The organism is Lysinibacillus sp. RS10 (genome assembly GCF_041956855.1).
GTDB lineage: Bacteria > Bacillota > Bacilli > Bacillales_A > Planococcaceae > Lysinibacillus > Lysinibacillus xylanilyticus_A.
This window is the reverse complement of the sequence record NZ_CP167122.1, coordinates 4,031,940-4,089,610: the sequence shown is the minus strand read 5'-3', so window position 1 is coordinate 4,089,610 and position 57,671 is coordinate 4,031,940. Positions and strand designations below refer to the sequence as shown.

Here is a 57,671-nt window from a genome sequence, read left to right as displayed (position 1 = left end):
CCATGTATGATTTCCGTCAAACTCATCATAAAATGTAGAAAATCCTTTGCTTAACATAAGGTTATGCAATTGACGATTCGGTGTTAAAAAATCCTTTATTGTTTTATCCATTGTCACCACTTGGTCTTCTTTTTTTCCGACAATATGATAAATAGAAATTGTCCCTGGATCTTTAAAATTTTCAACAGCTTTAAGCACATTTTCGTCGACATATGGTGACTGTAAAATGGCTTTACCAAAAATACTTGGATATTTTAAAGCAGCCATTAAGGAAGCAGTTGCAGCCATGGAGTCACCTATCACTCCGCGGCTCATGCCCATTTGGTAAGTTGAAAATTCAGCATCTAAATATGGCACAAGCTCATGTGCTAAAAAACGCAGATAAGCTTCATGTTGCTCTCCACTAGGGATATATTTGTGACGTCGATCCTTAATATCTTTATATGGAACGAACGCGATAATTAAATTTTCGATTTCATAGTCATCGATAAGTTCATCAGCAAGTTTTGTGATTCCCCCAAGTTGGAAATAATCCTTACCATCTGATGCAATTAAAATATTATATTTATATAGTGGGGAATAATTTGCAGGGACATAAATATATAACTGTAATTCCTCCTGCAACGCTTCACTATAGAACTTTAAATCCTGTACAGTTCCCTTATCCAATGATGACACTCCTTCATGTGTTTGTAACAAAATTGTACCATATAAGAAAGTAAAGGTATAATAGGTGAGGCTAGCATTTTACTAGCAAAAAAAACGAAATGAGGGTTGATTATGCATAATAAAAGTACTCGCATACATTCTGATGAAGTAGCGAAGGCAGCCCAAGCTGCACTCATTCGTCGCGGTGTATCGCTAGAGGATATTGCTAAAATTGTTTATGAAATGCAAAAAACCTATAATGAAGGCTTAACATTAGAACACTGTGTTCATTCTGTCGAGCGTGTATTACGTAAGCGTGAAGTTCAACATGCTTTATTAGTAGGTATAGAATTAGATGAACTTGCAGAGAAAAAGTTATTATCTGCACCATTACAGCAAATAATAGAATCTGACGAGGGGTTATTTGGTGTGGATGAAACAATCGCACTTGGATCTGTTTTTACATATGGTAGCATAGCGGTTACAACTTTCGGACACTTAGACAAGCAAAAAATCGGTATTATTAAAAAGTTAGATACAGAACCTGGACATCATGTAAATACGTTTTTAGATGATTTAGTTGGCAGTATCGCAGCTTCTGCCGCATCACGTATTGCACATCGTATGCGTGACTTAGAAGAAGAGGGCGAGACATTTGCCGATATAGTGCCAGAAGAGCTAGGACCAAAACCAAAATCACATAATGAGATATAACAAAGTCTTTACTATTTAAAACAGAGCCTCCTCATTAACTGTAGGAGGCTCTGTTTTTAGTATGCTTAGACAATTGTTTTGTATACTCACACACGGAATCTTTATACGTAATCGTTAAAATTAGATCCGATGATAGAAAAGAAAAAATATATGGAAGTAGCAAATAGACAAACACGTTATGAGATAGTAAATAGTCACTAGTTGAAGTATCCCAAAATCATTGAGTTGTTTGCACCTACATAGCTTGAATGTAGTAGCTTGATATTTTACAATAGAAACAAACATCGTGAAACTCTTTAGGACTTTTGATTAGTTAAGAATACTGTTAGAAAGCTGTAATAAGGATGAAAAGTTGTAAGGGAACTATTTTAGCCATATCTGGATTAATTATATATGTATGAAAGTTACATATTAACTGATGTAGAATAATGATGTACTAAGTTGTGATGTGTAAATATTGCTTAATTATATAGATATTATGATCTTCGGTTTTTGAAACTGAAGTTTTTTTAATGAGTAGGGTAATACTCTAATCACGATTGAAAAACTCTTCAGCAAAAACAAATCAAATTCATTGTGATATTAGTGGGCTTTATTGATAATAGACTTAAATAAAGTAGTAAGAAGAGAGGTACTGAAAATGAGTGACAAAGATATTAAGACGTTAATCACTAGCGGAACAATTATTTTTGCTGTTGTGTTGTATTTAATATTCAGATAAAATTTTAGGTCTTCAGTTTATCATTTAACTGGGGATTTTTGATTTTATGAAAAGGTAGGATCAGAAATTAATTATTAATAGGGAAATGTGAGTAATACTATTGAAGATAAGAGTTATAAGATATTCAATTTCGATTAAAACTATTAAGGAATGTGTCGTAAGGAATTAGAAAGGTGACAAATTATTGATCACCTTTTTTAACTTGATGTGTATAGAGTTGGAAGTGGCAAACTAAAATGTTTGAAGCACTAAAGGTATCAGATTGGTTACGGAGGCATTGTCTAACTTGGAATCGTAGTGTTTAAATTCAAGAAAATGATACATAAGGAAAATAAATGGCTCATCACCAAAAGTTGTGGATGACATTTGTTAAAACATATACTATATAAATAAGTTGATTGGAGTGGAGGCTGGGTGACTCCTTGGGGATCAGCGATAGAGGAACGAAGGCTAAGAGCATCACGTCCAGTGATAACGCCTTCGTGACCTACATCGTGTAGGCCCGAGACCCTGGAGCGAGCAACGCGAGTGAAGCGGCTCATCGGACGCCCCCAGGAAGCTCTGCTCTGCGCGAAAGCGAAGCGTCAGCGGCAAAGCGCCCAGTCGGAACGGAAATCAACCACACGTTTTGGTGATGAACCAAATAAATGATATATTTTATCTTTAAGAAAGTAGGATACTGATTTGAAAAAATTCTATTTGGCTTTGTTCTTTTCTACATTGCTTATAAGTGGATGTACGGAAGAAACTAGCACAGATATTATTGAAACTGAAGATATACAAGGAATTGTAGCTTCAACAATGGAAACTGCTGAAAAGCACGATGTGAGTAAATTTGAAGAATACGAACTACAAGATATAATTGACGGCGACACAATAAGAATAAAATATAATGGTAGCCCAGAAAAAGTACGTTTTCTTCTTGTAGATACCCCTGAAACTAATCACGAAACGTTAGGAGAGCAACCTTATGGGCCAGAAGCTAAAGAATTTACAAAGCAGCTACTAGCTGGTCAAGATACGGTTTATTTAGAATTCGACGTTTCATATCGTGATAAATATAAAAGGTTACTAGCATATGTTTATACTAAAGATGGTATTAGTGTTCAAGAGCAACTATTGAAAAATGGATTAGCTCGCGTGGCATATATTTATGATCCAAATACGAAGCATGTAGATTGGTTTAAATCGATTCAAAAAACTGCGCAAAAATCTGCTATTGGTATTTGGTCAGTTGAAGACTATGTAACAAATCGTGGTTATGATAAAGATGCATATTATGCTGCAACAAAAGATAATGCTAAAACAGAAAATGACGAATCTAATACGGCTAATAAAAACAGTTGTGTAATTAAAGGTAATATTAATTCAAAAGGTAATAAAATTTACCATATGCCTGGACAACGTGATTATGACAATACAGTAGCAGAAGAAATGTTCTGTACTGAAGAAGAAGCCGAAGCTGCTGGGTTTATTCCAGCTACAAGATAAGATTGATGGACCTTTTAATAGTAAGTGATTTTTTTCTTAGATGATATAAGAATTATTAAAATAAAGCTGCATTATTTGTAAGTAGGTTTATTAGACTAGTGTATTGCTGACTTCGAATAGAAAAATGGAGAAATTGAGTTCGCTTAATTCCTCCATTTTTTATTTAAGCAAATTATTGTAATTTGTAGTTTTGTAAAAAATTCCTGTTCAGATGAAGCTGGAAGACTATTATCAGTTCTCGTTGGACAAATAACACAAGGGGAAATTCTTGAGGTTGGAACTGGTATTGGTGTAGGGAGTTCTTGGATACTTTCTTCCATTGCTCCAACAGTAAAATTATAATTCAAAAGAAAAAATTGATGCTATTGCCGATCATATTAGACATAACCAAGTGGAATTTATTTGTGGGGATTGGAAAGAGATTATTGCAAAAGGTCCTTCTCAATCTATTTTTGCAGATGCAGCACTTCCTGGATGGTTAACGGAGTGCTTTACTTCATAATGGGTAGAGCCTTTTTCTTCATAAATGAAGGGAAAGGTTAGTTGAAGAAGGGTTTTTGGACTTTTTGTGGAATATATTACCTTAAAAAGTCTGGTATTGATGTAATATTCACATCGTGATTAACCAGACAGTGGGAGGAGTTTAAAATGTCATTAAAAGCAGGAGATATAATTACGTTTGAACGAACTTTTACAGTAAGGGATGTTGAATTATTTACTAAGATTTCAGGGGATGCAGGGATCCATCACATAACCCCAGATGAACAAGGAAGACTTGTCATTCAAGGATTATTAACGGCAACTCTGCCAACAAAAATAGCTGGAGATAATAACGTACTGGCTCGTAGTACGAGTTTTGAGTTTTTAAGACCTGTTTTTACAGGTGATACAATCGTTTGTATAGTTAAAATTGAGAAATACGAAAGGCAAGAAAATAATAGAACAGCGTTTGTTGCATCCTTTTTATGTAAAAATCAGAATGAAAAAGAAGTATTGAAAGGAGATGTATCAGGCGTAATTCTTTAAACTTTAGTAACTGGAGCAATATCGAAATCTACGGGACAGCATTCCTGTAATAACTAATAAGAGTTAATATATGTAAAAGCAGATAGTTTGTGAATAAATGAACGTAAACTATCGGGGGCGATTGTTCAATTAGAGCAATCGCTTTTTCACTAACGAAGCAGTTTAGTTGTGCGAAATGTTCCTAGCTCAAATGGAGAATGGTCACATTACTCTGGTAAAGCTAGGCAGTTCCTTTCGGAATTGAAGGGTTATATCGAAGAATCAAATGAAGAGGTAACGCTCGGAAGGGTTCTCTCTTAGTCGAATAGCACTTGATTTAGTAAGAATGAAAGTGTTATAAGCTCGGCGAAAAGGCGTGAGAATTTACCGTAACAGTTCGGCTGACGAAAGCCTACCCGCGGGGGTGGTGTAAATCATGGTGCTTGAGTTGAATGAATATGGTGAGAATGCGAATGAACCTAAAAGAAAAGGTTAAGCTGACAAACTTCTGAATGTACGGGCCTATAACTGCGATACATAGAAATGTGTATGTCACCAAATTGTGAGGTTAGATGTGGGTGAGTAAGACTAGCTAATATGAAAATCCATGATACGTTACAGGCGTATGAATGCTAACAGGCTTACAGGAAGCACCTAATTTCATTCTATAATAGATATAATTCAACATTGTAAGCTGATAACGTGGAGGGCTTACTCTCTTTGAAGCGTTGCGAAGGAAAATAATCGTAAGATTAGCGGTTATATAACTTTACTTTATATCAGTGAAAGTGGTGGCACAGTACCGTTGAAGCGTGTAATGAACGTGGAGGGATAGCCACTAGACTAATGAAGAATTATTTAATCATGCTTGGCAAATCTTTATCGGTTAATAAGGTTCTCGTGAGACTAAAAGAGGTTCACCTTCCAAGGGAGGCACCGACTTATTGAAACGGAAGAATTGAGACATAGAAGGTATTTTGATATCAGAAGTGTTGATGATTAATTGAATTGGATTAGTTGGAACGCTGTATGCGGTGAAAGTCGCACGTACGGTGTGAACAGGGGGAAAAGCTGGCGATAATTTCAAAGGCTTACCTATCTGTATGAATAAGGAATCATAGTTTTTGGTAAAATAATGGTATTATATTTAAGTATAGTGGGATGGCTAAAGTGCATTAATAGAACTGTACGGATACAAGGTATATTGTGGAGGGGAAAAATGAAATTCTTTAGAAAAATGTCTAAACTTGAGAAAAGTAATTGGAATAAAGGAGCCCCCTTGGTCTGCCGGAGAATTTTCGGGGAAGAAAATTCAGCAGACAACCCTGCAAGGCTAAGTGGCGAAGCCACCCAGTCGCTACGCTCCTTTAAGCCTTTCGGGTTCGTAGATACACTAACGTTAGGCGAAACTCTCGAAGGACATTATAAAAAATGAAGTGAAGTTCTAAGACCTTAAATATTATGGAGGGACAGAAATGAATAATTTAGAACAAATAATTTATGACAAAGTTAAGAAACGGATTGATGGTTGGTGTGATGATATTATCAAAGATATTTATGTATTGTCGTTTTATATTGATTGTGAATTAGACGATATGAGAAAGCCTAGGCTTACTTTGGGGTACAATACAAACTCTAATTTGACGTTTAATATTTCACAAGCCACTGATGAATGTGAAGCGAAGTGGAATTATGCTTTTTGGCTACAAAACGAAGAAATCGTGATTGGAGAGAACAACGAGGGTACTAACAAAGAAGAACTACAATTAAGGGATCAATGGGTCGGAGAATCACAATGGTTTTATACGGATACAGATGAGGAAGAGGATTTTGATCGAACTTTAGAATTAGGAGAAAGAATAGTAGAAGATTTCTATGAAATAATTAAAAATGTTGTTAAACGATTACACAATGAAGGTGTGATTATTGGAAAATTCAATAAAGCCTTACCATTAATTATTCATGAACTAGAGTATTATGAAAGGTTTATAGAAATTAACCAGGATATCAATCCAGAAGACTGTATAAGGGAATTTGTAATGTGGATAGATTCAATGTAGGAGTAATTGAAACGGACGAGAGCATCGCCTAACATCATATCTACACCGCGTCGCTACGCTCCTTGGTCTGCCCAAGGCATTTCGAAGAAGTGGAATCAGGCAGACAACCCTGCAAGGCTAAGTGGCGAAGCCACCCAGTCGTGGGTGATAGAAATCCCCACCCGTTACCTTAAAACTTTTACGATACGGTTTGCCTTTATCTAAGAATGCCTGAACCTGGCTTTCTCCTTTTGAAATATCCAGACCAACGACTGGATTCATTCTTAATCTCCTCCTAGAATCATATTTGCCAGTTACCCCTAATCCTCCATGCAGTGTCTTAGCTTCGCTTGTTATACGAGATCTAAGTCCCAACCAGCCTCAATCATGTTTCTGCAAGTAGGGGGCGAACGGTTTAGTTGACGGGATCATGCCCCACGAGCAGATACGTTCTACCCTGGCTACTGCTATAATAAAACTATATAAAAAATTGTCAACCAGAAATATCTGGCTGACCTTATAATACGAACGAGGCACGATAGTTGAAGTGGGGTGTATGATGAGATCGCATGATGAGTCAACTTACAACGATGAGTTCAAGGAAAATGCCTTAGAAATCATTTTTCTTTTTGAAGTAGGTATTGAGTTCATTGGTTTCCCTCAGTCAGAGCTGCAACGATTAAATGATTTTTATGAGATAAAATCACTCAAAAGGAAGAAGAAGTAAAAAAGTGGATTATGAATATTCACTATGATTTTTTTGGAGGTGCTAATTTCAAGGATAGAGACGATCCCCAAAATAAACAATTATCCAACTATCTGTTAAAGGAACTTAGTGAGATAAAAAACACGTTACGCTAACGGAGAACGATAGCTCGATACTGCTCCGATATAGGGATAGGGATCGGTGCCTCGTTGAGCTAACTGGCAGAATAGTTGAAACGGAAGCATTGAAGCAGGGCAAAAATTTTATTAGGAGTTCTTATGAAAAACAAAACAATAATTGATATAAGGTATTATGGAGTAGAAGATTATCACTTTGATATTCCTTACATTGGAGACAGATATGCAAGAAAACTGCGTGAATTCGATTTTAAAACAGGAGATTATGACCATATTTACATCAATTTTGTTGATTCATTACAAGAAGGTCATGTAGAGATTACACCAAATCTCAATGAAGATTGGTTTATTTACGTTAACATCGGTGTTTCCGTTAATAAATTCAATAGGTTAAACCCAGATGAAAAATTCATTTTTAAAATTGAATTGACTACGGAAGTCCTACGTGCCCTTTGTGAAAGAGACGGGCTTGACTTTGAAATAGTAAAAAAGGTCAAGAAAATGATGCTAAAATATAAAACCGAATTGGAAATTGTTCATAAGGAAAAGGAAACGGCAAAATATAAAGTCGTTATTAGCCATCAGATAAGACCATTGAACAAGGCTTCTATTTCATTTGTTGAATATACTGATAAAATTACAGGTGTTAGTATGAAGAAAGTACTTACTAAACTTAAAAAGTATAGAGATATTTACTTTTTGGTTTCATCAATAAGTGTTACAAAGGACGTTGTAACATTAAAACCAAGAATATCATCAACAGCAGAAGTGCATTTGCGTTCATATAGAACACCTATCCAAATCCCTATTGTGGATTTCTTTACCAACGATGAAAAGATTTCTTCAGAGGTAATGTTCCGCTAACGGGTACTTTAGTGCAACAAGGATTTATAAAGCATACAAAATAAACCTAATAAACGTTCCCCAATGAAAGTTTGGAAACACACCTAAAAGCCACAAATGTTGTTACATCAACGTTTCGTGGCTTTTCTTATGAACATTATTTATACAGCTTTTTATGCAGGAAGCGCAAACACTTGATACATCAATATTTCCACGTTTATGGCTTACCGTTTAGTGTGCATAAAATCGTGTATATTCCTTAACGTTGTAAATCCGCATTTTCCTGGTGCTACCCCTTATATCACAGGCTTCTAGTTTCCAAAGTTTAAATGACTTATTTGCCCCTTTTGACACCAATTATTATGGGAGATTTTTTATTCTCAATTACTGTTAAATAAATAAAATAAATGTAAAATACGTTATAATTGTATTTTAATAAAGGAAATATAAAGAAAAAATTTTATAACGCTATAATATCAAATTATATAAATGTGGGAGGTGACATTAAATGAGGAAAGTTTTAATTTCAATTCTTATGTTTATTGTCTTACTTATTAATTTCATTTTTTGGGATTATCGTAGGACAGGTACTCTCTTATGGGGGGAGAATATTATACAATCGTTGGCTTTTATAATAGTTTTCTTTATTGCAAGATCGCTATTTGATAGTACAACAAAAAATAGAAATTCGAATTCTTAAAGGAATTCGGATTTCTATTATCTTTTTACCAAGGATTATCACCGTGTGACAATAAGCAACTAAAGAGCATAGAAGCTAAAGAACCAGCTATAAGATAGCGATAATGCTGCGATCTATCGTAGAAAATAAAGATATCACTAAGGAGAGAGTATGCAAAATTTTATATATACTGCGATTGGTGATCCAGTCGAAAAACACGGTTAAATCAATGATGTATAAAATACTGTATATACAATAACTCGCGATTCAACCGAAAAGGCAATGTCAACTCGTTTTGTATGGAATTGTATGATGCTATTCAACTAACGAGGCAGGTTAGTTGTGCGAAATGTTCCTAGCTCAAATGGAGAATGGTCACATTACTCTGGTAAAGCTAGGCAGTTCCTTTCGGAATTGAAGGGTTATATCGAAGAATCAAATGAAGAGGTAACGCTCGGAAGGGTTCTCTCTTAGTCGAATAGCACTTGATTTAGTAAGAATGAAAGTGTTATAAGCTCGGCGAAAAGGCGTGAGAATTTACCGTAACAGTTCGGCTGACGAAAGCCTACCCGCGGGGGTGGTGTAAATCATGGTGCTTGAGTTGAATGAATATGGTGAGAATGCGAATGAACCTAAAAGAAAAGGTTAAGCTGACAAACTTCTGAATGTACGGGCCTATAACTGCGATACATAGAAATGTGTATGTCACCAAATTGTGAGGTTAGATGTGGGTGAGTAAGACTAGCTAATATGAAAATCCATGATACGTTACAGGCGTATGAATGCTAACAGGCTTACAGGAAGCACCTAATTTCATTCTATAATAGATATAATTCAACATTGTAAGCTGATAACGTGGAGGGCTTACTCTCTTTGAAGCGTTGCGAAGGAAAATAATCGTAAGATTAGCGGTTATATAACTTTACTTTATATCAGTGAAAGTGGTGGCACAGTACCGTTGAAGCGTGTAATGAACGTGGAGGGATAGCCACTAGACTAATGAAGAATTATTTAATCATGCTTGGCAAATCTTTATCGGTTAATAAGGTTCTCGTGAGACTAAAAGAGGTTCACCTTCCAAGGGAGGCACCGACTTATTGAAACGGAAGAATTGAGACATAGAAGGTATTTTGATATCAGAAGTGTTGATGATTAATTGAATTGGATTAGTTGGAACGCTGTATGCGGTGAAAGTCGCACGTACGGTGTGAACAGGGGGAAAAGCTGGCGATAATTTCAAAGGCTTACCTATCTGTATGAATAATAGTAATATAATCACTTATTAGGAATGTAGGGATAAAATTAACAATCGGTGTCACAGCATAGCTGAGAGTTTTCTTTTGATCCAACCCAACAACTTGTTCGGGAACTCTAGAAAACATTATGTATTTTTATTATTAAATCAAGACATATTGAAGACCTGTAGTTAAAGTAAAGAGACGAATTTCATAATGTTTTCCTCACTTTCCTCTTGATAAAATCCGCAAGACAGGAAGGAGCATACTACATGCCCCTTCCTGTCTGTTATACGCGAACGCGTTTTATAAATAGTGATGCGATAAAACCTATCACAGCGAATGATGTTATGAAAAAGAAAGCGTGCTTTGTACCAGCAGCCAATAATTCAGCTGTTGTAGATCCTGGGAAACTTTCCCGAAATCTATCTTGCCCATTAACCATTAATGTAATCGCAAATGCTGTTCCTGTTGCACCTGCAATTTGTTGTAAGGTATTCATGACAGCTGCACCATCTGCGTATAATTCACGAGGTAATTGATTTAAACCATTTGTTTGCGCGGGCATAATAATCATCGAAATTCCAGTAAATAAAATCGTGAATGACACGACTATTTGCCAAACTGGTGTTTCAGTAGAAATCGTCAGGACAAAAAGAACACTTGAGATTACTGTTAGGAAAAAACCCAGTGGTAAAAATGTCTTCGCGCCAAATTGATCAAATAATTTGCCTATCACTGGTGACATCATTGCATTCATAGCACTTCCTGGTAAAAGAATAAGTCCTGCTATTGCTGCACTAACCAGTAAAGAACCTTTCAAATACAGCGGCATTAGAATAGCCGTTGATAAAATAAGTAGCATTCCAATAAATAATAACAGCGTTCCTAATGTAAACATTGGATATTTAAACACACGTAAATTAATCATTGGTTGTTTCATCTTAAATTGACGGATGATAAATAAAACAATAGAAATGAATCCTATAATAAATGGAATATATACTTGTGCAGAAGTTAATGATTTTTCTGCAACAGTACTTAAACTATAAATTAACCCACCAAAACCAAGTGTAGAAAAAATAATCGATACGATATCAATGGCTGGTTTCGTAATTTGTGATACATTATCAATTTGTTTAAGCCCAAATACGATTAATCCTACATAAAACACAAGGCTAATCCAGAAGATAAACGACCAACCCAATGTATCGACAATTAAACCGGATAGAACAGGTCCAACTGCAGGAGCTGTTGTAATCACAAGCCCCATTAACCCCATGACGGTCCCGCGTTTATGGATGGGGAAAATGAGCAATATAACATTCATCATTAAAGGTAATAAAATCCCTGTCCCAACTGCTTGAATGATACGACTTATAAATAAGACAAAAAAGTTAGGCGCTAAAGCTGCTAAAATCGTTCCTAAAATTGAAAAGCTCAACGAGGTAACGACTAATTGTTTCGTTGTAAACCATTGAATTAAAAGAGATGAAACAGGCACAAGAATGCCTAATGTTAATAAATATCCCGTAGTTAGCCACTGTGCTGTGGGTGCCAAGATAGAGAAGTCGGTCATAATATTTGTTAATGCCATATTTAAAGCTGTTTCACTAAACAACCCAATAAAAGCCCCAAACATGAGTGCAAAAGCCATAGCTTTCGGATTACGGACTTGTACAATTTGTGAAGATGTCAAAATTAACTTCCTTCCTGTAAATCTGAATTATAGACCGGTCTATATAATTTAAAATTAAAAGAACTTCCTTTATTTACTTAGCAAGCAATAAAGGAATCATCTTTTGTATCTGTAGTAAGGGCTCGCTAGATTTTCTCGTTAAACAAAGTGTCACGCCACCTTCAATGAGTGCGTTCATTGAAGTACTAATTAAACGTGCTCGTTCTTCTGAATAGCCACTAGCCATTAATTTTTCAATGTATAGTTTTCCCCACATTTCAAAGGTTTCTTCGCAAATTTGACGTAAATTTTCATTTACAAGTGCTGTTTCAGCTGCGAGTAAGCCTAGTGGTACAGTAGGGATTTCGGCTAGCTTTTCGATCTGATTAAATTGTTCAGCAAGCAATTGAATTTTATGTTGAAATGCTTTAACCGGATCATCAAAAGCGTTAAAACGTGTCTGGATATCGGCTGCAATTATTTGTCCAGATAATTGGATGGCTTCAGCGGCTAACTGTTCCTTTCCATTAGGGAAATGATAATATAAAGAGCCTTTTGGGGCACCACTTTCTTGTAAAATTTGATTTAATCCCGTTGCATGGTAGCCCTTTAAATGAAATAATCGTGTCGCTGCCTTTAAAATTTTTTCCCGTGATTGGTTTTTATTCGATATGCTATCCACCTCCAAATTATAGTGATCGGTCTACATATATGCTAATGTAATGGTTTCTCAATGTCAAACATTTTTAGCATAGGTGCAAAAAATATACTTCGATTTACAGGGGGGCTTGGCAATGTTGGTGCACTTCGATTACTTATGTTGGACGAGCTTGTAGGTATTATCACAACTAATCGTGCGATGGAGGGCTTGCTGTGCGTTTCAAAAGGAATTTTGAAGAGACAATTGGTATAACAGTAAGTATCGGTGTAGCCTATTCCGATTTATTGTAAATATAGTTTTTGTTAATATATTTGTTTATTGCTGATATTCAACATCTGGTTTCAGGCGTAAATGTAAGAAAATGATGCAACAAAGTGATTATGAAAAGTACGAATAAAAGTAAGCGTCAAATAGCGCCCCCTGAGTAACTAGTGGGCGCTATTTGACGCTTACTTTAAAAGAGACTTATTGGTATTTCTCTTTTTTCTTGTTTGACCAAGACATTTTGTTTTCTTTACCTTATTTCTCTGTTAAGAACGGCAGTGTATTTTCAAATATTTACTGCCATCAATGCAAAGCCCATTTCGTTTTTGATTTTCCAAGGACAGAAAATCGAGTGAAACGCAAATCAGCTTTCGAAAATCCAAAAACTGGTTCTACATCGATTACTCGTTGTCGATAGATGGCACCTGTTTTTTTTCTGAAAGCTTATATTCTTTTTGTTCTTCCCATTTGTCATTGATCATTAACTTTCCTGTTATTTTCTTCATTAGCTTTTGTACAGAAGGAACGGAATAAACAATCAGTACAATCTTCATTTACATAGATTTTCAATGTACGTGTAAAACAATATTCATCTCAATTGTTTTCTGTGCGAAAGCAAAAAATATCTAAAGTGAGATTCTATGTTTGGTTGAATGATGAAAAAGTGCTAAATGAAAGTATTTATGTTAGTTAAATCCAAAAGATGAAAAAAGGAGTTTGAATTTATGTATTTCGTCCGATAAAAGCCTAGGGTGAAATTTCATCGATAAAAGCCTAGGGTGAAATTTCATCGATAAAAGAAGGGTAGGTTGTGAGCAGTAGAGGGAAGCGGCATTCTTTTTGAATCTAGATCATTGACTATAGTGCCATTAAAAGAAAATACGAAATTATTCAATAATAAACATCTTAAGAACTAATGGAGACAAAAGGAGAACTGTTGTATGAAGAAATTATTTGGAAGCTTTAAGGGCAAGCTTTATACATTATTTGCTCTTATCTTGCTAGTTCCAGTGATTAGTGTTGGGAGTTTTTCGTATCTTTCGGCGAAAAATTCGATAAAAGAAGAAATATTATTTAGTGCAAATGAAAGTGTAACTATGTTAAATTCAACTATTGATAAAACCATTAGTGAAAAAATAAACGACATTAATGTTTTTAGCGAGGAAATAGAGTCTTCTAAGTATAAACAGAATGGCGCAGCAATTTTAACGAATTTTCAACAATATATGAAGATGAATCCAAATGTTTTAAGTATTTATCTTGGAACAAATGAGGGAGCATTATTTCTAGAACCAAAAATGGATCTTAAGGATTACAACGTTTTAGAAAGGGAATGGTATAAAAAGGCTACTGCTTTAAAGGGTGAAACTTTAATTACGAATCCTTATATTGATGCATTTACTGGAGAGATGGTTGTAACAGTGGCTCGTCAGCTAAAGGATAAATCTGGGGTAGTAGCAGTTGATTTAAAATTAGGAGAGCTTCAAAAAACCGCAAGCTCAATTAAAATCGGAAAAAATGGATATCCTTCTATTTTTGATGAAAATAAACTGGTTATCTCACATCCTACTTTAGAAGCAGGTAGCGAATTAACAGAGAGCTTCGCAGATAAGATGTATGAAAGCAAATCTGGCACGTATGAATATGTCTTTGACGGTAATGACCGCATTATGTTCTTTACTACAAATGAATTAACGAATTGGAAAATTACTGGAACGATTTTTTCGAAGGAAATTGATAAATCAGCATCATCCATTTTAAAACACACGTTAATCGTGCTAATTATTGCGATTGTCATAAGTACGATTGTGTTTTATTTTGTCATGAAGGGAATTATAAAACCAATTAGATTGCTTAAGGATAGTGCCGTAACCATTAGTAAAGGTGATTTAACAGAGAAAGTGACAATTACCTCTAAAGATGAGATTGGACAGCTCGGCGAAGCCTTTAACGATATGCAAGATAGTTTAAGAACGCTCATTCAAAAAATAGAACAAAATGCTGAGGAGGTAGCATCGTCGGCAGAAGAGCTTACAGCCAATGCCAATCAAACGAGCATTGCCACAGAGAAGGTTGCGATTTCGATTCAAGATGTTGCGATGAGTGCAGACACGCAAACGACGAGTGCCAATAAGAATGCAGAATCGTTACATGAACTTTCAAAGGCAATTATGCATATCGCGGACATCTCTTCTACTGTGACGGATCTTTCACAGCACGCGACGCTACAAGCAAATGAAGGTGGACAGGTAGTACAAGAGACAAAGAATCAAATGCAATCGATTCATTCATCAGTAACAGATTCAAACACGAAAATTCAGACATTACATGAACGCTCTCAGCAAATTACGTCCATTTTAGATGTCATTACAAGCATTGCAGATCAAACAAACTTACTTGCTCTGAATGCAGCGATTGAGGCGGCAAGAGCAGGGGAGCATGGAAAAGGCTTTGCAGTTGTTGCAGATGAAGTAAGAAAGCTGGCGGAGCAGTCACAGGAATCTGCCAAACAAATTTTCGAACTAATCCATGGCATTCAATTAGAAACAGAACAATCTGTAAACATCATGGCTAAAGTAACAGAGGATGTTCAAAACGGTCTTCATGTATCAAATGAAGCCATCACGAAATTCAAAGTAATTAAGGCAAGTATGGATAAAATTACTCCTAAAATGGAAGAGGTGTCTTCTGCCTCTGAGCAAATGTCAGCGAACGTACAAGAGGTGGCAGCTATTACAGAGGATTTAGCGTTCTCAGCAAAAGGCAATGCAGCTGCTTCAGAGGACGTTGCGGCGTCTACAGAGGAACAATTAGCATCGATGGAAGAAATTAATGCTTCAGCACAAGCTCTAGCACATATGGCGGATGAGCTAAAACAGCTAATTAGTCAATTTAAATATTAATAGAATAAGACATACGAAAAAACGATGCTGGACATAACTGGCTGATATTACAGAAAAAGGGCTCATCACCAAAAGTCGTGGGTGACATTTGTTAAAACATATACTATGTAAATAAGTTGATTGGAGTGGAGGCTGGGTGACTCCTTGGGGATCAGCGTCACAGATGAGACCCTGGAGCGAGCAACGCGAGTGAAGCGGCTCATCGGACGCCCCCAGGAAAGCGCCCAGTCGGAACGGAAATCAACCACACGTTTTGGTGATGAACCAGAAAAAGAGAAATTGAACTAATATGGACCTATATAGTAGCACGACGAACACCCAATCTACGGGCAATCTCAGCTTTTGATAAATTCCCTACATCAAGGTAAAAAGTGTCTAATCTGATTTTACAATTCGCCGTAAAATAAAAATACTAGCAATTAGCAAAAAACATTTACACTATTATAAGTAAATCAAAAAAGATTTCTTTTATTTTTGATAAAGGAACAGAGGAGATTTTATGTATGACAACAAGAATTGCAATTATAGAAGATGAAGATAATATCCGTGAAATATGCAAACGGTACTTAGAAAGAGAAGGATATGAAGTATACACCGCTGAAAACGGAGAAAAAGGTTGGAATTTATTTCAGCAATATCAACCTGATCTCATTGTTTTAGATTTGATGATGCCGAAAAAAGATGGATGGGAACTATGTGAGGAAATTCGCCAACACTCTAATGTTCCTATTATTATTTTGACTGCGAGGGGAGAAGAAAGAGATCGAATTTTGGGGTTAACAATAGGCGCGGATGATTATGTAACAAAACCATTTTCGCCTCGTGAATTAGTATTAAGGGTACAAATTGTATTACGAAGAGGCAATCAAGCAACAATACAAATGCAAGAACCAGTATCAGAAATAGTAAGGTTCCAAGATTTAGAGATTCACCCAACAAAAAGACGTGTATTTGTTTGTGGGCATGAAATTGAGTTAACAGTGAAAGAATTTGAGGTACTTCTTATAATGGCAAAACATCCAAGACAAGTATTTTCAAGATCCCAACTTCTTGAACAAATTTGGAATTTTGAGTATGTAGGGTGCACAAATACAGTAACAGTTTTAGTAAGTCGCCTACGTGAGAAATTAGATAAACATACAACAAAGAATCGTTGGATTCATACAGTTTGGGGCATAGGTTATCGCTTTGAGCCGGATGGAGGAAAAGAAATATGAAGTTACGTTATCAATTGTTGTTGATGAATTTATTAAGTACGGGTATTATGTTAATCTCTATCTGGTATAGCGAAAGAAAAATGTTACTTAGACCAGAACAGACACGGTTATTTATAGGAATCGTGGTGGTAGCACTCATTATTTCAACTATTATTTACTGGTTAATGACACGTCCCATTATGAGATCGATCCAAAATTTAATTGCATTAACCAAACAATTTAGTGATAGACATTTTGAAACGATGTACATTATAGGGAAAGAACCGGAAGAGTTTAAAGAATTAGCCACAGCTTTTCAAGAAATGGCAAAAAAATTAGAAGAAAGCTTTACTAAGTTAGAAAAAGGAGAAAAAGAACGTACTGAACTGATTGCGAATATTTCACATGATTTACGAACTCCTCTTGCTAGCATACAATTGATGATAGAAGCGTTACAGGATGGCTTAATTGCAGATGCTGATATGAAAAAACAGTATCTAACGACAATTCTAAACGAAATACAACGATTAAATGGACTAATTAATGATTTATTTGAACTGTCTAAGTTAGAACTTGGACAAGAAGCATTTAATCCAAGTTTAATACATATAGATAGTATTCTATTAAAAGTAATAGATTCACATGCTATCCTATTGAAAGACAAAGAGATTGATTTGCAATTACGTGTTTCAGATACATTACCAAAACTTTGGATTATGCCATGTAAAATAGCCCGAGTAATCAATAATTTGTTACATAATGCGATTCGTCATTCTCCTACATGTGGCACAATTGAGTTAATTGTAGAGGAAAATAAACAGAAACAGCAAATTATATTCACTTTGCGTGATGAGGGGAATGGGATTTCCTACAATGAACAACTTCGTATATTTGAACGCTTTTTCAGAACAGATCCATCAAGAAGTTCACAATCTGGAGGATCTGGACTTGGACTCGCTATTGCAAAATCACTAGTGGCAATGCATAAAGGAGAAATTGGTGTTCGGGACCGTCCAGATGGAAAACAAGGATGTGAATTTTGGTTTACTCTTCCCGTCATATCAGAAAAGAAATAGATATAGAAAAGAGTCTGGGACAAAAAGGAAAAATGTTAGACCGATTGCATTTCTGGCATAACATTTTTTTGATTTAGGAAGGAACACTCTACTCATTGAAGCGAAAAAGTTATTATCTGTTTTCGCTAATCGAGTTCTGTCCCAGCCTCTTTTTGTTAAAGTTTGATTGAAACATTTCTTGATGTATAGAAGGTACTTTACCTATGTGACCTGCAAAAGGACCCAATGCGTTTAAATCCTTCCGGTACTGCAATTAATAGCACCGTACAACAAGTAGCAGGAGCGATAGGCACAGCTGTATTTGTAACAGTGAGGACAACATATGAAAAAACACGAATAACTGAGCTAAAAGGTACGATGAATCAAACACTATTGCAAAAACAAGCATTGCTCGATGCAATTAAGCGTACATCTTTCGTAACGATTGGTTTAGTTGTTGTTGCAACACTTTTATCTGACATGATTCGTAAACGTATTTGTGAGGAATAAAATGAGTACAATTTTTATATTTGACTAAAAAATTAGTCCAAGAATTACTCAACTTTGAATATTTAGAAAAATTCCAACCGGTTCCCAGTACGTTAAGGAACCGGTTATTTATATTTGTCTTACTTGAGAGAGCAGCCGGAGCAATCTCAAAGGAGCGTATCAAATATTCTCTTATTTGTAAAGGTGAAGCCATGAATGGATTGGCAAGAGCCTTATTCTTTGGAAAACGAGGAGAATTATGGAACGAGCACTATAAGATCAACTACAACGTGCCAGCGCCTTAAACATCATAATTAATGCCATTAATGTATGAAATACCGTATATCTTACCGAAGCAACAAAACTGTTGAAGGAAAAAGGGAATTTGCGAGAAGATTTACTAAAACATATTTCGCCATTGGGATGGGAACAGATCAGTTTTCTGTGAATACACCTTTGATATGAAAAAAAATAACAAGCTTAGATTCACTCCGTCCTCTTGTTCAATAATATCAAGCCGATGATTCCTTAGCGTAGGAAATATCGGCTTTTTTCATGTCGAAATTTGCTTAGCGTATGTTTTCCGCGTTTTGCTGGTAGGACCCCATGCCTATCAACTTAAGAATTCAGAATTACCCCAAACCAAAAAAATGAGCTTTTTGTTACAAGCTAGCACAAAATTTCCTTTTAGGGGGATACTTTAAAATTTTAGCTTGACGGCTATGGGGTATCATAGTGACCCCTTATACATAAAAAGTGAAAGTTTCTTCGATAAAATCGAAGGAACTTTCACTTTTTTATTATGAGAGAGCTTTTTTCTATTTTTATTGTCCTTTTTTAACTTCTGGTTCAACTGTATAAGTGTAACCTTCGTTAGTAGTAGTGTAATCTTCGTCAGTAGATTTGCCATTTTCAGCAACCGTACCGTCAGATTGAACAGCAAGTGCTCTAGGTTGCTCTACAATAGGTTTTACAGATACAGAGAACTGTGTTCCATATTCAGCTGAGTATTTACCTTTTCCTTTTAAAGTAACTTTATCATACAAACCATCTGAATATTCATAGACAGGCTTTACATTAAAAGCACTAGTCTTGGTATTGCTATATCTAAAAGCGTCATACCATAAATTTTGAAGATTATTATTGCTCTTTCGAGAACCATCTTCATAATTAACTGTACCTGTTATAGTAGAGGTAAGGTCTACATTTCCGTCTATTTTAACGGTATTTAAAATTACAGAAACCTCTACAGCTGAATGTGCAGGAACTATGATATTTTGTGGGCTAGCGGTATAAGTATAACTTTCAGTCTTTGTAGTTTCATTTGTATTTGAGAAATTATATTCAGTAGATATTTCAACACTTGTCTCTCCAATAACAGGAATACCAAACGATGCACTAGCAGTTACTCCTAAGTTAAATCCATGTGTAGTGGAACTAGAAACAGAATGTTCAATTGTCTTTGAGAATTCATTTGTAGTGAAAGTTTGATCATGATCCGTACTATTCCTGAAAACTGTCTTCCCTACGAATAACGTTTTTGCATTAGTAATAGGAGAACCATTTTCTTCTACAGACGTTTTAACTACCTTATTAAGAACAAACTGTGGATTTTTATAATTCTTATACTGTTCAACATTATTTTGAAGCATGCTAAACATCTTTTTGAAGGGCTCATCCCAATTTTCTATATAAGGGTTTTCTTGTCCTGCTGCGATAGGGTTAACTTGAGGTGTACTTGCTGCACTCGCTAAATTTGGGGATGCGAATGCAAATGAAGTACCAATAACTCCAATCATAGCAAGTGATAAAATTTGTTTAGTCTTCTTGTTGTTTTTTAGCATATTACTAGCTCCTTTTTTGAGATTATAAAATTTGTATAACAATCGAATTTACTATTATTCTTTTAAATAAAGTGAATTCTACTTAAGGTGTTGATAAGTTCATATTAATTTATATATCTTTCGAAATCCTTTCATAAGTATTACAAAAGTCTTACAAATATAATAAAAGAGTGCCGCCACATTGCTCCAGCTTAGAGGGGTCACCATACATGCCCTTCAACTTAAGAAATTTTAATACCCTTAAATACAAAAAAACGTTATCCTTTCTAAACTAGCTAGATTAGAAAGGATGACGTTTTTTATGAATCTCTCAATTCAAGATGAACTACAACCATTTGTGGAAGAATTACAACGATATGTTACACCTGTATTTTTAGAAGAACTTGCAAGAGAAATAGGGGGGGAAAACGAAAATGCAAGTTTTCTGGCTCAGACTTAGCTACTATTTGTATTTGGGTGAGTCAACGGGTGGCAAGTGATCCCCTGAACATTTGGTATGGAGTGCTTAGATCTTTACGACCAGGAGATTTATGTATTCGTGATTTGGGTTATTTTTCATTGAGAGGCGATAAAAGAAGGAAAGCTCTTAGAGTCTGATTTTAATGAAATCTGTAAAATTCCCATCGGAGACTATAAAGTGTATTTTTCTGAGTTAGAAGAAATACCGGAAGACTTTATATTACCTAAAACAATATTAAACAAATATTTAAAGGGGCAAGGTCATAGAATCCGCACTTTAGGTGACTATTACAAAATACTGAACTGGCTTAGACCCGTACGATTTTCTAAAATTACTTGGTACGAGAATTGTAAGAGTGCTTCAGGGCCAATTTACGAAATTAAATAGACGAACCAATCATGGTTCGTGATGATTTCAATATCTTGGCTGTATATATACCGTCAGAAAAAGAGGATAACATGATTAAAAAAGAACAGATTGATTTACAGGATCAGTCTGTTAAAACCAGAAAGAATTTATCCATCAATTGTTTGGAATAACAGCATAAAATATAATTCCACTAGAAATACGGTTCACCCTTTTCATCACGTTCAATTACTCCTCCCTCCGGGTTTAGCGTATCTTTTGTAATCCCTGCTATTTCAAGTGCTTTAGAGTTTACCCAAATCGAATGATAATCCTCTGAAATTAAAGCAACAGGAGTATCTTTTACAACAGCATCTAAAGATTCTTTTGTTGGGCCTGTTGTTGGAAAAAGAGTATTACTCCAGCCAGCACCATGTATAACGCTTACGCCACTATGTTCTTTTGCATATTTTTCTACCATTTGGATATATTCTTCAATTTTTCTACCACTTATTAAGTTATCAGAATAAAGAGAATTAACTGTTTCCGAAGCGTGAAGATGGCTATCAACAAAACAAACATATATGATTTTCCCCTTCGCAATCGCAACTACTTCTGCCCACGGTTGGTTTGTTTCTACCGTATAGACCTTCCCATTTATAAAAATGGTGTCAGCTATCTCTCTGATGTGTTCCTGTTGTTTATTTAACGGTACAAATCCTGCTAGCATACAAACCACAGTCAGACTAATTAAAAGAACAATCAACTTTCTCAATGTATGAACCCCCAATTCTTTGTTATTTAATTATTTTTATAAACCTCAATATACAACTACTTAAATTATCAATAATGCCTTGAAGTACTCTTTTTATTAAGATTGAGTTGAACAGGCAATAAATTAACATTTAATAATTTACATAATCTGCAATCAAATGATGTAAGTTTACTTCGAAATATGTTAGTTAAGTGTATTTCTTCATATTCTTGCATTTTTAAAATAATCAATCTATTCATTAGAGACAATCCTTATAAGGACCGTCTTCTGGTTAATTTTTAGTTGATTGACTTCCAAAAATACCATATCAAATTAAAAAGTTAATTTTCCTGAACGGATATCATTAGTCATACCTTCATAAGGATCTTGAGATATAACTTTTTCATTATTGATTCCTTCATTTTTGAAAAAAGTGATATCAGCGAACTCAGGGACAACATATTTAGGATAAGTCTCATATTTATAACCACTTAACAAAAGATCAAACTCCCTCTATTTATATAACCTATAAATTGAAGAAAAGAAATGTGTTTAGAAAACGATTTTCATGACAAAGCATATCCAACCTTATGAAATGGTGAATAAACCTATTTTACTGATTTATAATTGGTTATTTAGGTATTTGTAATCATTTGATGTGAATGAAGATAAATATATTAACATGATTTTAGTATTTTTATATTGACAATGATAATCATTCTCTTTATAGTAAACTACGTTATAATTTCATATTATTTTTGGAAAGAAGGCAATTTTTATTAAAACACGTAGAATCATCTCAAAAATTCATTTATGGCTTAGTATGTTAGCGGGAGTTTTTATAGTACTGATTGGCTTAACAGGAAGTTTGCTAGTCTTTGAACCTGAACTAAACAATTTGCTGCATCCTAATTTGTATAAAGTAACAGAAGGAGAAAAAGTTACATACCAGCAAGCCTTGGAAGTTGTATCAGAAGCATATCCAAATGGTCAAATTGACCGTGTATACACGCCAAGTGAACCTAAAGCTAGAGGAGTTTATCTATTCCGTCTTAAAGAAGGCGAAGAACAAAAAAAGATATTCGTCGATCCAGGAACAGGAAATATAAATGGAACATTAGGGGATCAAGCATTATTTAGTCTAATAGCGGAGTTTCACGAAAAGCTGCTATTAAAAGATTTCAATGGTGAGCAAATCATCGGTATGATTGGATTTATTTTCTTCTTCATTACATTATCAGGATTATATTTATGGTGGCCGGGGATAAAAAAATTGGCACGTGGGTTTACTTTAAGACGTAATGCCAACCCTTTTATACGACAATATGATTTACATAAAGTCATTGGTGGAGTTTCCATACCGTTTTTATTGATTGTTTCGTTAACAGGAGCACTTTTTGTATATGATGAAGTGATTTTTGGTTGGTTTGGTGCAAAAGCAAAGGTGATGCCTCCAGAAGAGCAGCTTATCTCAACAGCCCTTCCTAGTGGTAAGCTTCCACTTGACGAATTGATAAGTATGGCTGAGAAAGAAGTACCTCAGGGAACAGTTATGCAAATTCGAATGCCCGGAGAGGCGGAAAAAGGAACTCCAGAAGGCGCAGTAGAATTTCGTCTCAGCGATTCATTCGATCCAGGGAATGGAAATGTAAAAGTCTGGTTAGATCAGTATAGCGGAAAAGTAGTGGGCAAGCTAGATCCACATGTTGATAGTGGACTTGTGTATCAAACATGGCACCTTCCATTACATACAGGTAGTTTTGGTGGTTTATTTACTAAAATTTTGTATGCTATCGGTGGTCTTACGCCATCTATATTGATGTTCACAGGTGTCTATATGTGGTGGTATAAGAAAAAGAACAAGAATAAACGGAAACAGAAAATCGACTCGAAAGTCGTAGCATAAACACACGGCGATGAGAAATCTCTTAACTTGGAGAGTTTCGAAGATGTTGTTTATTCAATAAATATTGATAGTTGATACGTTTGTAAACAGGAAAAAGCCCTTAATGAAAAAAGGGCTTTTTCCTATTTTTTGTAGCTTTGAAGAAAGTTCCGATGATAAATATTACAATCCTATTGAAGTAATGGGGGACACTAATCCAAGAAGGATTCGAACTACCTGAAGCATACATTGCTTTTTGCGAGAGGGTATTGCTATCATAAGTTTCAAAAAGATCTACTACCGATTTTGCCTAAAAAATATCATCACAATAAGTGAGGGAGACATATGTACACGATCAGCAGATTTTCACAGCTTTGCAAAATGAGTACTCGCATGTTACGACACTATGACAAGGAAGAACTTTTGAAACCAGTACATGTAGATACGACAAACGGGTACAGATATTATGAAAAGAGCCAATTAGAAACGGCATTACTAATCAACAAACTGAAAGAATATAGATTTTCCCTTCCTGAAATTAGAACAATTCTTCAGTCGTCAGACAGTACATTGTTTAGCAAAATGATATACGCCAAAATAAATGAAATATCAAACGAGATGAGTCGATATAGACAGATCATTGAAGAAATGCAAGAACTGATTGAAAATGAAGTAGATTTAATACAAGCAGAAAGAAGATCTTATGATATATGGCTTGGAATGCGAAACGAGATCAGTGTCGTAAGTCAAAGATTACAGATTAATATTGATGACATGGATACGTACATTGATTCCTTTTACGATAAGGCGAAAGAAAGTAATATTCAGTTACTGGGTGTTCCGTCTGCCATTTTTTTTGATGAAGAGTTTACCCCTGATCACTGCGATATTGAAATAATGATTCCGATTATTCATAGGAATAACGAAAAAATATCGAAGGAATGGCAAATAAAAAAACTCCCCCAAAAGATGGTTGCTACTACCTTGCATATCGGAAGTTATGACTATATCGGATACGCACATATGGCCCTTGAAGAGTGGACAGAAAACAACGGCTACTGCTTGGATGGCCCGCCTTATGAAACCTACTTGAAGGGTTCAGAATGTGACTGTCATGTAGAGGAGTATGTGACGCAAATTAGTTTTCCTGTCATCAAAAAAGCTACGCAATAATTGCTTGACTTTGACACTATGTCAAAGCTTATTCTACTCCAAGAGAAAGCTATCACAATAAAAGGAGAACGTGAATATGAAAAAGATCATTGTACTTTGCACAGGCGCTGTATTAACGGCTGGAATCATTATGGGGGGATGTAATCCAAGTGAAGTTGAGGGGAGTCAATTGGAAAAACAGGATGTAGGTAAATACACAATGCCCGATGAAAGTAGCAAACATGAAGGTACGTGGTTGCAATGGCCCCATAGCTTTACATATGGTAAAGACTATGAAGAAAAGGTTGAACCAATTTGGATCGAGATGACAGCTGCCCTTAGCGAAGGAGAAAATGTTCATATTATCGCATATGACGAATATGAAAAGAACTATATTTATGACCTTCTGTATGCTGAGGGCATAAATATGGACAAAATTGATTTTTATATTGTTCCTACTGACGATGTATGGGCAAGAGATACTGCACCAATTTTTGTATACGATAAAAATAACAATATGAAACTCATGGACTGGGGATTTAATGGATGGGGGAAGAAAACGCCATACAAAAAAGATGCATTAATACCAAGTGTTCTTAGTAAGCAGTTAGGTATGGAAAGAATTAATTTAAATAGTGTTGTACTTGAAGGTGGAGCATTTGAACTAGATGGTAATGGCACTTTTTTATCGACACATAGTGCTGTTACCAATAAAAATCGAAACCCTTATTTATCAAAATCAGAAATTGAGGAGTATATAGAAGAAAATCTCGGTGCTACTAACTTTATTTGGTTAGATGGAGTGCCGAATCTAGATATAACCGATTTTCATATTGATGGCTTTGCAAAATTTTATGATAAGTCTACAATCATTACTTTGAGACAAGATGATTTAGAAGAATGGGGTGTCTCCAATAAGGATATTCAAACATTAATGAATGCAAAGAATGCCTTCAACGAACCTTATCAGTATGTGTATTTACCAATCAGTAAAAATAATGTAATTTTAGATAACGGAAAGAATTTGGAATACAAAGGTTCATATGTGAATTTTTATATTGCGAATACAGTTGTATTAGTTCCGAATTATAATGATCCTAATGATAAAATAGCGAACGATATCATCCAAAAACTATACCCTGATCGTAAGGTAATAGGTATTGATGTAAGGGAGCTTTATAAAGATGGTGGTATGATTCATTGTGTGACACAACAACAACCAGTCGATTTAAAGTGATAGCATTAGCGACGATAAAAAGAGCCAAATTCGGCTCTTTTTATTCATGTACTCGTATTTATATAATATCCTTTATGGTAAATCTTCGAACGCAAACAAAAGTAAAGATCATAACAAATAAGAAACTTAACAAATAAAATCCACTGAACTGAAGGAAAGTTTGCAAGCCTTCTAAATGAATGGGATCCATTGCAAATCCTGGTTGTGCAAATGGCCATATATACGGAATATTTAAGTAATGAAATATCATTCCGATACACGTAAAACCAAAACTCATTCCAACTGGAACAGCAAAACTCTTTATTGAGGATGAGAGAGATAATTGTAGAGCAGCAATTGAAAATGAACCTATCCATCCATTAAATGACCAATTTAATAATGAAAACCAAGGGATAGGACTAGTAATACCTAGTAGCTTACCAATTAGGATATAAGCAATTAAAAAAAATATTTGAGTCAAGAAAGTTAACAAAAAGATGACTAATAACTTTGCAAGATAAACGTTTCGAAATGGAATGGGTAAAGAGATAATTTTTTTCCAATTCCCCTCACTATGTTCAAAGCGGCATACAAATGCACAATAAATGCTTACGATGACAGGAAATAAAAATAATCCATAGATTAAACCAACTTGTGTCCAAGCTTGCTCCCACTCATTTGTTGAGCTGTCCATTAAGACATCATAGTTTACTCGAAAGTTTATGAGTCCAAGCGTAATACAAAAAAGCGGAAGGAGTGTCATTACAATCCATATTTTAGAACGTTTTAATTTTAATAGTTCACATCGAAATGAGTTTAATAACATATTTGCATCCTCCTAATGAATATCTTTGTGTGAAAAATGAACAGTGCTAAGAATGATAAGTAATAAACTAACTCCTAAACTTAACGAAAGACTCATCATGACTTCTTGGTTTGGGAAAAATACTATTTTTCCATTGGAAAACGCCCAAGAGATAGGATTTGTCATTGAGGAATAAGTCCAAATTATCCATGCTTTCCAAGGAAACATCTGCCCGAAATATCCGAGAAATGAGCCTATTACGCCTGCTGTTAAAGCAAATACTTGATTTTTCACGATCAAAGATATCCAGAGTTGCAAAATAACCATAGGAATACATCCTATAATGGTAAAAAGACCGTATTTCAGCAATAAAATTACTGGGACCCCACTTTCAAAATTAAAGATTTTTCCTATTACTATAAGTGCAGAAATAGAAATTACACCTGCATAGATAAGAAAAACGATACTAAAAATAATTTTAGACATATATACTTGCTGTCTTGATGTGGGAATTGCACACAATAGCTTCCATGTATTCCCTTTGTTTTCAAAATCAATTATTCGGGAAGTAATGATTGCAATCATTATAGGTAAAAATAAAGCATTTATCATACTTACTCTTGAAAGAAGCGATTCCCAATTTAGAAATTCCTTTTTTTCTTGTGACACAATGGCAAATAACCAAAGTAATGCCAAAGACTGTATTAAAAATACTACTAAAAGTAATTTCTTCCTTTTAAATTTCAATAATTCACTTTTTAAGGTAGCAATCATTTATAGAACACCACCTTTTTCCGTTAAATTTAGAAATATTTCTTCCAACGTATGTTTTTCTTCTTCAATCCGATACACTGATAAATTTTGCTGGACTAATAAATGATTTATGTGGGAAATGAAGTGATCTTCTTGTTGATGCGTAATAAGATAATCACCATCTATTCTAAGATGAATTTGATGCTGTTCTAAAAGCTGATGTGCTCTTACTACGTCATTTACACGTATCTTCATTAATGCCTGACTTTTTTGACGTAATACTTCAATTTTATCTTGAAAAATAAGCTGGCCACTGTTAATAATACCCACTTGTGTTGCAATTTGATCCATCTCATTTAACAAGTGACTAGAAATAATAATGCTCATACCATATTGCTTTGGTAGTTGTTTAATGAGTTCACGAATTTCTTGAATTCCGGCAGGATCTAATCCGTTTGTGGGCTCATCTAAAATTAATAGTTTGGGATTACCGAGTAATGCCATTGCTATGCCGAGGCGCTGCTTCATGCCAAGTGAGTATTGTTTGACTAGTTTATCTTTTTGTTTTTCTAATCGGACGATACGCAATACCTCGTCAATATTCTTTTTCGGTACTTGTAACATTTGCCGAATTACTTCTAGGTTTTCATAACCTGTTAAGTGCCCATAATAAGATGGTGATTCAACAAGAGAACCAACATCTCTTAAAATATCTAATCGATTTGTTTTCAAATCTTTATTGAATATTTTAATATTACCGGTAGTCGGCTTTATTAATCCTAGTAACATTCTAATTGTCGTCGTTTTTCCAGCCCCATTTGGTCCTAGAAATCCATAAATTTCACCTTCACGGACTCTCATATGTAGCTGACTCACACTATTTACAGCTCCATATGACTTTGTCAGATTTTCTGTTTCAACAATATAAGTTCCCATTATCGGCACCTCTTTTTTGATTAAGCTATCAATTATTATGAAAGCTCTTGCTTAATCCTCAATTGAGATGACCTTAAGTTTCGCTTAATTTTCTTCTAATGGAAGCTGAAATGTAATTTTAGTACCGTCTCCTTTGCTGCTTTCAACTACAATTTCTCCACCGTGAGCTACAATGATTTCCTTGACAATCGCCATGCCTAAACCTGAACTATTTTTGGGATCAGTATTTGTACCACGGTAATATCGATCAAAAATATGTGGTAAATCTTTCTTATTTATGCCGTCACCATTGTCTATAATTGTAACAACAGCGTGTGTGGGTGTTTGTTTAATATAAACTTGTACGTATGTGTCTATATCAGTATGAATGAGCGCATTATTTATTAAATTTACTAGCACGCGTTGAATTAAACCCGGATCTGCTATTATAAGTAGTTGTTCCTGAGAACATTCAAACTCTATCAATCGATCCTTATAATTAGGCATATTCATAAATTCAATAATCGATTCTCGAGTAAGATCTATAATATCTACTGTAATTTTTTTAATAGGCAACAACGCATTTTTCAATTGATAGGTTAGTTTTAAATCATTAACTAGTTTTTCAATATAAACTGTTTTATTTTGAATTACTTCTGCATATTTGTACATTTCTTGTGCCGTTATTTTATAGTCTTGATTCGCTATAACTTCACTATAACCTTTAATAGAAGAAAGTGGCGTCTTTAAATCATGAGAGATGTTGACAATCCATTCTTCTCGCATCGTATCTAGCTTTTTTCTTTGAAAATTAATATCCTCTAATTGATGTGATAATTGATTCAGATTTGCATATACCTCTGCATATATCCCTTTTTTTGCGGATACTTGTTGATAGTGACCTTGTTTTTGTCTATTAATATGGTCAATTATCGTAACAACAGGATTTGACATATACCTTGCCACGATATAAGCAAATAATAAAATACAAAGGATTGTTACTCCTAGTAACATTAAAATCCCAAATGGATAGAGGCTAGATAAATTACTGAAGTTCAAATAGACAGATTTTCGCAATGCTTGTTTCGACGGAAAAGCGACAATATAACTTTCAGCTTGTGTACTGGTATCTAATTTAGCCACAAACGTTGTATAATCTCCAACAGCGTATTTATAGCGGAAAATCAGCTCACTAGGGGAATAGTGGGTAGGTGTATTTTCTGGTTTATACATTTGAAATACTTCATCGCTATTATGATTTAATACTTGTAACCATGCGCCGTGCTCTTGTAAAAATTTTTTACCTGTATTCGTTATAGAAACATTTTCATCTTCTACAATAATTTCTTTTTGAAAATCTACTACTAAGCCTTCTGGATCGTCCATTCCTTCAGGGTTATAAGAAAATACTAAATAACTAAAAGCAAAAAATAGAGCGATTAGGATAAACGTAGTTAATCCAATTAATGATGCGATATAGAGACCTGTGACTTTCCACTTCATCTAAGTTCACCTTTTGTATGAAGTTTATATCCTAGTCCCCTTACTGTTACAAGATAAAGTGGCTTGGATGGATTATCTTCAATTTTTTCTCTTAAATGCCTCATATGTACCATTAGAATATTATCATTTCCTAAATAAGATTCTCCCCAGACAGCTTCGTATAAACGGGCTTTACTAAAAATCTGATTTGGATTCTTTACTAGAAATAGCAATATATTAAATTCTTTCGCTGTTAAAGTTAGTAATATATCGCCCTTCAACACGGTCCCTTGAGCCTCATCTATTGTAACGTCTCCAAACTGATATATAGACTGAACCTTTTCTTGATATTGATTACGTCTAAAAAACGCTTTCATCTTATATGCTACTTCTTTTGGACTAAAAGGTTTTGTAATATAATCATCACCACCTATACTTAATCCAAGTATTTTATCTAAATCTTCATTTTTCGCCGATAAGAAAAATATTGGAACGAATGTAAACTGTCGAATTTGCTGACAAACAGTAAATCCATCTATATCAGGAAGCATAATATCTAATAAAATAAGATCTGGCTGTATTTGCCTACACATCCGTACGCCATCTTCTCCTGTTGTATACGTATAAATATGTTGAAATCCCTCTTTCTTTAAAACATCCTCCAGCAAATTCAAAATTTCTTCTTCATCATCTACTATAAGAATTTTCTTTGTATGAAGATCCGGTATATTATGTATCATTTTTGGCACCTCAATATCTTTCTAGTATTACTTTTAATAATTAATGTACCATTTTCATTCCATAGTAGAATAGTAATTCGAGGTTTTTCTTACCAATTGTAGGGGAGAATTATTATTTTCCGATATACCTAAATGATCTATTACTTTACAAAGGGAAGTATCCAGCTATTAATATTAGAGATTAGACATAGTGTAAAAATACACAAAGATGTATGGAGGGATTCAAATGGTTCAATTATTGCAGGCAATAAATCTGTGTGTTTAAAAGGTATTTACTTCCAAGTTCAATTCATTTACAATAAATAAATAAACGTTTATTTATTTATCTTCATTCAGCAAATATTTTTGTAGCGAAAGCAAAGCTCGTCAGCTACGGAAGACTCCTACCTCTAGAGGCGGTGAGATGGAAGCGGATGTGATTTCTTTTCAGTGGGTGTTCAAACGCCTACTAAATGAGGATAAAGCCCCGGCGGATGTCACGGATTTTGAAAGGAATGAATTGTGCGTGCACAATTCAAAATCCGGACGCAATTACGCCAAGGCGAAATTGATAGTGAGGGATGATGAATGGCAAGAACAATCAACAATCAACAGAGATTAGAAAAACGAAATGCCATATTAAAAGAAGCAAAAAGGCAATTTCCAAGAGAGGGTTTTTCTAAGACTACTCTTTCTAGTATAGGGAAGGCAATCGGTATTAATCCTGCTACAATTTTACTTTATTTTCCTAGCAAAGAGGATTTGTTTGAGAATACCGTCAAAGAAGCATTTAAAGAAACTAGAGAAGGACAACTTTATTTACCAGATAGCTTAAAACGATCAGAGCAATTAGAGCAGATGGTGAGGCATCATGTGGGGCAGTATCGTGAAGATCCAACAAACCTGCGAATTTTACAATACCTGTTTTCCCAAGCTGGGAGATTTCCAGAGCTAGAGCAAGAAGCCGTTTCCATCACATATGAGTTTGTGGAGAGAATGACTGGATTGTTGAAGGAGCGCTCTAATTTAAATGCAACCGAACAAGAACTTCGCGATAAAACGTGGGCTTATTTATCTTTCTTAAGTGGATTTACAATGATTATGCTTGAACCTGAAAAATATCCATTATGGGAAGGAATCGTAAAGCAAGGAGTTAAGCTACTCGAAACATATAGGGGTTAAAGAAGCATGGTCAATAATGAAGTCAAGAAAGTAATGATGCTCTATAGTAGCAGCTTGAATGAAATGTTTCCCAATCAAGTTCTTGGTGTCTATTTATATGGCTCATCCGTTTTAGATGCCTTTCATCCCGAGAGCAGTGATATTGATTTTGTGACAGTTTTTAGTCAAGAATTGACGGGCGAAGAGTTAAAAAAACTATCGTACCTTCATAAGAATGTTAGAGCTAGAAATCCGTTAGTTAAAAAATTTGAATGTGAGTACTTATCCTTGAATGAGCAAAACCAATTGGAGTTAGATAAATCTTTCCCTTTTTTTGAGGGGACAAAGTATAAGGGGAAAAGAAGGCTTATGAAAGTTGCGGTTTATCAGCTCGTTCACGATTCATATGTTGTTTACGGCCCTAACTTTTCTACATACTACTCAAGAATAGATTGGCAGGATATTATGCAGGAGATGGAGTACAATCTTAACCATTATATAGCGAACAAAGCTTCCCGAAGTTATTTATTTTTATTCGATTCTTGGATTGAATTCATTGTCTTAACCTTATGTCGAGTGTATTATACATTGAAAACAGGAAAGATTACGTCAAAGGAACGGGCCTGTGAAGAAGTAATCAAGGACTTCGATTTAACCTATTCTGACATCCTTCAAGAGGCACTTAGAATTAGAGGAGGAAACCAAGTCAAGTCCAATTATAAAAATCGATGGGAACGAAAAAATGCAACGATCCATTTTATAAACTCTTTGAGAGCGTATTGTAATCAGGCTTTTTTATCTAGATAAGTCTTCAAAAAGTAATATCATATTGGGGATCATTGTATCACTCGTTATACTAGGTGCGAAGCGTTTTATAAGGAAAAGTACATAGTTTGAACCAAATCGCTTTCATAAATTATTTGATTCATTGTTCAACAGTGGGGCCTGATTGTCGCATAAAAAAATTATAAAAGTCGATTCCTTATTGTACTAGGAATCGACTATTTAGGTAAAAACCGCTTAGCGTATGTTTCACGTTTTTTTGATATGATCTCTAAAGACAGATTTTTTACCAATTATTATGAAATGCTTCTCGATATGTAAAACTGCTAGCTGAGTATATAAAACTTATCATTCGTGTTATTTTACATCCTTTGTCCACTCTGAAACTTTATCTTCATTTTCTTTAATCCATTTTTTGGCTGCTTCTTTAGGATCAGTGCCTTCCATAATGTCAAACATAACACTTTCTATATCTTCTGCAGTCCAATGGAAGTTATCAAGAACACTATATGCTTCTGGATCATCTTCTTTCAATCCTTTACGTGCAAATGTGCCAATATATTCTTCAGCTCCATATATACCTTTAGGATCGTCTAAATATTTTAAATCGAAAGCATTGAATTTCCAGTGAGGAGACCAACCTGTAACAATGATTTCTTCTTTTTTCTCAATTGCTTGACTAAGAGCTGCTGTCATCGCGCCTGCAGATGAGGTAAGTACATTCCAGCCTTTTAGGTTACTGTATTCCTTATAAGCATTTTCTGTTGTTGCCGTCATATTTGCTCCTGGTTCAATACCTGTTATCGTCTTATTTGCTTCATTTGTTAAATCTTCGATAGAGTTTACATCCATATAACTGGGGACAACTAAGCCAATTTTTGCGCCTGTTAGATTTTCACCCAAATCGACTATTTTCTCCTTGTACTTCTCAACTTGTGGGGCATGTGTTTGTGGTAGCCAAGCTGACACCATACCATCGACCTCTCCGTTTGCAAGAGCTTCCCACATAATTCCATTATCGAGTGGTGTTAGTGTTACATCATATCCTAAATCCTCTAGAACTTGTCCTACTATGTTCGTAGAGGCAATTTCAGTGTCCCATTCGACATAGGCTAAGTTCACTTCTTTTTTTTCGTTATTTTGTGTACCTTCACCATCTGAGCCACAAGCACTTACGATTAAACTCAATCCTAAAGCTAATCCTAGCTTCAATAGATTACTGAATCTCATAAAATCCCCCTTTCTTAGGATTGAAAAATACCTAGAAATTAACAAGTAACAACTTAACGTTAACAAAAGGTTGTTACTTTTGTCAAACTGGGTTTTTGAGAAAAAATGCGTGAATTTTGCTGTACTACATTAAATTATTTCATTTTAAGAGCCGGTAAATCCTTAACCTAGGACGAACCGGCTTTAATTATTATTTATTTTGTGATGTATAGTTTTCTCTTTTTGATCTAATACCAGACTTTTTTTCAAGAAAAATGATTATCAATATTTGCTCGAAAACTAACAAACATTGATTTTGTAAAATTCGTAGATAATGCTATACTTGTGCATCGATTGTACAGTAGTAATCGAGAAAAGGAAGACTACATATTCGTGGCTGATATAAAAATAATGACTTCACAAAAGTATGGGATTTTGCGAAATGTGAAGTGACAGAATACATAACATTGTATGCCCAATGGAAGAAGGCGAGTAATGGCTGTAACTTTACTTTCAAAGATATTGAAATGAACGGGGCAAAAGATATGATTTAGGAAATTGCTCATAGATGTATTGTTAAAGGCTATCCTGACGGTACTTTCCGATGCAAATGATACGATTGAACGTCAGCTCGTGGTAATTATTATGATTGATCGTGCATAACAACTAACACCAATGCGACAAGTTGCATCAATTTCGGATGTCCTGGAAAGTCATCCCTACTAGAACAAATCACACGACTAATTGATAGAGATGTATCGTAATTTGATATATCTCTTTTTCAAATGAGGATGAAAAAAATGGTCAATCAACACACCGATATTATTGATAATAAATTACCTAGGAAAAATGATTTATCTGGAAATAGAAAAAGTATTATCGTTTTAAAAATGTCCCGGAAAAAGATGTTGTGTTGTGAAAGGATATTAGGATTATCAAATCATGCATAAAATCGAACAAATAGTGATTTTGCATATTATAAAATACTTGTTATAGTTTACCTATTATCCTGAAAAACAAGAGACTTTATACATGGTTGCTCAAAATGAGTGAATTTGATTAAAATAAGATTTTTTGTTGGTTAAAAGAGTATTTGATGGGAGTGAAATATACACGAAACATCCGTTCTGTTGTCGAGTTTATTTTCTATAGTAGTCAAAAAGTATTGATAAAAATCCTTTTTGATGTTTAGTGTCGTGAAAAACGGGAATAGAATTTAATGATAAGAGCTATATAAACTTATCTAATTTTAATAGTTTATTATTGGCACAGCTAGAAAGTGTTAGCGTAAGACATTGAGGTGTTTTTATGTATAATTTTTTAGATCGTTTAGCTTTACAAAAAATAAAGGTTTTACATCATATTTATAAAGAACAGAGACTGTATTCAAGTTTAGAGTTAGCTCAAAAGATGTCTCTGTCAGAAAGAACAATTATAAAAATAATTGAGGAAATTTCGAATGATTTGGGATCTATTACAGAATCTGCGGTTATCCAAAAAGTAGAGCAAAAGTATTTTCAATTAGACTACAAAGACAATTTCTCTATTAAAACGATTGAAAGGTATTATTTACAAAAGTCATTAACTTATAGAGCTTTTGATCAGATTTTTTACAATGATTTTAATGATATTAATATGTTTGCTTTGGAAAATTTCACCAGTGTACCCTCCATATATCGACGTATAAAAAAAGTTAAACCGTTGTTAAGTCAATTTCATTTGAAGTATACATCCCTTGAAACGGTCATTTTAGAAGGTACGGAAAAACAAATTCGTTATTTCTACTTCTTGTTCTATTGGAACTCGTGTTGGGGGGAAGTATGGCCATTTACTCTCGTATCAAGAGAAGAAATTCTAGAAAGAATGAAGGAAGTAAATATAGAATACTCCGAACCTGTTTTATACTGGCTTGCCATTTGCCTAACACGTGCAAAATTAGGTTGCTTAATTGAATATCATCCAATGTATGCAAACTTTACAAAACATCATCATAACTATGAGCAATTATCGGAAAAAATCAAGTATATCTTCGAAGAATTTACAACTTTATCAGAAGAAGAAATTGAATTAGAAACAATGTTTTCATTTTCTATAATTTGCTGCATGCGTCATTATCAAAAGAAAGATAATGACGCAAGTTTATTGATGAATTTTGCCCAGCACCATAATCAGGAGCTATTTATACAAGTAACTTTATATTGGATGGAAATATTTATGGAACATTTTTCCGTTACTTTAGATGTAGAAGAATATGGGGCACTTTTTATAAATTTACTACATCTTCATTATTTTATATTAACGTTTTCAGGTCCAGCTAGTTTATTTAAAGAAGATCTTTATAAGAAGCGATTAGACATGCATGAAACTGCTCAAATCGAAATCATGAATCAGTTTTATGATCGGCTATTAGATAATAAAGACTTTGCTATCGTATTTAAACGTAGAGAAGTATTAATCGGTCGATATCATAAATTACTAAAGCAAACATTAAGTATTATTAATAGAGATACCATTAAAATAAAAATATTTTCGATGATAAATGATATACCTTATCTATTCAATCAAGTAAAACGTGTTTTTGTCCATGTTGAGTTATGTTCTGAAGATGAAGAAGCAGAGTTAATCATAGCAGACCGCTTTTACTTAAATATTCAAAAAAAACCAGAAGATATATTTGTTTGGAATTCAGTTCCTTCGAGAGGAGACTATGAAAGGTTAGGAAAAAGGCTACAGGAGATCTATTTTAAAAAGTATCAACAGCCAAATAAGTTACTATTGAAAACTTTACTAAGTGATGTTTAAAGAAAAATATTCGCTTTTTTGAGAATGGAGGTTGATTCATGCGCTGGAAAAATAAAAATATACAGATAGATAACGACATTATATTACTCAAAAGTAATATAATGATGAATATTCAAAATGGCAGTGAAATAGAGAAACAAATAAAAATGATTAAATTTTCACTAGAAGACTTACAAGTAATTAAAAACTTGCAGCCATTTATTGAAGAAGCAATAGATGACATTGTTGATCGCTTTTACAATAATCTAGAATTGGAAGATTCTTTATTGACTCTTATTAAAAAAAATAGTTCAGTGGATGATTTAAAGAAAACTTTAAAATTACATATTTTAGAAATGTTTTCGGGAATAATTGATGATGAATATTTTTTAAAAAGAGCTAGAATAGCGCAAATGCATGTGAAAATTGGTCTACAGACAAAATGGTATTTATGCGCCTTTCAAAATTTGTTTATAACAGTTATTGAGATGATCGAAAAGAATTTTTCTGATAAAGATCTTTATTATTCTAATGTAAAAGCACTTTCAAAATTATTTAACTTAGAGCAACAAATAGTTCTTGAAGAATACGATAAAGAGACAAGTAAAATTAAAGAAAAATCAAATAAACAGGCAGCAAAAACTGGAAATCGAGTTGTCAATTCAACTGAAAATCTAGTATTTATTTCAGAACAAACTAATGCGACATTTAAGGAATTACATATTCTTTGTACAGAAATGATGGAGATCGTCAATGCCGGAAAAGAGTTATCTGCTTTAGCAGAAGAGCGGGCTGAAAATGGAAAAGTTCAAATGAGTAAACAGAATAGTAATATGATGAAAGTTCATGAGGCAGTCCGAATAATCTCCAATGATATAAAAGAATTGTTAAAGATAACAAAGGAAGTCCAAGGCATTATAGATATTGTAACGGAAATAGCCGATCAAACAAATTTATTATCTTTTAATGCAGCAATTGAAGCAGCAAGGGCTGGCGAACATGGCAGAGGATTTGCAGTTGTAGCAGAAGAAGTTAAGAAACTATCAGAAGTAACGAAAAAATCAGTCTCAAATGTAGCTCATTTAATTTTATCCACCGTAACTAATGTGGAAAAGTTATCATCTTCACTTGACATGATAAACCAATCCGTTCATGACGGGCATGAAATTATGAAACAAACAGACATATTTTTTGAACAAATCTTACAATCTATGAAGGAAACACAAGAACATAATAAATATTCACAAGAAGAATTGGAAATTTTTGTTGATGTCGTGAAAGAATTGGGTAAAGCATTTGATGAAGTTGCATTGTCGGCTGATCGACCTGCTAGTTTTGCTAATGAATTAAACAATTGATGAGGAGTTTTCCGAATGAGCAAAAAAATGCCAAAAGAATTAACGTATTTTTTAAAACTGGGTGATGCTGTTGTAATTGTTGATGAAGATCAATTTATTATTGATGTGAATCAACAATATGAAATTAGCACTGGCTATAAAAGAGAATTTCTAATTGGATTACCAGTAGGGTGTTTAAAATCGAGTGCAACACCATTTGTTATGTATAAATCGATAGAAAATACATTAAGAAATGGAAAAACGTGGTCAGGGGCAATGGTTAATGTCAACAAATCATTAGAGCAAAGGTACTCATTTATAACGATTACTCCAATTGAAATAAAAGGAATTGTTTATTATGTAGGAGTAATGCGCATGGCAGAACAACTATTGATAGAAGAAGTGAATCAGAAACAAATAGATCAAAAGGAATTATATAAATTGTTAGCTCTATCAAGTGAAATGCGCGATGTAGATATCGCAGAACATCTTTTAAATGTGCAAAAGCTATCAGAGAAACTCTTGCTAAGCCTCTTTGAAGATAGAACATATAATTTATCTGTAGAGTATATTAATAAAATTATTCAATACAGTGTACTGCATGACATTGGCAAATCCGGAATTCCAGAGTCGATACTGTATAAAACGGGTACATTAACAATTCATGAAAGAAAAATCATGGAAATGCATCCTCTGATCGGTATCGATGTATTAAAAAAAATATCTGATGAAATGAACAATAAACTCTTTGAAGATATAGAAATAGCAAGGAATATTATTAAATCTCATCATGAGAATTGGGATGGATCAGGATATCCAATGGGATTGAAAGGAGAAGAAATTCCATTTGAAGCGAGAGTTATATCAATAGTAGATGTATATGACGCTTTAGTTAGTAGTAGAGCTTATAAAAAATCTTGGACAAAAGAAGAGGCACTTTCATATTTAAAAGAACAGAAGGGCACTAAGTTTGATCCTAATTTAGTAGAAGTGTTTATAGAAAAAGTAATAGGTGAAAATAGCATTATTCTAAAATAAATGTCGAGTATTCAGCTGAATAGTATATGAAATAATACTGAAACAACCTCATTTTAGACTACTTAACGATGATTACTAAATGAATTTTATAATTCAAAAAAGTGCAATTTACTTGGAGGAGCAAATTGAAATTTTATAAAAATAAAAGTAACACCTGATTATGAATTATTTCAAAAAAGTGGAATTCAATATGAAGAAGATGCCCAGTACGTTAATACATTAATAACTGAAGTGACAACATTAGCATTCATCAGTGCTTTGCTTGTAAATGACATTGAATCGTAAAGAACCCAAGTTTTTCACGATTCAATTCCATACAAAGATGGCTGAACAAAATATTTTTTTCCTCATATGATATGTGCAAATGCTTCAAATATTTTGAGGAGGAAAAGTATGCATTGGGTAACCATCATTCTTATAGGTATAGCCGCAAACTTAGATAATTTAGGTATAGGTCTTGCCTATGGGATAAAACGTGTAAAGATCCCCGTTTTATCGAACGCGGCTATAGCGGTCATTTCCATGATCGTCACATATGTTGCAGTTACAGCTGGGAGTACGATTGATGAATTCATTTCTCCACATACAGCTAATTTGTTAGGTAGTTTACTGTTAGTTACTATAGGATTGTGGACTTTAGTGTCAAATCGTTTTTCTCAGCAAGGCATTGCAGAAAAACCTGAATTATTTGATGAAGATAAAAATTACATTATCTCTTTCAGAGAATCAATGACACTTGGTTTTGTCTTATCTGCCAACTGTCTAGCTGGCGGCATTGCTATTGGCGCAAACGGTATATCAGTCATATGGACAGTAATCTCTATCGGCATTTTTTCATTTATAACAGTTGGTGTAGGTAGTCATTTTGGAAGCTTACTAACAAAAACATTTATTGGAAAATATTCTGCAGCTATATCTGGTTTGTTACTTTTAATTATTGGTATATTGGAAATGTTTAGTTAAATAAGTGGCGTTGTTAATAGAATTCAGGGAATATCAGAAATTTTCCGTGATATTCCTTTTTGATAGAAAATTTCGAAATATTAAGGGTGAATTTGGTTGAGTTTCAATCGATGGCACAACGCTTAATCATTCAATTTTGCAAACGGACAATAATGAGTTTTATTTATATTGTAATTTTAAAAACCGAGAAAGTCCGGCTGGCAGTGTGGGGAAACTGCTAAGATAGCAAAGTTTTAATTTATTACTTGACGTAAATTGATTATTAATATATAGTAAGTTACACAAAGTAATCAATTACTTTTGGTAACTGGTGTATTCAAAGTAACTACTTATGTTTTATCTTGAACATAATTAATGTAGTTACTTCATATTTTAACATATATCTTGAATTCGAGATAAATAACAATTTAAATGGAGGAATTTAAAATGGCAAAATGGAATATTGATTTAGGACATTCAGCAGTTAACTTTCAAGTAAAACACATGATGGTATCAAAGGTAAAAGGTGTGTTCGATACTTATTCAGCAGATATAGAAGCGGCGGATCTTGGAGATTTAACAACAGCCAATATTGACTTTACAATCGATGCAGCAAGCATTAACACACGTAGCGAAGATCGTGACAATCACTTAAAAGCAGCAGATTTCTTCGATGCCGAAACATATCCAACAATCACTTTTAAATCAACGAATATTACAAAAAAATTAGATAATGAATTTGCCATTACAGGTGATTTAACAATTAAAGACGTAACAAAATCAGTAACATTTGATACTGAATTTAATGGGAAAGGGACAAATCCATGGGGCCAAGAAGTTTATGGCTTTGAAGCTGAAACGACAATCAATCGTGAAGAATTTGGCTTGACTTGGAATGCTGCTTTGGAAACTGGTGGTGTTCTTGTTGGTAAAGACATTAAAATTACAGTTGAACTTGAAGTAACTCCAGCTTAACCTTGCAAACTGTGCTCGAATATAGTCGGGCACAGTTTTTTTATTAATAAAGTAAAACTATGGTTCATCACCAAAAGTTGTGGATGACATTTGTTAATCGGCCCAAGTGTATAAAAATAACCCAATAACTAAGTTACTTGCATAATTTTAGTAATTACTGCATATAAATCATCATATTGTTTTTGGGGGCGATGGGATGAATGTATTAGTGACAGGTGGTTATGGTTTTATTGGCAGTGCAGTGGCAAGGCGTTTCTTTAAGGAAGGTGCAAATGTTTATATTATTGATAATTTAAGCACAGGCCATTTACGTAATGTCGACTTTGAGCATAAATCGTATCTTTTGAATGTAGAAGATGAGGTTTGTGAGCATCTCTTTAAGGAAATATCATTTGATGTGGTAGTCCATTGTGCTGCGCAAACAAGTGTCCAAAAATCGATACAAGAGCCAGTGAAGGACGTTTTAACGAATATTGTAGGGCTTAGTCAGATGCTCTTCTTATCGTCAAAATATAAAGTAAAGCATTTTGTTTTTGCCTCGTCTGCGGCCGTTTATGGGGATAGTCACTATCCACCACTAGAAGAAACGGATGTTAGTGAGCCCATTTCAATGTATGGATTAAATAAAAGCATTGGTGAAACATACTGTGAAAAATGGCAAAAGGATTATCGTTTACCAACATTAATTTACAGATTTGCTAATGTATTCGGCCCAAGACAATGTATGCAGGGGGAAGCGGCGGTTATTCCTAGCATGCTAAAAAGCAGTATTGAAGGAAAGCCCTTTACGATTTATGGAGATGGAGAACAGACACGAGATTTCATTTATGTAGATGACATTGCAGATGCTATTTATGCCGGTGTGCAAGCTAAATTACAAGGCATTTATAATGTATCAACGAATGAGGCGTGGTCGATTCATCAAGTCATTTTATTATTACAGCATTTAAATCATCCTTTAGAAATTCAATATGCTCCTGCAAGAGAGGGAGATATTGAGCATTCGTTTTTAAATAATGCCAAGTTGGCAAAAGCAATCGGGTGGAGACCAAAAAATTCTTTTGCGGAAGGCATAGAGCGCACATTGCAAGCATTACAAAATGAAAAAATCGTTGAAATCTAAGTACAGAACCTCGCTTAGGTTTTTAAATGTGAAGATGAAGATTTTTAAGTGTAATATTTGACGATTTACCCTATTCTAAAGGGAAAATCGTCTTTTTATATTTTCAATTACTTATTGAGAGAGGGAAACTAATCATTCATCAGCAAATAAATACAGACCCTCGTCCAAGCGTCAAAACCATGCTTTATCTTTCACTGCTATTTAGTAAATTTGCATATTTTATAATGGGTATTACAAGGGTAGAAAATAGTGTTTTCTTATGTCTATAGTATAATTATTTTTCAACACACCTGATTATTTTTTAAAGGAATGCTGTGAAATTGAACGGGGGGCTAACACATGTTAGTAGATTTTAGAGTGAAAAATTGCTTAAGTTATAAAGATGAAACATTATTTTCTATGGTCGCGGGAAACCGTATTCGAAAACTAAAAGACACACATACAATGAATTTTGAATCGTTTCGTCTTGTGAAAAGTGCTTTTATTTTTGGACCGAATGGAAGTGGAAAATCGAACTTATTCACAGCTATTAAAGTGTTACGTTCTTTATTGTTTAACTTTGAAAACCTTAATAATGTCAAACAACTGCGCTTGCCCTACCAACCGTTTAAGCTAGGAGGTCAGCAAGGGCAACCGACAGAATTTATGATTTCATTATTACTAGATGGGGTACTGTATGATTATGAGGTACAGTATAATGCATCGCAGATTCTTTATGAATGCCTCACTAAAACGACAACGTCCATGAAAGAACAGCTCTTTATCAGACAGTGGGATGGGACAGAATATTTGTATGAAACTGCCCAAAACACAGCGTTAGAGCTGACAAAATATACGCGTAATAATACGGCTTTCTTATCAGTTTTAAATGTCTTTAATGACCCCGATGCTACGAAAATATTTGATTGGTTTTTACATAAAATTCTGTTCCTCGATGAAGCAAACCGGTTATCAAGTCATCCACTGATTCGTAAACTTGAAGAGGAACCCTTTAAGAATGAAGTCATTAAACTACTTAAAATTGCAGACTTTTCTATTCAAAATGTGACAGCAAGACGTGTTGAGCGCAGAGAGAAAAATACTATTTATGAGTTTGACACTTCGGAGGTTATTCAAGAGGTGGATATTGATTTGCACTATTTATCGTTCGATGAAGCAGGTGCACCAATCGGTACAGAGACGATTAATTGGACGATGGATTCAAAGGGAACAGTACGGATGCTACATTTAGCATGTGTTATGGTAGATGCATATAATAAAGGAAAAACGATCTTTATAGATGAATTTGATACTGCATTTCATGTATCGATTTGTGAATTTTTAATGGCTATAATGAACAGCAAACGTAACGCCAGTAATCAATTTGTTGTAACAAGTCATGAAATTGATTTATTGGATCAGCCATTACGTTCCGATCAAATTTGGTTTGTCAATAAAAGCTTTAAAAATGAATCCGAGTTATACTCCTTATTTGATTTTGTAGATTTGCAGAAGAAACGAGGAGATATTTCCTATGCCAAGCGTTACTTAAAGGGCGAGTTTGGTGCAACACCGGTTATTAATGAATACTTATCCAATCAATATTTAACTTCTTTTAGTGGTTATCCAAACACCCGCTGAAACAAAGGAACTCAGGCTAGGAACTTCACATCCTGTGAAAACGCCTGAGTGACCAACATCGTGTCGCTGCCGCTGCGTTAGCACTTCGCTTTCGCACAAAAAACATCTGCCGCTGCCGCTTCGCTTTCGCACAAAAAACATCTGTTGGTCTAAAGCCTCCGGCGGATGTCACGGAATCAGAAAGGAGTTCGCAAAGGATGTTAGCCTAAAATCATCGCATCCATGCGATAACGGCTAACTGACCTGCATCGGTAATAACGCCACGTCCTGTGGCATTACCGAAATGACCGACATCGTGTCGGCCCTCGTGCAGGCCTAAGGACAAAGCCGATTCCGGACGCAATTATGCCGAGGCATAATTAATAGGAAGTGGAGGTATCTGAGCTGTGAGAGTACGTCAACAAGGAAACCGAACACTACGTAAAACTATTTTAATTTATTGTGAAGGTGAAACTGAGCGCATTTATTTTGAGCAAATGCGTATTTTAAAGCGCTCAAAATTGGTAAGTGTCAAAATTAAAAACGTGAAACGCTCAGCTATTAAGCTAGCTCAGCATGCCTATCGAGATTCGAGTTATCAATATTTTGATGAAGTTTGGATTGTATTTGATAAGGATGATTTAACTGAAAAGCAGTTAGAAGAAGTGAATGACTTTTGTGAGGAGAAAAATATTCATATTGCTTACTCAAATGAGGCATTTGAATTATGGTTACTGTTACATTTTGAAGAGGTCGATATTTCGGAAAAATATCCTCGTGCTGTTTTAAATGATAAGATGGAGCAACATCTAGGGATAACACGTTATTTCCGACATAAAGCGGATGAGTCAGTTATTGCACCCATCGCATTACGGCATGAGGTCGCTATAAAAAACTGCACGGAAATGATGGCACTTCGCAAGACAGAAAACCGTGACAACCCATATTGCAACATACATGAAATGATTCAATACATATTTTAATGTCAACAGCAGATTTTCTGGGGATCTAATAGAGAACTTGCCGTTTTGTAGATTTTCATCAAAAGCTGGAGGTAGTCTTTTTATAGTCCTCAAATATTGATCATCCTGTGGATTAACAACCTCTGAAATTCTTAACATGAATTTTTAGTGTTCGGGAATAAATAAGATCAGAAAGCTATGACAATTGAACTGAACATATGATACATCTTGCCCCCCATAAATGATTGAAAAGTATATTTTTTAGTCGTTATTCTTCCGATTATCTAACTTGCCTTTCCTATTTAAACACACTACATGTTAATAAAAGGTTTGAGCGACTGAGAGACCATTAAAAAACATTTGTACATTTCGTGCATATGCTTTTAATGGTCTCTTTTTTCGTTCTTAATAAGGAGGATATTCATTATGAGCACAGCTTCAGCAATACAACGTCAACAATCGATTGAGGAATTACAAAGTAAAGAATACGATTTATTGGTCATCGGTGGCGGTATTACAGGATGTGGTATCGCGCTTGATGCAGTTGCCCGCGGTTTATCTGTAGCATTAGTTGAAATGCAAGATTTCGCCGCTGGTACTTCTAGTCGCTCGACAAAATTAGTACACGGGGGGCTTCGTTATTTAAAACAATTTGAGATAAAAGAGGTTGCAGATTTAGGGAAAGAGCGTGCGATTGTTTATGAAAATGGACCTCATGTAACAACTCCTGTATGGATGCTACTCCCGTTCCATAAAGGAGGCACATTTGGCAAATTCTCAACGAATATTGGCTTACGTGTCTATGACTTTTTAGCAGGTGTTAAACGTTCTGAACGTCGTTATATGTTAAATGCTGCAAAAACCATTGAAAAAGAACCTTTGGTCAAAGCTGAGGAATTACGTGGCGGAGGAGTATATGTAGAATATCGTACAGATGATGCGCGTCTGACAGTCGAAGTTGCCAAAGCTGCCATCGAAAAAGGAGCTACACTTATAAACTATACAAAGGCAGAAAACTTTTTATACAATGACCAGAAGAAAATTAATGGAATCGTAGCACAAGATTTGATTGCCTATAACATGTTTACGATTTGTGCTAAAAAGGTAGTTAATGCTGCTGGCCCGTGGGTAGACGATGTTCGTCATATCGAAGGGAAACAAAATGGTAAACATTTAATTTTATCGAAAGGTGTGCATATCGTTTTTGATGAATCCAAATTCCCATTACACCAAGCTGTATATTTTGATACGCCTGATGGCCGCATGGTATTTGCGATCCCTCGTGATGGGAAAACATATGTTGGAACGACAGATACATTTTATCAAGGCGATGCACGTGAAATGAATATTCAGCAAGAAGATCGTGATTATATGATGAAGGCAATTCATTACATGTTTCCAAAAGTTCATGTCACTGATGAAGATATCGAATCAAGCTGGGCAGGTGTTCGTCCATTAATTCATGAGGACGGTAAGAATCCTTCTGAAATTTCTCGTAAGGACGAAGTATGGGAATCTTCTTCAGGACTTGTGACAATCGCTGGCGGTAAATTAACAGGTTATCGTAAAATGGCTGAAATTGTCTTAAATAAGATTACGCAAGATTTAGAACAACAATTTGGGGTTACATCTAAACCATGTTATACAAAGCATATTCATATTTCTGGTGGAGATGTTGGTGGCTCCAAAAACTTCCATGCATTCGCATCTAAACGAACAAAAATGGGCATTGATATGGGATTATCTGAAGCGGAAGCAAAACATTTAGCACATCATTACGGGTCAAATGTTGACATTGTTTTTGAATATGTAAAAGAAAAACATGCTGTTTTACCTCAAATGCTCTATGCTCAGTTACTATATGGGATTCATCATGAAATGGTTGTTCATCCAAACGATTTTATAATTCGTCGTACAGCCTATATGTTCTTTAATATCGCGCTTGTGAAGAAGTACAAAGATGCAGTAATAGAGGAAATGGCAAAACAATTAAATTGGTCTACTGAGCAACGTGAGCAATATGAAAAAGATTTAAATACAGAAATAACAAGAGCCACAACTGCATTATAAAAAAATGAGGAGCTGTCCTAAAAGTAGATATATTTTGGTGGAAATCCACGTAGACTTTTGTATGTGCGACAAAGCATGAGAGAAACGTAGCGGCAGGAGCACATTTTTGCGACGAAGCATGAGGGGAAACATAGCGGCAGGAGCACAGCGATGCGCTTTTGCCTTGCCGCGGAAAGTAAGAAGGATTTTACCGTATACAAATATGCTAGATATTTTATGACGGACTTTTTATACAGAGGGGTAATCAAATGAATTTTAATAATCAACAAATTATTCCCGCTGCACGTACAGTAAAGCAATTTGAGGAGGTATTAAATAGTCGATTCGAATACATTGTTCTACTAGAAGTGCATATTAGTTTACTTATGTCAATCAAGCACGGGGCAGATCGTAACGCTAAAAAGTTATATTCATGCAGATTTAATTAAAAACGATAATTTTGCAGCTGATTTTTTTTGCAATGATATCCGTCCAGCAGGCATTATTTCCACTCAATCGAATATGTTAATAAAGGCGAAATCTAGTGGAATTATGGCTATTCAGCGTGTCTTTTTAATTGATACGATTGCGTTTGAAAAAAGCCTTTCAATGATTTCTGAAGTTCATCAACGTACAAAAATCCCTGTTATTACAGGTGGACTAGTTCGCACAGTGGAAAGTATAGAGGAGGCGCTATCAGCTGGTGCAGTGGCCATTACGCCATCAAACAAAGATTTATGGGAAAATTTTAAACAATAAGTTGATTATGTGGGTTACTTTTTCTAGAATGTACGTAAGTTCAAGCGCGTGGTTAGGAAAAGGAACCCACATTTATTCAACTGCTAGTATGCAGTTTGTTTAAGTGTGGGTTTGTTTTTTTAGGTGTATTAAAAACAAAGGGGGTTTTTTATATGTCTGTATTAACAGCGGAACTTGTCGGCACGATGATTCTTATTTTATTCGGTGGTGGTGTTGTTGCGGGTGTATCACTGCACAAATCGAAAGGTTTTGGCGGTGGATGGGTAGTGATTACCTTCGCCTGGGGTCTAGGTGTGGCGATGGCTGCATATGCTGTAGGCGGTATTAGTGGCGCTCACTTGAATCCTGCGTTGACAATCGCGCTTGCTTCAATTGGCAATTTCCCATGGGAAGACGTACCTGCTTATATTGTTGCACAATTGATTGGTGGTTTTTTAGGTGGGGTACTTGTTTATTTTATGTATTTACCACATTGGAAAGGTACGAAAGATCCAGATGCAAAACTGGCTGTATTTTCTACAATGCCTGCCATTAAACATCCATTATCAAATTTAATTTCCGAAATGATTGGTACATTTATACTTGTTTTAGGTATTCTAGCATTAGGAACAAATACAATTACTGATGGCTTAAATCCATTTCTAGTTGGTATGCTAATTGTAGCCATCGGGATGGCATTAGGGGGGCCTACTGGTTATGCAATTAACCCTGCACGTGACTTAGGTCCACGTATCGCTCACTTTTTCTTACCAATACCAGGGAAACGTGACTCGGGATGGTCATATGCATGGGTGCCAATTGTTGGTCCAATGATCGGTGGTACATTCGGTGCCCTATTTTTCCAACAAATTTTTGAGGGGAAAAATAGTATTGCATTCTGGTTGCTTGCTATTATCGTAGCTATTATTTTTATCGGTGCTCAAATGACAGTGAAAAATGTTAAAAGTGAAGCGTAAATCATTATGCCTCAGCATAATTGCGTCCGAAATCGGCTTTGTGCTTAGGCCTGTACGAGGGCCGACACGATGTCGGTCATTTCGGTAATGCCACAGGACGTGGCGTTTTTACCGATGCAGGTCAGTTAGCCGTTATCGCATGGATGCGATGATTTTAGGCTAACATCCTTTAAGAACGCCTTTCCGATTCCGTGACATCCGTGAAAAGTAGCTTAAATCCGCATTCATCTCACCACCTATAGAGGTAGGGGACTTTTGTAGCTGACGCTTCGCTTTCGCTACAGAAAATAATTGTAGCTGACGCTTCGCTTTCGCTACAGAAAATAATTGTAGCTGACGCTTCGCTTTCGCTACAGAAAATAATTGTAGCTGACGCTTCGCTTTCGCTACAGAAAATAATTGTAGCTGACGCTTCGCTTTCGCTACAGAAAATAATTGTAGCTGACGCTTCGCTTTCGCTACCAAAACACTTGCTGAAAGAAATTAAAAAATATTTGGAGGTATGACCGATGTCAGAAAAAAAATATATTTTAGCTTTAGATCAAGGTACAACAAGCTCACGTGCTATTTTGTTTGATGAAAAAGGGAGCATTCTCCATAGTGCACAACAAGAATTCCAACAATATTTCCCACAATCTGGATGGGTTGAACATAATGCAGAAGAAATTTGGTCGTCTATTCTGTCTTGTATCGCTACAGCGCTTTCTGCAAAAAATATTGATTCAAATCAAATTGCTGGGATCGGTATTACAAACCAACGCGAAACAACAGTTGTTTGGGATAAAACTACAGGGAAGCCAATCTATAATGCAATTGTATGGCAATCACGCCAAACGAACGCTATTTGTGAAGAATTGAAAGCAAATGGTTACAATGACTTATTCCGTGATAAAACAGGTTTATTAATCGACGCATATTTCTCAGGCACAAAAGTAAAATGGATTTTAGACAATGTTAAAGGTGCTCGTGAAAAAGCAGAAGCAGGGGACTTACTATTCGGCACAATTGATACATGGTTAATATGGAAGTTGACTGGTGGTAAAGTACATGTAACGGATTATTCAAATGCTTCTCGTACATTAATGTATAACATTTATGATTTAAAATGGGATGAGGAATTATTAAATATTTTAGGCGTTCCTGCTTCCATGCTGCCAGAGGTTCGCCCTTCTTCAGAAGTATATGGTTATACGGAAGAAGCTCTGTTCTTCGGCTCTGCTGTTCCGATTGCTGGGGCTGCGGGTGATCAACAAGCTGCTCTATTTGGTCAGGCTTGCTTTGATGAAGGCATGGTAAAAAACACTTATGGTACAGGCTGCTTTATGTTGATGAACACTGGTGAAAAGGCAGTGAAATCAGAGAATGGCTTATTGACTACGCTAGCTTGGGGCTTAAATGGCAAGGTGACTTATGCTTTAGAAGGAAGTATTTTCGTAGCTGGCTCTGCTATTCAATGGTTACGCGATGGCTTACGAATGTTCCGCTCTGCCACTGATTCTGAGCAATATGCTGAACGTGTGAAGTCAACTGATGGCGTTTATGTAGTTCCTGCATTCGTTGGTTTAGGAACGCCTTATTGGGATTCTGATGTACGAGGTGCTGTCTTCGGTTTAACCCGTGGTACATCTAAAGAACATTTTGTACGTGCAACATTAGAATCATTAGCTTATCAAACAAAAGACGTACTTAGCGCAATGGAAGCAGATGCAAATATTCCACTAACAAAATTACGTGTAGATGGTGGCGCTGTTGCAAACAATTTCTTAATGCAATTCCAAGCAGACTTATTAAATGTTCCCGTTGATCGTCCGGTTATTAACGAAACAACTGCTTTAGGTGCTGCATATTTAGCAGGTATAGCAGTTGGCTTCTGGGAATCAACAGATGAAATTAGTGAGTATTGGAATTTAGAACGTCAATTCACACCTGATATGGATGAATCACTTCGTGAAGAAATTTATGCAGGTTGGAAAAAAGCTGTAACAGCTGCTCAAGCGTTTAAATAATTAGATTAATAGGATGGATTTAAAAGATAGCTGAATAGTGATAAAAAACCTTGATAGGCTAATTTGAGGCAGATCCCGGATTGTTAGACAAACAATTTAACTTTTGGGGTTACTTCATTTGCCAATCAAGGTTTTATTTATTAATAAGAAATTATTCTATCACCACTTCGATATTAACTTTAAGTCACTGTTTAGCGGACTTTTTTGAAACCTCTACTTTTCGGCATGCCCTTAGTGCCGAGTCGTATTTCTACTATAGCAACAATCTTGAAGCATGTTTATTCAAAAAAAACATATAGTGTATATTGAGAATTATGAGTATTGGAATGAAAGGGGATTGCGTGGATAATTCTAAGTCGAATCAGCGCAAAAATTCAGATGAGAATGCAAAGGATCAGCAGCTAGAGCCGTTTCGTGTCGATAATGAAGGAAAAAAGATGACAACGAATCAGGGGCTAAAAGTTTCGAATGATGAGGATTCGTTGAAGGCTGGAGTTCGTGGGCCAACCATTATGGAGGATTTTCACTTTCGAGAAAAAATGACACATTTTGACCATGAACGTATTCCAGAGCGTGTTGTACATGCGAGAGGCTTTGCTGCACATGGGGAATTTGAGCTGTATGAGTCGATGAAAGAATATACAAAGGCGGGTTTTTTACAGGATCCAAATAAGAAAACACCGGTTTTTGTCAGATTCTCGACTGTAGTTGGCAGCTTAGGATCGATGGATACTGCACGAGATGTTCGTGGGTTTGCGACGAAATTCTACACGGATGAAGGCAATTATGATTTAGTTGGTAATAATATACCTGTATTTTTTATTCAAGACGCCATTAAATTTCCTGATTTAATTCACGCGGTAAAGCCTGAGCCTCACAATGAAATGCCACAAGCAGCTTCAGCGCACGATACATTTTGGGATTTTGTGGCGAACAATCAGGAAATTGCACATATGATTATGTGGCATATGTCTGATCGAACAATACCTAGAAGTTTTCGAATGATAGAAGGCTTCGGTGTTCATGCTTTTCGTTTCGTCAATGATAAAGGAAAGTCCAGATTTGTGAAATTTCATTGGAAGCCTGTGCTAGGTGTTCATTCACTTGTTTGGGATGAAGCGCAAATTATTGCTGGAAAGGATCCAGATTTTCACCGACGTGATTTGTGGGAATCAATTGAGATTGGCGATTATCCAGAATATGAGCTTGGTATACAGATGCTTGAGCCAGAGGACGAATTTAAATTTGATTTTGATATATTGGATGCAACGAAGCTTTGGCCGGAGGAGATAGTGCCAGTTAAAAAGATTGGGAAAATGACCTTGAATCGCAATGTAGATAATGTTTTTGCTGAAACAGAGCAAGTCGCCTTCCATCCCGGCAATGTTGTGCCAGGCATCGATTTTACAAATGACCCACTACTACAAGGGCGGCTATTTTCTTATTTAGATACACAGCTCATACGATTAGGTGGACCAAACTTTAGTGAAATACCAATTAACCGACCTGTGTGTCCAATTCATAATAATCAACGCAATGGCTTTAGTCGACAAACTATTAATGTTGGGAGAGTAAGCTATCATAAAAATTCTCTCGCAAATAATACACCTTCTACCTCTACTGCAAGGGAGGGCGGCTATGTCCATTATGAAGAAAAGGTTGAAGGACGGATTACACGAGCACGCAGTAAATCTTTTGATAATCATTTCTCACAGGCAAGGCTTTTTTGGAATAGTATGTCACCTCCTGAAAAACAACATATCATCGATGCCTTCAGCTTTGAGGTAGGGAAGGTAAAAAGTAAGTCAGTACGCCAACAGGTTGTTGATATGTTCGTTCGAGTGGATAAAGCAATGGCAACAACTGTAGCTGATAATATTGGTGTTAATCGGCCAAAAGGGGAGCAAATAAATGTCACGTTATCATCACCTGCACTTAGCCAAGCTAATACAGTAAAAGTGCCACAAACACTAAAAGTAGGTGTACTAATAGGTGATGGATTTGACGCAAATGAAGTCGGAGAAGTGCTGAAATATTTAACAAGACAAGGTGTTCGGTACAATATTATTTCTGACAGATTAGGGGTTGTTACTAGCAGTGATGGCGTACAGTTAACAGCAAGTGACACATTTATTACGACGGATGCGGTACTATTCGATTCATTATATGTTGTAGGTGTAAAGGCAAACAATCAAGCAAAGTTTAATTCGTATATTGTAAATTATATTAATGAAGCGTATAGACATTATAAACCGATCGGCATTGCCACATCTGGTACTATATTTTTTAATATGTCCAATGCTAATGTAGGACCAGGAATTGTGTTGGCAACTGGCAACAAAGATTTCGCTAAAAAATTTGTAGATGCCATTGCCCAGCAACGCTTTTGGCAACGTAATATTTATTAACCCTCGGAGCAAGGGAATATCCGCGAAAGCACAGTAAATATCCACGTAAAGGTACGGTACCCTATCGAAAACCTTTGCTTTAGATTTTCTATGAAATACTTCATCCATCATAGTGAAAATTTAAGTCTCTCGTTGTTCAATAAAGAATAATGAGAGATTTTTGAATGTTGTACCTTAACGTTTTAACAAAAAACATCTGTTGGACTCATGCATTCAGCCGATTTCAGACATAATTATGCAGAGGTATGATTGATTGACAATAAAAATATCTGAGGCCATACAAATTTTCCTTTTACAGTAACATCTTGAAGTAGACAAAATGTTGCTAAACGCCTGCAAATTATATGGCATTGCATTCAAATTTTGTAAATGCTATGGTGGTAAATGAGGTGAATTTCGTGGAAAAATTTGATATTGCAATTGTTGGCGCAGGTCCAGGGGGATACGTGGCAGCCATTCATGCAGCAAAATGCGGCAAGAAGGTCGCTTTAGTGGAGCGCGATAAAGTAGGGGGAGCCTGCTATAATGTCGGCTGTATTCCTTCGAAAATTTTATTGGAGCATAGCAAGCTTATTCAGGAAATAAAACGTGGTAATGACTGGGGAATTGAAACTCCTACAGTACATGTGAATTTCCCGCGATTAATGAAACGTAAAGATGCTATTGTTGATGAGCTTTTAACGAATATTGAGAATTATATTTTGAGCAATCAAATTACCTTTTATCGAGGAGAAGCAGCAGTAGCTAAGGATTTAACTGTAACTGCTGGAAGTGAGTCCTTTACTGCAACGGATATCATTTTAGCAACAGGAAGTAAACCATTTGTCCCGCCATTTAAAGGTTTAGAGACGTCTTCATATTTTACAACGGATACGTTTTTTGATATTGAGGAGTTGCCAAAGCAGTTAACAATAATTGGTGGTGGCGTTATTGCTGTGGAGATGGCATTTAGCCTGGCACCACTAGGAACGAAGGTGATGATGCTAAATCATAGTGAGGATATTTTACAGACAGAAGAACCGGATGCACGACCGGTTATTCGCGAAAAGATGGAAAAGCTGGGTATTGAGCTTGTAACAGATTTTCAATTCGAGCATTTTAATGGTAATGAAATTCATACATCTAAAGGCATTTATACATATGAAAATCTTTTGTTTGCAACAGGTCGACGTCCAAATACAGAAATCGCTCAGCAGCTTGGTCTAGCATTCGATGGTCGATTGATTGCTGTCAATGAGCATCTTGAAACAAGTCAGCCACACATATATGCCATAGGCGACTTAGTTGGTGGTTACCAGCTAGCTCACTCAGCGAGTGCAGAGGGAATTCATGTTGTGGATCATATTTTAGGAAATAAGCCGGCACTGATTGATCAAACGTTGATTCCTCGTTGTGTGTATACACATCCTGAAATTGCAACATTTGGTTTACTGGAAGAGCAGGTTGAAGAACCTTATACGGTGACTCAAATGCCTTTACAGACAAATCCTAAAGCATTAATGGAAGGGAATACAGGAGGTTTTATTAAGCTTATTGCAACGAAAAAGGAAGGACGTATTTTAGGAGCATGTGTTGTTGCTGATGGGGCAACAGAAATGTTAAATGCTATTTTAGCTACTAAAAATGCTGGAGGCACTGTCCATACGCTCGCAAATATGATTTTCCCACACCCTACAGTTTCAGAGCATATTGGGGATGCTGCAAAAGCTTTTTTTGACAAAGCCATTCATCAATAAAAGTTTAAAATTTATTGACTTTACATGTTAGTTAGTATGTTGAATTAAATTCTTAAGATTACTTGGTATTAAAACTTGAGTTGACTAGACATCTAGAAGCTTCTATTTTACGTAACGGGGTATGCACCCGTCTGTAAACATAGAGGCTTTTTTAATTTGTTTTGGGAATCGTTGTCGCAAATGAGACGATAGAGCGAGCACAGTAGAAAATTGAAGGCTAAAAATACATGTAAGAGAAATAAGTATCAAGTCTACAAAATAGCGCATTATAGGAAATAACCGCCTATAATGCGCTATTTTTAATTTGTATCGTAAGCCCGTAATCAAATAACGCATATAAACAACCAGGCACCTCCGGTACGATGATAAATGTATCAAATTAGAGGAGGTGCTTCTTTATGTCAACTACCAAACTGACAATTGTCCCTGTGACACTAGATCCGATCACTGACAACTCTTCATCAACAACTTCACCACAAAACTCTCCTGAGCCGAGCTGCATCATTAAAACAACTAGTGCTGAAATTTCCTTCTTTAATGGCGTAGATGAGCGCATCATCCAAACGATCCTGAAGGAGTTGAATAATCAATGAAGCAAGATTTTACGAGCGTGCAGAACATCTACATTATTTGCGGTAAGACCGATATGCGTAAAGGTATCGACGGTCTCGCAGCACTCATTCAGGATTCTTTTAAACTCGATCCATATAGTGATTCCATCTTCTTATTTTCTGGAACGAGTAAAGACCGTTATAAATGTTTGTATTTTGATGGAGATGGCTTCGCCATACTTTATAAACGATTAGATAATGGCAAACTGCAATGGCCAAAAGATGAAAAGGAAGTACGTAACCTTTCACAAAAGGAACTTCGCTGGCTTTTAGAAGGTTTATCGCTTCAGCAGCCAAAAGCGATTACGAAATCTGAAAAAGGTGTCTTTTAAACTCACCTATTAAAATGGTATAATCATCCATAACTTATACTGAACGGAAATGTGGTGAATACAGTGGGTAACGTATCTTCTGACCAAAATGAACGATTCATTCAATTACTTGAGCAACAATTGGCTCATTCAAATCAGCAAAACAATGAACTGACAAAGAAGTTGGATCAATCATTGAAACAAATCGAAGTGTTAACAGAACAAGTTCGCCAATTAACCAAGGCTTTGTACGGTTCAAAATCGGAAAAATCAAAGTATCAAGCACCAGACGGACAAGGCTCTTTATTCGATGACGATCCGTCTTTTAACGAATCTGAGCACACAGAAGAACAAAGCACAGCGACGATTACTTACACTGTTAACCGTAAACTACATAAGAAAAAACGGAATGATTCTTTTCATGAAGGAATTGAAATAGAAGAAATTCATCATCACCCCACCAATACACAATGCGACTGTTGCCTTGGCCAAATGACCGAAGCCGGTACAACTATTGCGCGTGAAGAAGCAAAATTTATTCCGGCAAAAATGATGCGCATCCAGCATATTGAACATGCCTACGAGTGCAAGCACTGTAAAATGGATGCCACACAAAAGGCACAAATGAAACGAGGGAAAGCTTCACAAGCTGCCATTCAGCGAAGCATTGCGGGACCTACCGTTCTAGCAAAACTCATCTATGATAAGTTCATCCAATACTTACCTCTTTACCGTCAGGTAAAGGAGTGGGAACGATATGGCCTGCTTACGAATGATAAGAACTTATCAAACTGGGTAATCCGTGCAGCTGAAGATTGGCTTCTACCGATTTATGAACAGATGAAGCAGACATTAACAGCAAAATCTGTTCTACATGTGGATGAAACCTATGCGCAAATAATCAATCGTTCAGACGGAAAATCCGGTCAATCGAACGCCTATAATTGGGTGTTCCGAAGTGTGCCAAGTCAAGGACCGATCATCGTTCTTTTTCAAAGTGCATTATCGAGAAGTCGTTCTGTACTAGTAGAATTTACAGAAGGCTTTAAAGGAACCGTGATTTGTGATGGTTATTCGGCATATGGTAATCTACCTGATGTCACGTTCGCCAATTGTTGGGCGCATGTGCGGCGTTATTGGCTGAAAGCCAATAGCAAAAACGGGCAAATTGGCGTGGATTACTGTGATCAACTGTATCACCTAGAACGTCAATTCAAGCATCTTTCACCAGGTAAACGCCGAAAAGCAAGGCAAAAACATTCAAAGCCGATTGTAGAGAAGTTTCTAAAATGGGTTGACGAATCGCCTTTCTTCGGGAAAAATGCGCTCGCAAAAGCAGCCGAATACACATTAAATCGTGTACACGGATTAAAGGCTTTTCTATACGATGGTCGAATTGAAATCGATAATAATCCAGCTGAAAATGCGATTCGTCCAAATGTGATCGGTCGTAAGAACTGGCTTTTCTCTGTTAGTGAAGCAGGCGCTAAAGCAAATGCGATCTGTTTAAGTTTGGCTGAAACGGCAAAAGCAAACGGCATCGATTTCTATCAATACCTAGTGACGTTAATGACAGAATTGCCAAATTTACCGATTCACCAACAACCAGAGATTTTAAATAATTACATGCCTTGGTCGAAAAAAATCCAAGTCACATGTGCAAAATAGCCATCTATCCGAAAAAAATAGGATAGATGGCCATTCGTCGTGCGTACCGAGAAGGTGCGCTTTTTTTATATTTCGGGCTTACTTTGTATCAAGTTCTTGGTTTTTCTCAACTGATGTTGTAGAGAGATATAAGAAAGCCTCATCTTGCAATAGCAATAATTTTTCTTCACTAATACCGTGCGCTAATGGTCCAGAAAAAATAGACTCCCACCAAGTTCCTGTTGTTGTTGTCATTCATCTACGCCCCCGTTTCTTTTTCAATATGTAGTTGTAAATTTCCAAAAATCACAAACCATCTTAGCTACATTCATTACCTCATCACCTCATAACTAATATAAGAAAGAGGAATTTTTGCTTTCAATGTTGTATCGTATAGACAAAGATAGTTTGTTTCAAAATGAAAAAACTATGTATGCCATTTTTAAAAAAGGGGTGCTTTATGATGAATTTTACGCCACAAGAC

Annotated in this window: 50 protein-coding genes and 5 pseudogenes (2 of these 55 cut by a window edge); 39 read left to right on the top strand and 16 right to left on the bottom strand. The window is 35.4% G+C overall.

What is annotated here, in order from left to right; translation table 11 throughout:
* Window positions 1–669: the 5' portion of an alpha/beta hydrolase gene (locus tag ACB089_RS20695; RefSeq protein ID WP_374963720.1), read on the bottom strand. 51 nt of this gene lie to the left of the window's left edge; only the first 669 of its 720 coding nucleotides appear in the window; its start codon is at window positions 667–669; its stop codon lies off the left edge, out of view.
* Between the two features lie 111 nt (window positions 670–780).
* Between ACB089_RS20695 and ACB089_RS20690 the strand changes: the two genes are divergently transcribed.
* The 6 genes from ACB089_RS20690 to ACB089_RS20665 all read left to right on the top strand — a co-directional run bounded on the left by ACB089_RS20690 (window position 781) and on the right by ACB089_RS20665 (window position 6,639).
* Window positions 781–1,362 (top strand): phosphatidylglycerophosphatase A, encoded by a 582-nt coding sequence (locus ACB089_RS20690; RefSeq protein ID WP_374963719.1) that lies wholly within the window; start codon window positions 781–783, stop codon window positions 1,360–1,362.
* A 1,249-nt stretch (window positions 1,363–2,611) separates the two neighbouring features.
* Entirely contained in the window at window positions 2,612–2,734 is a 123-nt protein-coding gene (locus ACB089_RS20685) for a hypothetical protein (RefSeq protein ID WP_374963718.1), read from the top strand.
* A 33-nt stretch (window positions 2,735–2,767) separates the two neighbouring features.
* Window positions 2,768–3,574, top strand: coding sequence for a thermonuclease family protein (locus ACB089_RS20680; protein WP_374963717.1), 807 nt, complete (start codon window positions 2,768–2,770; stop codon window positions 3,572–3,574).
* Window positions 3,575–4,222: 648 nt separating this feature from the next.
* Complete coding sequence (locus ACB089_RS20675) at window positions 4,223–4,600, top strand: enoyl-CoA hydratase (RefSeq protein WP_374963716.1); 378 nt, start codon at window positions 4,223–4,225, stop codon at window positions 4,598–4,600.
* Window positions 4,601–5,798: 1,198 nt separating this feature from the next.
* Window positions 5,799–6,014 carry a hypothetical protein gene (locus ACB089_RS20670; RefSeq protein ID WP_374963715.1) on the top strand — a complete coding sequence of 72 codons (216 nt, stop codon included), beginning with the start codon at window positions 5,799–5,801 and terminating at the stop codon, window positions 6,012–6,014.
* 40 nt (window positions 6,015–6,054) lie between these two features.
* Entirely contained in the window at window positions 6,055–6,639 is a 585-nt protein-coding gene (locus ACB089_RS20665) for a hypothetical protein (RefSeq protein WP_036125929.1), read from the top strand.
* 117 nt (window positions 6,640–6,756) lie between these two features.
* On the opposite strand, the gene ACB089_RS20660 is transcribed toward ACB089_RS20665, so the two are convergent.
* A complete protein-coding gene (locus ACB089_RS20660; RefSeq protein WP_374967662.1) occupies window positions 6,757–6,900 on the bottom strand; it encodes a hypothetical protein in 144 nt (47 codons plus the stop codon).
* Window positions 6,901–7,174: 274 nt separating this feature from the next.
* Between ACB089_RS20660 and ACB089_RS20655 the strand changes: the two genes are divergently transcribed.
* The gene (locus tag ACB089_RS20655) at window positions 7,175–7,345 is read left to right on the top strand and encodes a hypothetical protein (RefSeq protein ID WP_374963714.1); all 171 of its coding nucleotides are present in this window, start codon (window positions 7,175–7,177) and stop codon (window positions 7,343–7,345) included.
* Window positions 7,346–7,602: 257 nt separating this feature from the next.
* Entirely contained in the window at window positions 7,603–8,325 is a 723-nt protein-coding gene (locus tag ACB089_RS20650; RefSeq protein WP_374963713.1) for a hypothetical protein, read from the top strand.
* Window positions 8,326–10,507: 2,182 nt separating this feature from the next.
* On the opposite strand, the gene ACB089_RS20645 is transcribed toward ACB089_RS20650, so the two are convergent.
* On the bottom strand, window positions 10,508–11,875 hold the full coding sequence (locus tag ACB089_RS20645) for a DHA2 family efflux MFS transporter permease subunit (protein WP_374967607.1): 1,368 nt from the start codon (window positions 11,873–11,875) through the stop codon (window positions 10,508–10,510).
* A 115-nt stretch (window positions 11,876–11,990) separates the two neighbouring features.
* On the bottom strand, window positions 11,991–12,569 hold the full coding sequence (locus ACB089_RS20640) for a TetR/AcrR family transcriptional regulator (RefSeq protein ID WP_374967606.1): 579 nt from the start codon (window positions 12,567–12,569) through the stop codon (window positions 11,991–11,993).
* Window positions 12,570–12,629: 60 nt separating this feature from the next.
* Here ACB089_RS20640 and ACB089_RS20635 point away from each other — a divergent pair, with 60 nt between their 5' ends.
* Window positions 12,630–12,809 (top strand): hypothetical protein, encoded by a 180-nt coding sequence (locus ACB089_RS20635; protein WP_374963712.1) that lies wholly within the window; start codon window positions 12,630–12,632, stop codon window positions 12,807–12,809.
* 298 nt (window positions 12,810–13,107) lie between these two features.
* Here the strand turns inward: ACB089_RS20635 and ACB089_RS20630 are convergent.
* Window positions 13,108–13,415 (bottom strand): annotated as a pseudogene (locus ACB089_RS20630) (transposase); the annotation flags it as partial.
* A gap of 347 nt (window positions 13,416–13,762) precedes the next feature.
* Between ACB089_RS20630 and ACB089_RS20625 the strand changes: the two are divergent.
* From ACB089_RS20625 to ACB089_RS20605, 5 genes and pseudogenes are all read left to right on the top strand, one after another.
* A complete protein-coding gene (locus ACB089_RS20625; protein WP_374963711.1) occupies window positions 13,763–15,724 on the top strand; it encodes a methyl-accepting chemotaxis protein in 1,962 nt (653 codons plus the stop codon).
* A 503-nt stretch (window positions 15,725–16,227) separates the two neighbouring features.
* Window positions 16,228–16,941 (top strand): response regulator transcription factor, encoded by a 714-nt coding sequence (locus ACB089_RS20620; RefSeq protein WP_374963710.1) that lies wholly within the window; start codon window positions 16,228–16,230, stop codon window positions 16,939–16,941.
* Window positions 16,938–17,996, top strand: coding sequence for a sensor histidine kinase (locus tag ACB089_RS20615; protein WP_374963709.1), 1,059 nt, complete (start codon window positions 16,938–16,940; stop codon window positions 17,994–17,996). Before ACB089_RS20620 ends, ACB089_RS20615 begins: the two co-directional genes overlap by 4 nt.
* Window positions 17,997–18,221: 225 nt before the next feature.
* Window positions 18,222–18,485: a hypothetical protein gene (locus ACB089_RS20610; protein WP_374963708.1), complete on the top strand. Its 264-nt coding sequence runs from the start codon at window positions 18,222–18,224 to the stop codon at window positions 18,483–18,485.
* Window positions 18,486–18,661: 176 nt separating this feature from the next.
* Window positions 18,662–18,988, top strand: a pseudogene (locus ACB089_RS20605) (Tn3 family transposase); the annotation flags it as partial.
* Between the two features lie 300 nt (window positions 18,989–19,288).
* Here ACB089_RS20605 and ACB089_RS20600 read toward each other — a convergent pair.
* Window positions 19,289–20,308: an ETX/MTX2 family pore-forming toxin gene (locus ACB089_RS20600; protein ID WP_374963707.1), complete on the bottom strand. Its 1,020-nt coding sequence runs from the start codon at window positions 20,306–20,308 to the stop codon at window positions 19,289–19,291.
* 301 nt (window positions 20,309–20,609) lie between these two features.
* Between ACB089_RS20600 and ACB089_RS20595 the strand changes: the two are divergent.
* A pseudogene (locus tag ACB089_RS20595) lies at window positions 20,610–20,794 on the top strand (IS4 family transposase); the annotation flags it as partial.
* Window positions 20,795–21,327: 533 nt separating this feature from the next.
* Here ACB089_RS20595 and ACB089_RS20590 read toward each other — a convergent pair.
* Complete coding sequence (locus ACB089_RS20590; RefSeq protein ID WP_374963706.1) at window positions 21,328–21,888, bottom strand: amidohydrolase family protein; 561 nt, start codon at window positions 21,886–21,888, stop codon at window positions 21,328–21,330.
* Window positions 21,889–22,200: 312 nt separating this feature from the next.
* Window positions 22,201–22,350: pseudogene (locus ACB089_RS20585) on the bottom strand (phenolic acid decarboxylase); the annotation flags it as partial.
* A 268-nt stretch (window positions 22,351–22,618) separates the two neighbouring features.
* Between ACB089_RS20585 and ACB089_RS20580 the strand changes: the two are divergent.
* The 3 genes from ACB089_RS20580 (at window position 22,619) to ACB089_RS20570 (ending at window position 26,141) form a co-directional block, all read left to right on the top strand.
* Window positions 22,619–23,773: a PepSY-associated TM helix domain-containing protein gene (locus ACB089_RS20580; protein WP_374967605.1), complete on the top strand. Its 1,155-nt coding sequence runs from the start codon at window positions 22,619–22,621 to the stop codon at window positions 23,771–23,773.
* A 324-nt stretch (window positions 23,774–24,097) separates the two neighbouring features.
* Window positions 24,098–24,925, top strand: coding sequence for a MerR family transcriptional regulator (locus tag ACB089_RS20575; protein WP_374963705.1), 828 nt, complete (start codon window positions 24,098–24,100; stop codon window positions 24,923–24,925).
* A gap of 76 nt (window positions 24,926–25,001) precedes the next feature.
* Window positions 25,002–26,141: an agmatine/peptidylarginine deiminase gene (locus ACB089_RS20570; RefSeq protein WP_374963704.1), complete on the top strand. Its 1,140-nt coding sequence runs from the start codon at window positions 25,002–25,004 to the stop codon at window positions 26,139–26,141.
* Window positions 26,142–26,199: 58 nt separating this feature from the next.
* Here the strand turns inward: ACB089_RS20570 and ACB089_RS20565 are convergent, their stop codons facing one another.
* The 5 genes from ACB089_RS20565 to ACB089_RS20545 all read right to left on the bottom strand — a co-directional run bounded on the left by ACB089_RS20565 (window position 26,200) and on the right by ACB089_RS20545 (window position 30,815).
* Entirely contained in the window at window positions 26,200–26,946 is a 747-nt protein-coding gene (locus ACB089_RS20565) for an ABC transporter permease (protein ID WP_374963703.1), read from the bottom strand.
* Window positions 26,947–26,958: 12 nt separating this feature from the next.
* Entirely contained in the window at window positions 26,959–27,699 is a 741-nt protein-coding gene (locus ACB089_RS20560) for an ABC transporter permease (protein WP_374963702.1), read from the bottom strand.
* Complete coding sequence (locus ACB089_RS20555; RefSeq protein ID WP_374963701.1) at window positions 27,700–28,614, bottom strand: ABC transporter ATP-binding protein; 915 nt, start codon at window positions 28,612–28,614, stop codon at window positions 27,700–27,702.
* 84 nt (window positions 28,615–28,698) lie between these two features.
* Window positions 28,699–30,096, bottom strand: coding sequence for a sensor histidine kinase (locus tag ACB089_RS20550; RefSeq protein ID WP_374963700.1), 1,398 nt, complete (start codon window positions 30,094–30,096; stop codon window positions 28,699–28,701).
* Window positions 30,093–30,815, bottom strand: a complete 723-nt coding sequence (locus ACB089_RS20545; RefSeq protein WP_374963699.1) for a response regulator transcription factor — start codon at window positions 30,813–30,815, stop codon at window positions 30,093–30,095. The genes ACB089_RS20550 and ACB089_RS20545 overlap by 4 nt, the downstream gene beginning before the upstream one ends.
* A gap of 403 nt (window positions 30,816–31,218) precedes the next feature.
* Between ACB089_RS20545 and ACB089_RS20540 the strand changes: the two genes are divergently transcribed.
* Genes ACB089_RS20540 through ACB089_RS20530 form a run of 3 tightly spaced genes read left to right on the top strand, consistent with a single transcriptional unit; the run spans window position 31,219 to window position 32,762 of the window.
* Window positions 31,219–31,416, top strand: coding sequence for a hypothetical protein (locus ACB089_RS20540; protein WP_374963698.1), 198 nt, complete (start codon window positions 31,219–31,221; stop codon window positions 31,414–31,416).
* Window positions 31,383–31,976: a TetR/AcrR family transcriptional regulator gene (locus ACB089_RS20535; protein WP_374963697.1), complete on the top strand. Its 594-nt coding sequence runs from the start codon at window positions 31,383–31,385 to the stop codon at window positions 31,974–31,976. Before ACB089_RS20540 ends, ACB089_RS20535 begins: the two co-directional genes overlap by 34 nt.
* Window positions 31,977–31,982: 6 nt before the next feature.
* Window positions 31,983–32,762 (top strand): aminoglycoside adenylyltransferase domain-containing protein, encoded by a 780-nt coding sequence (locus ACB089_RS20530; RefSeq protein ID WP_374963696.1) that lies wholly within the window; start codon window positions 31,983–31,985, stop codon window positions 32,760–32,762.
* A 333-nt stretch (window positions 32,763–33,095) separates the two neighbouring features.
* Here ACB089_RS20530 and ACB089_RS20525 read toward each other — a convergent pair whose 3' ends face one another.
* Complete coding sequence (locus ACB089_RS20525; RefSeq protein ID WP_374963695.1) at window positions 33,096–33,968, bottom strand: glycine betaine ABC transporter substrate-binding protein; 873 nt, start codon at window positions 33,966–33,968, stop codon at window positions 33,096–33,098.
* 1,287 nt (window positions 33,969–35,255) lie between these two features.
* Here ACB089_RS20525 and ACB089_RS20520 point away from each other — a divergent pair.
* The 11 genes and pseudogenes from ACB089_RS20520 (at window position 35,256) to ACB089_RS20470 (ending at window position 48,468) form a co-directional block, all read left to right on the top strand.
* Window positions 35,256–36,749, top strand: a complete 1,494-nt coding sequence (locus tag ACB089_RS20520; protein WP_374963694.1) for a helix-turn-helix domain-containing protein — start codon at window positions 35,256–35,258, stop codon at window positions 36,747–36,749.
* A gap of 38 nt (window positions 36,750–36,787) precedes the next feature.
* Window positions 36,788–38,086: a protoglobin domain-containing protein gene (locus tag ACB089_RS20515; protein ID WP_374963693.1), complete on the top strand. Its 1,299-nt coding sequence runs from the start codon at window positions 36,788–36,790 to the stop codon at window positions 38,084–38,086.
* 15 nt (window positions 38,087–38,101) lie between these two features.
* Window positions 38,102–39,103: an HD domain-containing phosphohydrolase gene (locus ACB089_RS20510; protein ID WP_374963692.1), complete on the top strand. Its 1,002-nt coding sequence runs from the start codon at window positions 38,102–38,104 to the stop codon at window positions 39,101–39,103.
* Window positions 39,104–39,496: 393 nt separating this feature from the next.
* Window positions 39,497–40,066 carry a manganese efflux pump gene (locus tag ACB089_RS20505; RefSeq protein WP_374963691.1) on the top strand — a complete coding sequence of 190 codons (570 nt, stop codon included), beginning with the start codon at window positions 39,497–39,499 and terminating at the stop codon, window positions 40,064–40,066.
* A gap of 426 nt (window positions 40,067–40,492) precedes the next feature.
* Complete coding sequence (locus ACB089_RS20500) at window positions 40,493–41,020, top strand: YceI family protein (protein WP_374963690.1); 528 nt, start codon at window positions 40,493–40,495, stop codon at window positions 41,018–41,020.
* A 196-nt stretch (window positions 41,021–41,216) separates the two neighbouring features.
* Window positions 41,217–42,143, top strand: coding sequence for an NAD-dependent epimerase/dehydratase family protein (locus ACB089_RS20495; protein ID WP_374963689.1), 927 nt, complete (start codon window positions 41,217–41,219; stop codon window positions 42,141–42,143).
* A 339-nt stretch (window positions 42,144–42,482) separates the two neighbouring features.
* Complete coding sequence (locus ACB089_RS20490) at window positions 42,483–43,763, top strand: ATP/GTP-binding protein (protein WP_374963688.1); 1,281 nt, start codon at window positions 42,483–42,485, stop codon at window positions 43,761–43,763.
* A 386-nt stretch (window positions 43,764–44,149) separates the two neighbouring features.
* The gene (locus ACB089_RS20485; RefSeq protein ID WP_068983381.1) at window positions 44,150–44,725 is read left to right on the top strand and encodes an RloB family protein; all 576 of its coding nucleotides are present in this window, start codon (window positions 44,150–44,152) and stop codon (window positions 44,723–44,725) included.
* Between the two features lie 405 nt (window positions 44,726–45,130).
* Entirely contained in the window at window positions 45,131–46,774 is a 1,644-nt protein-coding gene (locus tag ACB089_RS20480) for a glycerol-3-phosphate dehydrogenase/oxidase (protein ID WP_374963687.1), read from the top strand.
* Window positions 46,775–47,022: 248 nt separating this feature from the next.
* Window positions 47,023–47,512, top strand: a pseudogene (locus tag ACB089_RS20475) (glycerol-3-phosphate responsive antiterminator).
* Between the two features lie 152 nt (window positions 47,513–47,664).
* Window positions 47,665–48,468, top strand: coding sequence for an MIP/aquaporin family protein (locus ACB089_RS20470; RefSeq protein ID WP_374963686.1), 804 nt, complete (start codon window positions 47,665–47,667; stop codon window positions 48,466–48,468).
* A 159-nt stretch (window positions 48,469–48,627) separates the two neighbouring features.
* On the opposite strand, the gene ACB089_RS20465 is transcribed toward ACB089_RS20470, so the two are convergent.
* A complete protein-coding gene (locus ACB089_RS20465) occupies window positions 48,628–48,933 on the bottom strand; it encodes a hypothetical protein (RefSeq protein WP_374963685.1) in 306 nt (101 codons plus the stop codon).
* A gap of 44 nt (window positions 48,934–48,977) precedes the next feature.
* Between ACB089_RS20465 and glpK the strand changes: the two genes are divergently transcribed.
* The 6 genes from glpK (at window position 48,978) to ACB089_RS20435 (ending at window position 57,208) form a co-directional block, all read left to right on the top strand.
* Entirely contained in the window at window positions 48,978–50,474 is a 1,497-nt protein-coding gene (gene glpK, locus ACB089_RS20460) for a glycerol kinase GlpK (protein ID WP_374963684.1), read from the top strand.
* A 326-nt stretch (window positions 50,475–50,800) separates the two neighbouring features.
* Window positions 50,801–52,882, top strand: a complete 2,082-nt coding sequence (locus tag ACB089_RS20455) for a catalase (RefSeq protein ID WP_374963683.1) — start codon at window positions 50,801–50,803, stop codon at window positions 52,880–52,882.
* A 398-nt stretch (window positions 52,883–53,280) separates the two neighbouring features.
* Window positions 53,281–54,618 (top strand): dihydrolipoyl dehydrogenase, encoded by a 1,338-nt coding sequence (gene lpdA / locus ACB089_RS20450; protein ID WP_374963682.1) that lies wholly within the window; start codon window positions 53,281–53,283, stop codon window positions 54,616–54,618.
* Between the two features lie 398 nt (window positions 54,619–55,016).
* Complete coding sequence (locus tag ACB089_RS20445; RefSeq protein WP_068982732.1) at window positions 55,017–55,211, top strand: hypothetical protein; 195 nt, start codon at window positions 55,017–55,019, stop codon at window positions 55,209–55,211.
* Window positions 55,208–55,561, top strand: coding sequence for an IS66 family insertion sequence element accessory protein TnpB (gene tnpB, locus ACB089_RS20440; protein WP_374963681.1), 354 nt, complete (start codon window positions 55,208–55,210; stop codon window positions 55,559–55,561). The genes ACB089_RS20445 and tnpB overlap by 4 nt, the downstream gene beginning before the upstream one ends.
* 63 nt (window positions 55,562–55,624) lie before the next feature.
* Complete coding sequence (locus ACB089_RS20435) at window positions 55,625–57,208, top strand: IS66 family transposase (RefSeq protein WP_374963680.1); 1,584 nt, start codon at window positions 55,625–55,627, stop codon at window positions 57,206–57,208.
* Between the two features lie 78 nt (window positions 57,209–57,286).
* Here ACB089_RS20435 and ACB089_RS20430 read toward each other — a convergent pair whose 3' ends face one another.
* Entirely contained in the window at window positions 57,287–57,442 is a 156-nt protein-coding gene (locus ACB089_RS20430; protein ID WP_374963679.1) for a hypothetical protein, read from the bottom strand.
* Between the two features lie 208 nt (window positions 57,443–57,650).
* On the opposite strand from ACB089_RS20430, the gene ACB089_RS20425 reads away from it, so the two are divergent.
* On the top strand, window positions 57,651–57,671 hold the beginning of the coding sequence (locus ACB089_RS20425) for an aldehyde dehydrogenase (RefSeq protein WP_374967604.1). The gene runs 1,368 nt beyond the window's last position; 21 of the gene's 1,389 nt are visible here — the first part of the coding sequence; the start codon lies at window positions 57,651–57,653; the stop codon falls past the right edge of the window.

Bases quoted from the DNA above. Each gene is read 5' to 3' on its own strand.
- ACB089_RS20570 (WP_374963704.1), top strand. From the start codon at position 25,002: ATGAAAAAGATCATTGTACTTTGCACAGGCGCTGTATTAACGGCTGGA.
- ACB089_RS20575 (WP_374963705.1), top strand. From the start codon at position 24,098: ATGTACACGATCAGCAGATTTTCACAGCTTTGCAAAATGAGTACTCGC.
- ACB089_RS20665 (WP_036125929.1), top strand. From the start codon at position 6,055: ATGAATAATTTAGAACAAATAATTTATGACAAAGTTAAGAAACGGATT.
- ACB089_RS20635 (WP_374963712.1), top strand. From the start codon at position 12,630: ATGTCAAACATTTTTAGCATAGGTGCAAAAAATATACTTCGATTTACA.
- ACB089_RS20470 (WP_374963686.1), top strand. From the start codon at position 47,665: ATGTCTGTATTAACAGCGGAACTTGTCGGCACGATGATTCTTATTTTA.
- ACB089_RS20610 (WP_374963708.1), top strand. From the start codon at position 18,222: ATGCGTTTAAATCCTTCCGGTACTGCAATTAATAGCACCGTACAACAA.
- ACB089_RS20645 (WP_374967607.1), bottom strand. From the start codon at position 11,875: ATGGCTTTTGCACTCATGTTTGGGGCTTTTATTGGGTTGTTTAGTGAA.
- ACB089_RS20615 (WP_374963709.1), top strand. From the start codon at position 16,938: ATGAAGTTACGTTATCAATTGTTGTTGATGAATTTATTAAGTACGGGT.
- ACB089_RS20525 (WP_374963695.1), bottom strand. From the start codon at position 33,968: ATGAGATTCAGTAATCTATTGAAGCTAGGATTAGCTTTAGGATTGAGT.
- ACB089_RS20505 (WP_374963691.1), top strand. From the start codon at position 39,497: ATGCATTGGGTAACCATCATTCTTATAGGTATAGCCGCAAACTTAGAT.
- ACB089_RS20625 (WP_374963711.1), top strand. From the start codon at position 13,763: ATGAAGAAATTATTTGGAAGCTTTAAGGGCAAGCTTTATACATTATTT.
- ACB089_RS20670 (WP_374963715.1), top strand. From the start codon at position 5,799: ATGAAATTCTTTAGAAAAATGTCTAAACTTGAGAAAAGTAATTGGAAT.
- ACB089_RS20650 (WP_374963713.1), top strand. From the start codon at position 7,603: ATGAAAAACAAAACAATAATTGATATAAGGTATTATGGAGTAGAAGAT.
- ACB089_RS20455 (WP_374963683.1), top strand. From the start codon at position 50,801: ATGAAAGGGGATTGCGTGGATAATTCTAAGTCGAATCAGCGCAAAAAT.
- ACB089_RS20655 (WP_374963714.1), top strand. From the start codon at position 7,175: ATGATGAGATCGCATGATGAGTCAACTTACAACGATGAGTTCAAGGAA.
- ACB089_RS20545 (WP_374963699.1), bottom strand. From the start codon at position 30,815: ATGATACATAATATACCGGATCTTCATACAAAGAAAATTCTTATAGTA.
- ACB089_RS20620 (WP_374963710.1), top strand. From the start codon at position 16,228: ATGACAACAAGAATTGCAATTATAGAAGATGAAGATAATATCCGTGAA.
- ACB089_RS20560 (WP_374963702.1), bottom strand. From the start codon at position 27,699: ATGATTGCTACCTTAAAAAGTGAATTATTGAAATTTAAAAGGAAGAAA.
- glpK (WP_374963684.1), top strand. From the start codon at position 48,978: ATGTCAGAAAAAAAATATATTTTAGCTTTAGATCAAGGTACAACAAGC.
- ACB089_RS20515 (WP_374963693.1), top strand. From the start codon at position 36,788: ATGCGCTGGAAAAATAAAAATATACAGATAGATAACGACATTATATTA.
- ACB089_RS20495 (WP_374963689.1), top strand. From the start codon at position 41,217: ATGAATGTATTAGTGACAGGTGGTTATGGTTTTATTGGCAGTGCAGTG.
- ACB089_RS20490 (WP_374963688.1), top strand. From the start codon at position 42,483: ATGTTAGTAGATTTTAGAGTGAAAAATTGCTTAAGTTATAAAGATGAA.
- ACB089_RS20430 (WP_374963679.1), bottom strand. From the start codon at position 57,442: ATGACAACAACAACAGGAACTTGGTGGGAGTCTATTTTTTCTGGACCA.
- ACB089_RS20520 (WP_374963694.1), top strand. From the start codon at position 35,256: ATGTATAATTTTTTAGATCGTTTAGCTTTACAAAAAATAAAGGTTTTA.
- ACB089_RS20535 (WP_374963697.1), top strand. From the start codon at position 31,383: ATGGCAAGAACAATCAACAATCAACAGAGATTAGAAAAACGAAATGCC.
- ACB089_RS20565 (WP_374963703.1), bottom strand. From the start codon at position 26,946: ATGTTATTAAACTCATTTCGATGTGAACTATTAAAATTAAAACGTTCT.
- ACB089_RS20530 (WP_374963696.1), top strand. From the start codon at position 31,983: ATGGTCAATAATGAAGTCAAGAAAGTAATGATGCTCTATAGTAGCAGC.
- ACB089_RS20540 (WP_374963698.1), top strand. From the start codon at position 31,219: ATGGAAGCGGATGTGATTTCTTTTCAGTGGGTGTTCAAACGCCTACTA.
- ACB089_RS20660 (WP_374967662.1), bottom strand. From the start codon at position 6,900: ATGAATCCAGTCGTTGGTCTGGATATTTCAAAAGGAGAAAGCCAGGTT.
- ACB089_RS20600 (WP_374963707.1), bottom strand. From the start codon at position 20,308: ATGCTAAAAAACAACAAGAAGACTAAACAAATTTTATCACTTGCTATG.
- ACB089_RS20690 (WP_374963719.1), top strand. From the start codon at position 781: ATGCATAATAAAAGTACTCGCATACATTCTGATGAAGTAGCGAAGGCA.
- ACB089_RS20555 (WP_374963701.1), bottom strand. From the start codon at position 28,614: ATGGGAACTTATATTGTTGAAACAGAAAATCTGACAAAGTCATATGGA.
- ACB089_RS20510 (WP_374963692.1), top strand. From the start codon at position 38,102: ATGAGCAAAAAAATGCCAAAAGAATTAACGTATTTTTTAAAACTGGGT.
- ACB089_RS20550 (WP_374963700.1), bottom strand. From the start codon at position 30,096: ATGAAGTGGAAAGTCACAGGTCTCTATATCGCATCATTAATTGGATTA.
- ACB089_RS20500 (WP_374963690.1), top strand. From the start codon at position 40,493: ATGGCAAAATGGAATATTGATTTAGGACATTCAGCAGTTAACTTTCAA.
- ACB089_RS20675 (WP_374963716.1), top strand. From the start codon at position 4,223: ATGTCATTAAAAGCAGGAGATATAATTACGTTTGAACGAACTTTTACA.
- ACB089_RS20445 (WP_068982732.1), top strand. From the start codon at position 55,017: ATGTCAACTACCAAACTGACAATTGTCCCTGTGACACTAGATCCGATC.
- tnpB (WP_374963681.1), top strand. From the start codon at position 55,208: ATGAAGCAAGATTTTACGAGCGTGCAGAACATCTACATTATTTGCGGT.
- ACB089_RS20480 (WP_374963687.1), top strand. From the start codon at position 45,131: ATGAGCACAGCTTCAGCAATACAACGTCAACAATCGATTGAGGAATTA.